The organism is Acinetobacter venetianus RAG-1 = CIP 110063 (assembly GCF_000368585.1).
GTDB lineage: Bacteria > Pseudomonadota > Gammaproteobacteria > Pseudomonadales > Moraxellaceae > Acinetobacter > Acinetobacter venetianus.
Genome location: NZ_KB849556.1, coordinates 1 through 57,671, shown reverse-complemented (window position 1 = coordinate 57,671; position 57,671 = coordinate 1). Strand labels below are relative to the sequence as shown.

Annotated in this window: 55 protein-coding genes (1 of these 55 running past the window's edge); 24 read left to right on the top strand and 31 right to left on the bottom strand. The window is 40.0% G+C overall.

Translation table 11 applies throughout. The features are described 5' to 3' along the window. Together F959_RS00280 and F959_RS00275 are read left to right on the top strand one after the other, a co-directional pair. Window positions 1-431, top strand: partial view of a sensor histidine kinase gene (locus tag F959_RS00280; protein ID WP_004876350.1) — the 3' end only. Its footprint begins 1,135 nt before the window's first position; 431 of the gene's 1,566 nt are visible here — the last part of the coding sequence; the start codon falls outside the window, past its left edge; its stop codon occupies window positions 429-431. A 22-nt stretch (window positions 432-453) separates the two neighbouring features. Then, window positions 454-1,884, top strand: coding sequence for a sigma-54-dependent transcriptional regulator (locus F959_RS00275; RefSeq protein ID WP_004876348.1), 1,431 nt, complete (start codon window positions 454-456; stop codon window positions 1,882-1,884). 37 nt (window positions 1,885-1,921) lie between these two features. Here F959_RS00275 and F959_RS00270 read toward each other — a convergent pair whose 3' ends face one another. From F959_RS00270 to lptF, 4 genes are all read right to left on the bottom strand, one after another. Then, window positions 1,922-3,097 (bottom strand): S41 family peptidase, encoded by a 1,176-nt coding sequence (locus tag F959_RS00270; protein ID WP_004876346.1) that lies wholly within the window; start codon window positions 3,095-3,097, stop codon window positions 1,922-1,924. A gap of 79 nt (window positions 3,098-3,176) precedes the next feature. After that, window positions 3,177-4,727: a 2,3-bisphosphoglycerate-independent phosphoglycerate mutase gene (gene gpmI, locus F959_RS00265; RefSeq protein WP_004876344.1), complete on the bottom strand. Its 1,551-nt coding sequence runs from the start codon at window positions 4,725-4,727 to the stop codon at window positions 3,177-3,179. A 117-nt stretch (window positions 4,728-4,844) separates the two neighbouring features. Next, complete coding sequence (gene lptG, locus F959_RS00260; protein ID WP_004876343.1) at window positions 4,845-5,915, bottom strand: LPS export ABC transporter permease LptG; 1,071 nt, start codon at window positions 5,913-5,915, stop codon at window positions 4,845-4,847. Beyond that, window positions 5,915-7,015, bottom strand: a complete 1,101-nt coding sequence (gene lptF, locus F959_RS00255) for an LPS export ABC transporter permease LptF (RefSeq protein ID WP_004876341.1) — start codon at window positions 7,013-7,015, stop codon at window positions 5,915-5,917. The genes lptG and lptF overlap by 1 nt, the downstream gene beginning before the upstream one ends. 157 nt (window positions 7,016-7,172) lie before the next feature. Here lptF and F959_RS00250 point away from each other — a divergent pair, with 157 nt between their 5' ends. From F959_RS00250 to blhA, 3 genes are read left to right on the top strand one after another with little or no spacing between them, the layout of a single operon-like run. Further along, complete coding sequence (locus F959_RS00250) at window positions 7,173-8,621, top strand: leucyl aminopeptidase (RefSeq protein ID WP_004876339.1); 1,449 nt, start codon at window positions 7,173-7,175, stop codon at window positions 8,619-8,621. A 6-nt stretch (window positions 8,622-8,627) separates the two neighbouring features. Further along, window positions 8,628-9,044, top strand: a complete 417-nt coding sequence (locus F959_RS00245) for a DNA polymerase III subunit chi (protein WP_017196639.1) — start codon at window positions 8,628-8,630, stop codon at window positions 9,042-9,044. A 35-nt stretch (window positions 9,045-9,079) separates the two neighbouring features. Further along, window positions 9,080-9,706 carry a cell division protein BlhA gene (gene blhA / locus F959_RS00240; protein WP_004876335.1) on the top strand — a complete coding sequence of 209 codons (627 nt, stop codon included), beginning with the start codon at window positions 9,080-9,082 and terminating at the stop codon, window positions 9,704-9,706. A gap of 40 nt (window positions 9,707-9,746) precedes the next feature. Here blhA and F959_RS00235 read toward each other — a convergent pair whose 3' ends face one another. From F959_RS00235 to glnK, 7 genes are all read right to left on the bottom strand, one after another. Continuing rightward, window positions 9,747-10,406 (bottom strand): riboflavin synthase, encoded by a 660-nt coding sequence (locus F959_RS00235; RefSeq protein WP_004876332.1) that lies wholly within the window; start codon window positions 10,404-10,406, stop codon window positions 9,747-9,749. Window positions 10,407-10,565: 159 nt separating this feature from the next. Then, window positions 10,566-11,408, bottom strand: a complete 843-nt coding sequence (locus F959_RS00230; protein ID WP_004876331.1) for an MIP/aquaporin family protein — start codon at window positions 11,406-11,408, stop codon at window positions 10,566-10,568. Window positions 11,409-11,803: 395 nt separating this feature from the next. Further along, window positions 11,804-13,096 carry a DNA adenine methylase gene (locus F959_RS00225; protein ID WP_004876328.1) on the bottom strand — a complete coding sequence of 431 codons (1,293 nt, stop codon included), beginning with the start codon at window positions 13,094-13,096 and terminating at the stop codon, window positions 11,804-11,806. After that, complete coding sequence (ribD, locus tag F959_RS00220; RefSeq protein WP_004876325.1) at window positions 13,093-14,193, bottom strand: bifunctional diaminohydroxyphosphoribosylaminopyrimidine deaminase/5-amino-6-(5-phosphoribosylamino)uracil reductase RibD; 1,101 nt, start codon at window positions 14,191-14,193, stop codon at window positions 13,093-13,095. The genes F959_RS00225 and ribD overlap by 4 nt, the downstream gene beginning before the upstream one ends. Before the next feature lie 12 nt (window positions 14,194-14,205). Beyond that, window positions 14,206-14,670: a transcriptional regulator NrdR gene (gene nrdR, locus F959_RS00215; protein WP_004876323.1), complete on the bottom strand. Its 465-nt coding sequence runs from the start codon at window positions 14,668-14,670 to the stop codon at window positions 14,206-14,208. A 124-nt stretch (window positions 14,671-14,794) separates the two neighbouring features. Then, window positions 14,795-16,201, bottom strand: a complete 1,407-nt coding sequence (locus F959_RS00210) for an ammonium transporter (protein WP_004876320.1) — start codon at window positions 16,199-16,201, stop codon at window positions 14,795-14,797. Window positions 16,202-16,269: 68 nt separating this feature from the next. Beyond that, window positions 16,270-16,608 carry a P-II family nitrogen regulator gene (glnK, locus tag F959_RS00205; RefSeq protein WP_004876318.1) on the bottom strand — a complete coding sequence of 113 codons (339 nt, stop codon included), beginning with the start codon at window positions 16,606-16,608 and terminating at the stop codon, window positions 16,270-16,272. Window positions 16,609-16,883: 275 nt separating this feature from the next. On the opposite strand from glnK, the gene F959_RS00200 reads away from it, so the two are divergent. Beyond that, on the top strand, window positions 16,884-17,111 hold the full coding sequence (locus F959_RS00200; RefSeq protein ID WP_004876316.1) for an accessory factor UbiK family protein: 228 nt from the start codon (window positions 16,884-16,886) through the stop codon (window positions 17,109-17,111). Between the two features lie 69 nt (window positions 17,112-17,180). Further along, window positions 17,181-18,668, top strand: a complete 1,488-nt coding sequence (locus F959_RS00195; protein ID WP_004876314.1) for a YifB family Mg chelatase-like AAA ATPase — start codon at window positions 17,181-17,183, stop codon at window positions 18,666-18,668. Window positions 18,669-18,708: 40 nt separating this feature from the next. Here F959_RS00195 and F959_RS00190 read toward each other — a convergent pair whose 3' ends face one another. Both F959_RS00190 and F959_RS00185 read right to left on the bottom strand, forming a co-directional pair. After that, window positions 18,709-19,470 carry a TorF family putative porin gene (locus tag F959_RS00190; protein WP_004876312.1) on the bottom strand — a complete coding sequence of 254 codons (762 nt, stop codon included), beginning with the start codon at window positions 19,468-19,470 and terminating at the stop codon, window positions 18,709-18,711. 393 nt (window positions 19,471-19,863) lie between these two features. Continuing rightward, window positions 19,864-20,634 carry a TorF family putative porin gene (locus tag F959_RS00185; RefSeq protein WP_004876310.1) on the bottom strand — a complete coding sequence of 257 codons (771 nt, stop codon included), beginning with the start codon at window positions 20,632-20,634 and terminating at the stop codon, window positions 19,864-19,866. A gap of 742 nt (window positions 20,635-21,376) precedes the next feature. Between F959_RS00185 and F959_RS00180 the strand changes: the two genes are divergently transcribed. Beyond that, the gene (locus F959_RS00180; protein ID WP_004876308.1) at window positions 21,377-22,705 is read left to right on the top strand and encodes an OprD family outer membrane porin; all 1,329 of its coding nucleotides are present in this window, start codon (window positions 21,377-21,379) and stop codon (window positions 22,703-22,705) included. Between the two features lie 110 nt (window positions 22,706-22,815). Here F959_RS00180 and ppa read toward each other — a convergent pair whose 3' ends face one another. Together ppa and F959_RS00170 are read right to left on the bottom strand one after the other, a co-directional pair. Continuing rightward, a complete protein-coding gene (gene ppa / locus F959_RS00175) occupies window positions 22,816-23,343 on the bottom strand; it encodes an inorganic diphosphatase (RefSeq protein WP_004876306.1) in 528 nt (175 codons plus the stop codon). A gap of 115 nt (window positions 23,344-23,458) precedes the next feature. Then, complete coding sequence (locus F959_RS00170) at window positions 23,459-23,857, bottom strand: MAPEG family protein (protein WP_004876305.1); 399 nt, start codon at window positions 23,855-23,857, stop codon at window positions 23,459-23,461. A 150-nt stretch (window positions 23,858-24,007) separates the two neighbouring features. On the opposite strand from F959_RS00170, the gene F959_RS00165 reads away from it, so the two are divergent. After that, window positions 24,008-24,400, top strand: coding sequence for a hypothetical protein (locus F959_RS00165; protein ID WP_004876302.1), 393 nt, complete (start codon window positions 24,008-24,010; stop codon window positions 24,398-24,400). Window positions 24,401-24,463: 63 nt separating this feature from the next. Here the strand turns inward: F959_RS00165 and F959_RS00160 are convergent, their stop codons facing one another. The 5 genes from F959_RS00160 to F959_RS00135 form a co-directional block, all read right to left on the bottom strand. Then, window positions 24,464-26,143 carry an AMP-binding protein gene (locus tag F959_RS00160; protein ID WP_004876300.1) on the bottom strand — a complete coding sequence of 560 codons (1,680 nt, stop codon included), beginning with the start codon at window positions 26,141-26,143 and terminating at the stop codon, window positions 24,464-24,466. A gap of 156 nt (window positions 26,144-26,299) precedes the next feature. Further along, on the bottom strand, window positions 26,300-28,519 hold the full coding sequence (parC, locus tag F959_RS00155) for a DNA topoisomerase IV subunit A (RefSeq protein ID WP_004876299.1): 2,220 nt from the start codon (window positions 28,517-28,519) through the stop codon (window positions 26,300-26,302). Window positions 28,520-28,934: 415 nt separating this feature from the next. Continuing rightward, entirely contained in the window at window positions 28,935-29,579 is a 645-nt protein-coding gene (locus tag F959_RS00145; protein ID WP_004876296.1) for a trimeric intracellular cation channel family protein, read from the bottom strand. A gap of 51 nt (window positions 29,580-29,630) precedes the next feature. Then, window positions 29,631-30,113, bottom strand: coding sequence for a YchJ family protein (locus F959_RS00140; protein ID WP_004876293.1), 483 nt, complete (start codon window positions 30,111-30,113; stop codon window positions 29,631-29,633). Between the two features lie 137 nt (window positions 30,114-30,250). Further along, entirely contained in the window at window positions 30,251-31,828 is a 1,578-nt protein-coding gene (locus tag F959_RS00135) for a TerC family protein (RefSeq protein ID WP_004876291.1), read from the bottom strand. 326 nt (window positions 31,829-32,154) lie between these two features. On the opposite strand from F959_RS00135, the gene F959_RS00130 reads away from it, so the two are divergent. After that, a complete protein-coding gene (locus F959_RS00130) occupies window positions 32,155-32,775 on the top strand; it encodes an LOG family protein (RefSeq protein ID WP_004876289.1) in 621 nt (206 codons plus the stop codon). A gap of 51 nt (window positions 32,776-32,826) precedes the next feature. Here the strand turns inward: F959_RS00130 and F959_RS00125 are convergent, their stop codons facing one another. Continuing rightward, complete coding sequence (locus tag F959_RS00125; protein WP_004876287.1) at window positions 32,827-34,608, bottom strand: choice-of-anchor I family protein; 1,782 nt, start codon at window positions 34,606-34,608, stop codon at window positions 32,827-32,829. A 163-nt stretch (window positions 34,609-34,771) separates the two neighbouring features. Here F959_RS00125 and mdtD point away from each other — a divergent pair, with 163 nt between their 5' ends. From mdtD to F959_RS00080, 9 genes are all read left to right on the top strand, one after another. Continuing rightward, window positions 34,772-36,160: a multidrug transporter subunit MdtD gene (mdtD, locus tag F959_RS00120; RefSeq protein ID WP_004876285.1), complete on the top strand. Its 1,389-nt coding sequence runs from the start codon at window positions 34,772-34,774 to the stop codon at window positions 36,158-36,160. 46 nt (window positions 36,161-36,206) lie between these two features. Then, window positions 36,207-37,175 (top strand): hypothetical protein, encoded by a 969-nt coding sequence (locus F959_RS00115; RefSeq protein ID WP_004876284.1) that lies wholly within the window; start codon window positions 36,207-36,209, stop codon window positions 37,173-37,175. Window positions 37,176-37,185: 10 nt separating this feature from the next. After that, entirely contained in the window at window positions 37,186-37,947 is a 762-nt protein-coding gene (locus F959_RS00110) for a glycoside hydrolase family 25 protein (RefSeq protein WP_004876282.1), read from the top strand. A 1-nt stretch (window position 37,948) separates the two neighbouring features. After that, window positions 37,949-39,004 (top strand): DNA polymerase IV, encoded by a 1,056-nt coding sequence (gene dinB / locus F959_RS00105; protein WP_029424902.1) that lies wholly within the window; start codon window positions 37,949-37,951, stop codon window positions 39,002-39,004. 303 nt (window positions 39,005-39,307) lie between these two features. Next, window positions 39,308-40,027: a two-component system response regulator CreB gene (gene creB / locus F959_RS00100; protein ID WP_162098236.1), complete on the top strand. Its 720-nt coding sequence runs from the start codon at window positions 39,308-39,310 to the stop codon at window positions 40,025-40,027. A gap of 3 nt (window positions 40,028-40,030) precedes the next feature. After that, a complete protein-coding gene (gene creC, locus F959_RS00095; protein WP_004876278.1) occupies window positions 40,031-41,497 on the top strand; it encodes a two-component system sensor histidine kinase CreC in 1,467 nt (488 codons plus the stop codon). 75 nt (window positions 41,498-41,572) lie between these two features. Beyond that, the gene (gene creD / locus F959_RS00090) at window positions 41,573-42,961 is read left to right on the top strand and encodes a cell envelope integrity protein CreD (RefSeq protein ID WP_004876277.1); all 1,389 of its coding nucleotides are present in this window, start codon (window positions 41,573-41,575) and stop codon (window positions 42,959-42,961) included. A gap of 58 nt (window positions 42,962-43,019) precedes the next feature. Next, window positions 43,020-43,223 carry a hypothetical protein gene (locus tag F959_RS00085; protein WP_004876276.1) on the top strand — a complete coding sequence of 68 codons (204 nt, stop codon included), beginning with the start codon at window positions 43,020-43,022 and terminating at the stop codon, window positions 43,221-43,223. Between the two features lie 76 nt (window positions 43,224-43,299). Beyond that, window positions 43,300-43,656 carry a RidA family protein gene (locus F959_RS00080; protein ID WP_004876275.1) on the top strand — a complete coding sequence of 119 codons (357 nt, stop codon included), beginning with the start codon at window positions 43,300-43,302 and terminating at the stop codon, window positions 43,654-43,656. Here F959_RS00080 and F959_RS00075 read toward each other — a convergent pair. The 6 genes from F959_RS00075 to F959_RS00050 all read right to left on the bottom strand — a co-directional run bounded on the left by F959_RS00075 (window position 43,653) and on the right by F959_RS00050 (window position 50,689). Beyond that, window positions 43,653-44,183, bottom strand: a complete 531-nt coding sequence (locus tag F959_RS00075; protein ID WP_004876274.1) for a DUF2726 domain-containing protein — start codon at window positions 44,181-44,183, stop codon at window positions 43,653-43,655. The two genes, F959_RS00080 and F959_RS00075, sit on opposite strands and share 4 nt — an antisense overlap. Before the next feature lie 320 nt (window positions 44,184-44,503). After that, entirely contained in the window at window positions 44,504-46,891 is a 2,388-nt protein-coding gene (locus F959_RS00070; protein WP_004876273.1) for a YgiQ family radical SAM protein, read from the bottom strand. A 197-nt stretch (window positions 46,892-47,088) separates the two neighbouring features. Next, entirely contained in the window at window positions 47,089-47,571 is a 483-nt protein-coding gene (locus F959_RS00065; protein ID WP_004876272.1) for a hypothetical protein, read from the bottom strand. A gap of 58 nt (window positions 47,572-47,629) precedes the next feature. Beyond that, entirely contained in the window at window positions 47,630-48,826 is a 1,197-nt protein-coding gene (locus F959_RS00060; protein WP_004876271.1) for an MFS transporter, read from the bottom strand. Window positions 48,827-48,905: 79 nt separating this feature from the next. Next, window positions 48,906-50,162 (bottom strand): esterase-like activity of phytase family protein, encoded by a 1,257-nt coding sequence (locus F959_RS00055; protein ID WP_029424903.1) that lies wholly within the window; start codon window positions 50,160-50,162, stop codon window positions 48,906-48,908. Between the two features lie 122 nt (window positions 50,163-50,284). Continuing rightward, window positions 50,285-50,689 (bottom strand): helix-turn-helix domain-containing protein, encoded by a 405-nt coding sequence (locus F959_RS00050; protein WP_004876269.1) that lies wholly within the window; start codon window positions 50,687-50,689, stop codon window positions 50,285-50,287. 80 nt (window positions 50,690-50,769) lie between these two features. Between F959_RS00050 and F959_RS00045 the strand changes: the two genes are divergently transcribed. From F959_RS00045 to F959_RS00025, 5 genes are all read left to right on the top strand, one after another. Beyond that, a complete protein-coding gene (locus F959_RS00045; protein ID WP_004876268.1) occupies window positions 50,770-51,261 on the top strand; it encodes a DUF2938 domain-containing protein in 492 nt (163 codons plus the stop codon). An 11-nt stretch (window positions 51,262-51,272) separates the two neighbouring features. Further along, on the top strand, window positions 51,273-51,842 hold the full coding sequence (locus tag F959_RS00040) for a flavodoxin family protein (protein ID WP_004876266.1): 570 nt from the start codon (window positions 51,273-51,275) through the stop codon (window positions 51,840-51,842). Further along, on the top strand, window positions 51,842-52,060 hold the full coding sequence (locus tag F959_RS00035; RefSeq protein WP_004876265.1) for a DUF2798 domain-containing protein: 219 nt from the start codon (window positions 51,842-51,844) through the stop codon (window positions 52,058-52,060). Before F959_RS00040 ends, F959_RS00035 begins: the two co-directional genes overlap by 1 nt. A 335-nt stretch (window positions 52,061-52,395) precedes the next feature. Further along, window positions 52,396-52,959, top strand: a complete 564-nt coding sequence (locus F959_RS00030) for a lytic transglycosylase domain-containing protein (RefSeq protein ID WP_004876261.1) — start codon at window positions 52,396-52,398, stop codon at window positions 52,957-52,959. A gap of 383 nt (window positions 52,960-53,342) precedes the next feature. Continuing rightward, window positions 53,343-53,822 (top strand): lytic transglycosylase domain-containing protein, encoded by a 480-nt coding sequence (locus F959_RS00025; protein WP_004876258.1) that lies wholly within the window; start codon window positions 53,343-53,345, stop codon window positions 53,820-53,822. A gap of 52 nt (window positions 53,823-53,874) precedes the next feature. Here the strand turns inward: F959_RS00025 and cysK are convergent, their stop codons facing one another. From cysK to F959_RS00005, 4 genes are all read right to left on the bottom strand, one after another. Next, window positions 53,875-54,876 carry a cysteine synthase A gene (gene cysK, locus F959_RS00020; protein WP_004876256.1) on the bottom strand — a complete coding sequence of 334 codons (1,002 nt, stop codon included), beginning with the start codon at window positions 54,874-54,876 and terminating at the stop codon, window positions 53,875-53,877. 109 nt (window positions 54,877-54,985) lie between these two features. Beyond that, window positions 54,986-55,243, bottom strand: coding sequence for a hypothetical protein (locus F959_RS00015; RefSeq protein WP_007482599.1), 258 nt, complete (start codon window positions 55,241-55,243; stop codon window positions 54,986-54,988). A 206-nt stretch (window positions 55,244-55,449) separates the two neighbouring features. Further along, window positions 55,450-57,066 (bottom strand): Na/Pi cotransporter family protein, encoded by a 1,617-nt coding sequence (locus F959_RS00010; protein WP_004876252.1) that lies wholly within the window; start codon window positions 57,064-57,066, stop codon window positions 55,450-55,452. 82 nt (window positions 57,067-57,148) lie between these two features. Then, window positions 57,149-57,601: a GNAT family N-acetyltransferase gene (locus tag F959_RS00005; RefSeq protein WP_406564418.1), complete on the bottom strand. Its 453-nt coding sequence runs from the start codon at window positions 57,599-57,601 to the stop codon at window positions 57,149-57,151. Window positions 57,602-57,671 lie beyond the last annotated feature (70 nt).

Sequence of the window (57,671 nt, the reverse complement as noted above, 5' to 3'; positions counted from 1 at the left end):
CACAAATTATTCATCTCGAAGAATTCCTTGCCAGTCTATTAAATGAAGATTTGGCTGATGCAAAAGATCAAATTCAATTAAATCTACTTGAACCAGTAAATATCTTATTTGACGAAAAACAACTTCGTCAGGTGATGATCAATCTGATTCGGAATGCTCTAAGACACAATGCAGAGAATGCAGAGTTCATTCAGATTAATGTCGACTTAAATAATGGGCGTACTCGCATAGATGTTGTCGATTTTGGGACAGGAGTCGCAAAACGAGATATTTCTCAACTGTTCAAGCCATTTTTTAGTACCGAAATTAAAGGAACTGGTTTAGGATTATATCTGTCTCATACTTTTTGTGAGGCAAATCATGCAAAGCTCACTTATGTAGAGCAACAACAAGGAGCATGTTTCAGGATTGAATGCTCAAAAATTCATTGATTAGATTAGGTTTTTCGGGGAAATGGCAACTAAACAACCACTCGTTCTACTCGTAGACGATGAAGAAGACTTATGTCTTTTAATGCAAATGACGCTATCTCGAATGGGGATCAAAACTCATTTAGCATATCGTGTAGAGCAAGCAAAAAAATTCTTTACCGAGTTTCAATACGATGCTTGTTTAACTGATTTAAACCTCCCAGACGGTAATGGTCTCGATTTAGTTAAACACGTCACACAAAATTATCCGAATACGCCAATTGCAGTCCTTACGGCTTACGGCAATATGGATACGGCGATTGCGGCACTGAAAGCAGGTGCTTTTGACTTTGTCAGTAAACCGGTCAATCAAACCCATTTAGATCAGCTCATTCAAAAAGCTTTAAATCGACCGCAACCTGAGCAAGAAGCTGCTGAAACAGCCTTAGAAAATAAGCTCTTGATTGGACGTTCTGCTCCTATTCAACAATTGCGTATTGCATTAAAGAAAATCGCCCGTTCACAAGCGCCTGTTTTCATTACAGGTGAATCGGGAACAGGGAAAGAAGTCGTTGCAAACCTTGTGCATCGTTTAAGCAACCGCAGTGAAGGTCCTTTTATCGCAATTAACTGTGGTGCTATTCCAACAGAGCTCATGGAAAGTGAGTTATTTGGGCATAAAAAAGGTAGCTTTACTGGTGCAACCCAAGATAAACAAGGGTTAATTTTATCAGCACATGGTGGTAGTTTATTTCTAGATGAAATTGCTGAACTGCCATTAAGTATGCAAGTAAAACTCTTACGTGCCGTGCAGGAGAAAAAAATTCGCCCTGTTGGATCTGATCAAGAGATTGATGTTGATTTCCGCGTGATTAGTGCCAGCCATCAAGACTTAGAATTACTTGTGCAGCAAGGGCGTTTTAGACAGGACTTATTCTTCCGTATCCATGTCATGGATATTGTTCTGCCTCCGTTACGTGAACGCGGCCAAGATATCTTGTTATTGGCAAATCACTTCATTCAAAAAATTAGCCAAGAGTGGGAGCTCCCTGCAAAATCAATTTCTTCGAGAGCAGAACAGTTTTTACTACAACAGTATTTCCCAGGAAATGTGCGTGAATTACGTAATATCATCGAACGTGCCATTACCTTAAGTGATGATGAAACGATTGATCTTGCTCATTTGCAAACTGCACCATTACGTAGTCCAATTCTCGCTCCTGCCGCATCACTTTCCGCGCCAGAAGACGTTGAATATGTACAACAGAGTCCAAGCCCAACCATGAGTTCTAAAAAGCTTCCTCCAGAAGGGTTGGAGCGCTATTTAGAAAATATTGAAAAAGAAGTTTTACTCAATGCATTGAATTTAACGCATTGGAATCGAACTTTAGCGGCGAAGAAACTTGGAATGACATTTAGATCATTACGCTACCGCTTGAAAAAATTTGGTTTAGATACTGAAGATGACGAATAATCATTAAAATAAAGCCCCTTTGATTAGGGGTTTTATTTTATAACTTGCTTTTCAGCGTGAACTCTGCGACATGATCCAAATAGTTATCTTCTTTTATCTCTGGAGATAAAGGATAGATTTGATTCGGCTGGATCCCTTGCCCTTCAATCATATTTCCATTGGGTGTGTAGTAGTGAGACACTGTCATTTGCAAAGCTGCACCATTCGGTAATGGGAAAAGCTTCTGAACAACGCCTTTACCATAACTATTCTCACCGATAACCCAAGCACGTTTATGTTCTTTTAATGCTGCTGTAAAAACTTCTGCGGCTGAAGCGGAACGACGATTAATCAGAATGCCAAGTTTAATTTTCTGAAACTTATTTGCTGGTAATGCCTGAAATTGCTGGTCGCCTTCTGAGCGACTCTTCGTCGTAACAATAAGCCCGTCATTCAAAAACAAATCTGCGGATTCAACTGCTGCTGAAAGCAAGCCGCCAGGGTTATTTCGCAAATCCAAAACAACCGCCTTTAATTTATTTGGATTGTATTCTTCAATAATCCGTTTAATTTCATTTGCCGTATCTTGTTGAAAAACGCGAATTTTTAAGACCAACACTTGATTATGCAGCAAATCAGGTTCAATATCCGTTTCGACCTTTTTATTTCGGACTAAAATTACCGTGCTATTACTATTTTCAGGTTGTATTTGAATGGTGCTACCAATCGAACCATATAACAGCCCTTGTACTTGGTCTTGGTTCAAATTCTTTAATTCTTGATTATCAATTTTGATGATGGTTTGACCATTTTTCAAACCGAGCTTATTTGAATCAGAGCCACTTTTAAGATCCTGAATCTGCCATGAACGAGTATGGTTATCATAATTGAGATTGAAATCAACAGAAGCGAGATCACCCTCTGTATATTGAATCAACTGACGGTATTCCTCAGCAGATAAATACCGAGAATAACGATCTAAGCCACCGACTAGCCCTTGAACGGCTTGTTGGAAAAGCGCTTCATCAGATTTTTTATCAACATAATTGTCTTTAACAATGCCATAAATCTGCACAAATTGCTGGATTGATTCAATCGGGACTTCAGCACTACGTGGAGCAGCCTCATCGTCCCATCCCGATGCATGTGTAATCGGTGCAGCAAAAGTGATATGTGACCAACACATCAACACACTTGCAAATAGTGCACGGTAAATGTTGTTGTGTTGAGTCATTCTTTCACCTTATTTATTTTATAAAATCTTCCTAAATCCCTATTGGATAAGAGGGACTTTCTTATCTTACAAATAAGAACTAGGTTGATTGTAATGTAATTAAGTTTTTACCTTGCATTTCACTTGGTACAGGAATTTGCATCAAATTCAAAAGTGTTGGAGCAACATCCGCCAATACACCACCTTCTGCAATCGTTGCCTGTGTTGGCCCGACATAAATAAAGGGGACTAACTCAGTGGTATGTTGAGTATGAACCTGACCACTATCATAGTCTTGCATTTGCTCTACGTTACCATGATCTGCCGTAATTAACATATGACCTTTGTTTGCCATCACCGCATCATAAACACGACCTAAACATGTATCGACCGTTTCGACCGCTTTTACAGCTGCATCAAAGACACCTGTATGCCCGACCATATCACCGTTTGCATAGTTCACAACGAGCAAATCAAACTCACCAGAATTAATCGCGTTCACCAGTTCATCAGTCACTTCGATTGCACTCATTTCTGGTTGTAGATCATAAGTTGCAACGTTTGGTGATGGAATTAAGATACGCTTTTCACCAGCATATTCATCTTCACGGCCACCACTAAAGAAGAACGTCACATGCGCATATTTCTCAGTTTCAGCAATACGCAATTGGGTTTTACCTAAACTAGATAGATATTCACCAATGGAGTTCTTTAATGCTTCAGGCATATAAGCAACTGGTGCATCAATGCTCGCTTGATAACGTGTCAACATGACAAATTTAGATAAATTCGGTACAACTTTACGCTCAAAACCGGCAAAGTCTTTTTCGACAAAAGCTCGGGTAATTTCGCGTGCACGGTCAGCACGGAAATTCATGAAAACAATGCTATCACCATCTTGTACTTTTACAGTTTCGCCAATACGGGTTGCTTTGACAAACTCATCATTCTCTTCTGCTGCATAAGCAAGCTCTAAGCCTTCTACAGCACTGTTGGCTACACGAGTCGCTTCACCCTCTGTCATCAAACGGTAGGCTTGTTCTACGCGATCCCAACGATTATCACGATCCATTGCAAAGTAACGACCAATCATCGAAACGATACGACCTTGATTTGGATATTGTGCAAAAAGTGCATCTAGTTTTTCTAATGACGGCTTGGCACTACGAGGTGGTGTATCACGACCATCTAAGAAAGCATGTAAATAAACCGTTGCGCCACGCTTTAATGCAAGCTCACACATTGCCACAATATGATCTTCATGTGAGTGAACGCCACCTTCAGAAAGCAAGCCCATTACATGAACAACGCCATTAGCTGTTTTAGCTTTCTCTACAGCATCCACTAACACTTCATGCTCAAAGAAATCGCCTGTACGAATATCTTTAGTAATACGAGTAAAGTCCTGATAAAGCACTCGACCTGCACCAAGGTTCATGTGTCCAACCTCGGAGTTGCCCATTTGCCCATCAGGTAAACCAACATCTTCGCCGGAACCAGAGATTAAACTATTTGGATGCTTTGCTTTCATCGCAGTCAAGTTTGGTGTTTTCGCTGCTAGATACGCATTATCTTCAACTGCTTCACGATGTCCCACACCATCCATAATTACAAGAACGTGAGGAATTTTGCCAGCATTTGCATCCGTCATAATGGACTCTCTGTTTGTCTATCATTTGATCGGCATATTTTACCGAAATTTAAGCGAATTCTCTACGACCTAACTCATGGCTTTCCTCAATGCTGAGGATAGAATTGTCAAATCAGTTTATCTTGCTCGATAAAGCAAATAACTGCCTACCCCAAACATCATGAGAATCGGCAATAACACAAACCACGCAGGCGAAGGTGCATACACTAAACTTGCATATCCCAAGAAATCTTGTAGATAGAAAAACCCAAGACCCGTGAACAAGGCAATAACCAAACGGAAGCCCATCGATTGTTGACGTAAAGGACCGAAAATAAACGAACAGGCGATTAATACCAATGCAATCATGGCAAATGGAGATGAAACTTTCTGCCAAAAAGCCAACTCATAAGTTTTCGGCACTTGGCTATATTCTTTTAAATATTGCATGAAGCTAATCAGCTGACTTGGTGATAAATCATCTGGATCTAAAGTCACCATATGTACATATTTGGGTTGTAAAGCCAAACCAAGAGCTTGTTGCTCATGATCCGTTTTAATAGCGTTCCCTTGAGCCAGTAAATCAACCTGATGTGATTGCTCTAAATTCCACTGACCATCTTTAACAAATTGACCTTTATCAGCAGTGATAAAAGACTGTAGGCGGTAATTTTCATCAAAATCAATGGACTGAATATTACGCAATTGCCCTTGCGAGTTCGCATAATCAATATAGGTAAAGCGCTGACCTTCGCGTGACCAATACCCCTTGACCTCACCTAAAGTGGCAACACTACGTTGTTTCTTAATACTTTGTGCTTTTTCATTGGTATAAGGGATCACCCACTCACTTAAGACAAAAGATAAAACAATCAATAAAAGTGCTGAACGCATAACCCAGCCAACGATACGCCACAGACTAATACCAATCGAGCGCATAACAATCAATTCACTGTTAGATGCTAAAGCACCCAACCCTAAAACTGAACCAATCAAAGCAGCAACAGGGAGAATCTCATATAAATAGCTTGGAGCACCCCACAACACATAGAGGAAAGCCTGCCATGCGTTATAGTTATCTTTGAGTGAACCCAATTCACCTAAATAGGTAAATAAAATCTGTAAAAATGACAAGACCAGCGTGGTTCCGAGCATCGCTAAAACCGTGGTTTTCACGACATGTTTGGCAACTATTCGACGTGCTAACATCACAACCCCACTCGCTGAATACTTTTCTTAATTTTTGGTGCTAACTTTTGTTTACGTGCAAAAATTGCCGCAGCAGTTGCATAAATTAGCAATGCTGCTGGATATGCCCAAACATCCAACTCACCTTTACTAATACGAGTCTTAATCGCGATCATCAATACAATTAAGCTGGCAAAAATAAAAATTGAAGGAATAAGACGATAATAACGACCTTGTCGAGGACTCACTTCAGACAACGCCACAGCTAACATTAATGCAACGACAATGACAAAAGGACCGAAAATTCGCCAACCCAATTCACTTCTAACAACTGAGTCGTCACGTTTTTGCCACAACTTACTCATTGATAATGCTTCAACATCATCACTTTCAAATTTAACATCCTTATCATTTTCTAAACGTAAACGATAAGACTGAAATTCGGCTTGCGTATATCTTGGCTGATTTGGATAAATTTCATAACGGCGACCTTGTACCAAGTCAACTACGTTTGCCGTGTCGTTCGCCATTTCAACGCGTGTCGCTTCTTTTGCCAGAATCATGACGTCTGGCTTATCTTCACGATCTGCTTTTTGATAATAGAAAATGTCTTTTAAGTTCTTTCGATCTTCTGAAAGAGAACCCGCATAAATTGTATAAGGGCCTGAGGAAATAAACTCTCTCGGTCGAACTAAATCAAAACCCGCACGAACGGCTTGGGTTTGCATCAAATTTTCATAAGCACGTATGCCTGATGACGAACCCCAGAACATTAAAAATGACTGAACAAACAAATAAACCAAAGTCATCGGCAGCAATAATCTTGCTAATTGATTTCGACTGACCCCACTGCCATTCAAAACTGCCATTTCATGATCGACATACAGACGACCAAATACCAACATTAGACCAATAAAGAAACCTAATGGCAGAATCAAAGTTAAGAATTCTGGCAGACGATAAGCAATAATACTGAGCAGCACGCCAGCATCCAAACGACCTTGTGCAGCTCGTCCAAATATCTTGATTAACTGACCACCCATGATAATTAACGTGAGTAAGGCAGTCACAACCAGAGAGGTGGACACCACTTGTTTGACGAGGTAACGCCGAATAATCAAAGTAATGCTTCCAAAAATAGACCAATCGAGGGGTAGTGCTAGTTTACCCGAATGTTAAAAATATAAAACCTATCGCTTGTTGCGGATTGCAACCTCATATCTGAAAGTGTTTAATGGAATGATCTCTGTTTTTTATGCATTAGGTTTTATATAAACAATGAAATTTACCCTGCACACCACCCTTCCTGCGCAATCATCTAGTGAATCTTTATGGATTTTGGTTGATTCAGAACAACTACAACAAAATTTAAATTCATACCAAATCAAAGACCTAGAAGAATCTATTATCGCAACTCAATTCAAAGCAGGTTTTAATGAAAACTTAGCACTGATTGCAAAAATTGCTGCACAACCAAATGCTCAAATCCTTGGATTGGGTAAAAGTAATGAGTTAAAAGCGATTAAATTAGCAAAACTCGCACAAACCATTATCAAATCATCACAAAATAAATTTAAACAAATTAGTGTCGATTTATCTGCATTACCAACTGATTTACATCATTTGTTTGCACTTAGCCTCACTCAAGCTGCTTATGGTTATGATGAATTTAAGTCGAAAAAGAACGAATTTGTTTTAGAAACGATTGATCTCATCGCAAGCCAAACATCTTTAAATGAAGCGCAATTGAACTTGATCCATGCAGTACAGTCTGGCCAGAGCTACGCGCGTGATTTGGGTAACCGTCCAGGCAATATTTGCTTCCCAGAATATCTTGCAGATCAAGCACTCGCATTGGCAAAACAATACCCTGATTTACTTAAAGTCACCGTATTAGATGAGCAGCAAATGGCTGACCTTGGCATGTACGCATTTCTTGCCGTCAGCAAAGGTTCAGATCGTCCAGGTCGTATCGTTACACTAGAATATAATGCCAATACTGATCAAGCACCTATTGTCTTTGTGGGTAAAGGCGTAACTTTCGATACAGGTGGTATTTCGCTTAAACCTGGTGCTGGCATGGACGAGATGAAATTCGATATGTGCGGCGCTGCTTCCGTTCTCGGTACGATGCAAGCACTTTGTGAAGCAAAACTTCCAATTCATGTCGTAGGTGCAATTGCTGCTGCTGAAAATATGCCATCAGGCCATGCTACACGTCCGGGTGATATTGTCACAACGATGAGCGGTCAAACGGTTGAAATCCTAAATACCGATGCTGAAGGCCGCTTAGTACTGTGTGATACATTGACCTATATCAAACGCTTCAACCCTGCCCTTGTGATTGATATCGCAACTCTCACAGGTGCATGTGTTGTTGCACTTGGCAAAGTAGTGAGCGGCTTATTTACGCCTGATGATGAACTCGCTCAAGATCTACTCCAAGCTGGCGAACAATCACTTGACCGTGTATGGCGTATGCCAGTAATGGAAGAATACCAAGAACTACTCGATACGCCTTTTGCTGATATAGCCAATATCGGTGGGCCACATGGTGGCGCGATTACAGCGGCTTGCTTCCTTGAACGCTTTACCCGTGAATACCGTTGGGCACACTTAGACGTTGCAGGTACAGCATGGTTATCCGGTGCAGCCAAAGGTGCAACAGGTCGTCCAGTTCCATTGCTCATGCAATTTTTAGCAAATCGTGCTCAGACTAATCATTAAGGTTTGATGTTAGTGAACCCGCAGATTAGTTTTTATCTCTTTGAAAATAGTACAGAACGGCAAGTCGAAAGTGCTTGCCGCCTATGTCGCAAAATTCTGAATAAGCATCCTCAAATCTGGTGGCATTGTACTGATTCAGAATTACAAACTGAACTCGAGGAGAAACTTTGGACTTTCGACCAACTTAGTTTTATCCCGCATGGTATTGATACGCCAAACAGTGCAGTTTGTATTTCCGCAGAACTTCCACCATCGAAAGATTGGATCGTGTTTAATTTTAACAATCATGCACTTGAACTAACTCAAGATTTTCGCCACATTATCGAGATTATTGAAAATAATGAGACTGCTAAGCAGATCGGGCGAGAAAAATTTAAATTGTATCGTCGTTTAGGCATTGAGCCTCGGACATTTAAATTATAAATCTGTATGAGATCAGATCATTTGAGGAGTATCGTGTGGCATTAAATGTAGGTCAGGACTTTAAGAAACGTTGGCTCAACACCCCTGAAGCTGTTCGTCAAACCTATCAGGAAGATCTAGCGCGCATCTGTGACCTGCTGCAACCACAAACATCAATTCAAACGTGGAAATTTGATGAGGAAAAGGCTCAACAAATTTCGCAACAGCGTATTGAACAAGCCTATGCTGATCTCAAAGCAGAATTAATTGAACAAGCGCGCATTCGCAAGCAACTTGCACTTGAGAAAGCCTTAGAAGAGAAACGTGCCGCTGAAGCAGCGTACGCTGCCCAGCTCCATGCCGATGAAGCAAAGCAATTTGAGCAACAAACTGAAAACTTAGTGGCTTTACGCAATCATATTGATCAAGAAATTGCTCAACAGACTGAACGTTATCAAACAAATCCTGAGCAACCGAGTATCGACTTTGCGCAACCGCAACGTTTGGTTATTGACGATCAACAGATTTTATCTGAGTTAGAAAGTGTACGTGTACGCTTGGAACTGGAAGCAGAAAGCCTCATTGAACAGGCCGTCACTGTTTTCCGCGCCAAGTTGCATGCTCTAGCTCAAGATGAAATCGAATATATTCTAAAGAACAATGAATTCTCAGATGAAAAGTAATAAAAAGCCCAGTTTGAACTGGGCTTTTTATTCAGGTCTATTATTTTAAAAAACCATTTTCAGCTAAGAAAGCCATGCTGATATTGGATTCTGATTTCTGCTCTGCCGCTTTATCACCTAACAATAAGCGCTCGATATAACGTGCTAGCACATCAACTTCTAAATTCACTTTCGTACCCACTTGCCAAGTACCGATATTGGTACGTTCTGCTGTATGTGGAATCAGATTTAAACTCAAAATATTGCCACGTAAATGATTAATCGTCAGGCTAATACCATCCACAGTCACTGAGCCTTTTTCTGCTAAATATTTAGCTAACTCAACAGGTGCCGTCACTTCAAAATATAATGAACGTGCATCTTCACGAACCAAAGTAATTTCACCCAAACCATCAACATGACCACTGACAATATGTCCGCCAAAACGCGTGGTTGGCAACATTGCCTTTTCCACATTCACAGCTTGGCCCACTTTCCATTGACCTAAAGTGGTTCGATTCAAACTTTCACGAGAAACATCTGCTGCATACCAGTTACTGCCCCATTCAATCACTGTTAAACAGATTCCATTGGTTGCAATTGAATCACCCAAATGCACATCAGACATATCTAAATCAGTTTGAATACGCAAGCGTACATCACCGCCCACACTTTGCAGGCTCTCAACCTTACCTAAACTTTCAATAATACCTGTAAACATGAGACTTATAACCTACCTTTATTCAAGTACGTGCCAGCGTGAATCAGATACCTTAAAACAAAGGACTAGAGATAACAAGCCACCCTTCGCTCAAATCCCCCTCCACAAAAAAAGGGCAATCCTTTGATCGCCCTTATACATCTCATTCATCTTCGCTTATCAAGACTGCATTTCTGAAATTTGCTTTTCAGTGTTCGATTTAACTTCGACTTGATGGTTAACCAAGAAATGACTAAAAAATAATTTATATCCCAATACCCCCAAGCAAGCACCAACAATCGGAGCAATAATCGGAACGATAAAATAAGGAATATCCCGCCCACCCGTAAAAGCAATAGGACCCCATCCTGAAAAATAAGCCACTATTTTCGGGCCAAAGTCACGCGCAGGATTCATTGCAAAGCCTGTCAATGGACCAAATGATGCACCAATAACCGCCACCAACAGACCCACTAACAGCGGAGCTAACGGCCCACGCGGCAAACCATTACCATCATCGCCAATCGCCATAATCAACCAAAGCAGCAACATGGTAATAAACATTTCAACCATGAACGCTTGCCCAATAGAAAGCAAATGATGAGGATAGGTTGAAAAAATTCCTGCCAACTCTAGACTTTCAACACTACCACGAACCATATTATGACTTTGCTCATAATCGATAAATAGATTGCTATATAAGCTATAAACCAGAAGAGCACCTAAAGCAGCGCCAGCCACTTGGGAAATGATATAGAAAGGCACTTTGCGTTTATCAAAACCTGCAAATAAAGCCAATGCAATCGTCACAGCTGGGTTCAGATGCGCACCAGAAATACCTGCCGAGAGGTAGACAGCCAATGCAACAGCAAGGCCCCACACTAAGCTAATTTCCCACAACCCCAAACTTGCCCCTGCAAGTTTAAGTGCAGCAACCACACCAATACCAAATGATAGAAAAACTGCGGTAGCGAAAAACTCTGCTACACATTGCCCCAATAAGGTGGGTTCCGAGCGACTCATAACAACCTCTCTTGGTCATCGCTGCAAATAGGCAAGACCCTAAATTAAGGACGGCAAATTATATTTATTCTCTATTATGGTCAATATCATTTGGTAATTTTTTGAACGATTAGTAAAATTATTCTCTATAAAAAATAAGATGTAATTCTCTTTAAACCAAATATTAAAATCACCACAAATTACTGTTTTTAAATTAAAAACTTAAAATAAAATGAGAGTTAAAAGAAAATACCAAAATATTTTCTACACGAATTTTACGCGGAAAAATGAGAGATTTTTATTATAAAAACAGATATTTATCTCATAAACCGATTTAGTTAATCTAATTAACCGATTTGCTAGAAATAGTTGATACAAAAACACCACTTTGATTGCTCGAAGTGGTGTTTTTCAAACTACCAAAGTGCAAGCTGAGTACTATTACCAGAAGTATCAACTCCGCCTAATTCGGCAAAGTGATAAAGCTGCCCCAGTAATTGTCTTAACGGTGGGCCTGACTTCGCATGCGTATCCGTAATCACGATAAATTCCAATACACGTGCACGCTCAGATTGACGTTGCTTACTCACGCGATAACGAGGGACATCTTGGGTCAATAACGTGACTTTGCCACGCTTCAAATTGGCTGTCAGCAAATCCTTCGGCTCAATGTTTCCATCAGTCGAATAACTGGTCAATATATAGCGTGCGTTAATCGTATTTAATAATTTCTCATAAGCATCTTTAGCATGCTTTGATGAATTATATGGGCTTGGACGTTCTTTACGCCACGCACGATCAATACCACTCTTAAAGCCTTTGGTATCTGGAGGAGGTAAATCCACCTGATCCCATAGCGTTAAGGCATTCAATACATGGTAATTACTACTATAGGCATGTTGATTATACGGCGGATCAAGATAAGCAACATCAACCTCAAAACTACTCATTTGATTTGCTAAATGCTGTGCATCTACACACCACACTTCTGCGGCAGGACGCTTCGTATCGCCCATTTCACAGAAACGACTTGGCGTTAACCACAATAAAGACTCGATACGCTCTAAAGCAGTTTGTGTACGCCCGCCCCAGCCTTGGTGAAAACTTTTAAATACGCCACTGGTATTACTAACAAAACTTGCCGAATAAAGTAATGGTGCTAGTAACGCACTCATTTCAACATCGTTAATTGCACCTTGAGCTTGCCACGTTGCGATTTGCTGACGAATCGCATCAATACGCATGCCATTACGACGTTTGAAGAACAAACGGTCACGGGCAGGATCATATACGTCGTCATTTCGAGGACATAAGTTGTGCGTAACCCAGCCTTTAACTTCAGGCAACCGATTTAAATAATCAATCGCTTTTTGATAACCACCTAATTCTTTAAACGCTGGCGCATCCACTGAAGCCAAAATAGCATGGTTCAGTGCGTGACTATACGGTTCCCAGTCATTGGCAATCACACGATAACCATTTTGACGGGCCAAACGAGATACTACGCCACTTCCTGCAAAGAAATCCGCAAAAATCGGTGGGTTCTTTTTCTTACTATTCAGTGTTCCAGTAATTTCAAGTGCTTCAAGAATCAAATGTAGCAGACGACGCTTATTACCAAGATAAGGAACTAACTGATGAAAAAGATACTCGTCTGTCGTGCGTGCCGCATGACGACGTTTGTGATAAACCGATGGTTCTGGATTCATATCATCTCTTGGATAGGGAGCAATCTTAGGCGAATATCTTGCCCAAGTTGGGTTACATCGATTAACTCAAAGCGAAGCTGCTCAGCCATTTGGCTAAACTCAGCATTAAACATGGCGCGAGCTGTTTGACCAAGCAAAGTCGGCGCAACATAACTTATCATTTCATCAACTAAACCTTGCTGTAAAAAGGCTGTCGACAATGTTGCACCTGCCTCAACCAACACATCATAAATTTGATATTGTTGAGATAAGGTTTGTAATAACTGATTTAAAGGTTGCGGCGTTAATTGTATCACGCCTAATTCATCTAGTTCTTGGCGAAATGGTGTCATCACCATAACAGTTGCAGGATTCTGTAAAATTTTTGCAGAAAGCGGTAGTTGCCCCTGACGATCTAAGATAATCCGCTTAGGCTGAACGACACTTTTAAGGTCAATATTTTCTAAAGATCGCACATTCAATTCACAGTCATCAGCGAGAACCGTTTGAATACCTGTAATCACAGCACCAGAGATCGCACGCCAATGCTGAACATCCTGACGGGCAGTTGTCCCCGTAATCCACTTTGATTCACCGGACGCCATTGCCGTCCTACCATCGAGACTTGAAGCAATCTTCAAACGTACATAAGGCAGACCTGTCGCCATTGCCTTCAAAAAACCAAAATTCAATGTTTTTGCAATGTCTTCACAAATGCCCGTTTCAACCGCTATACCAGCATCCTGTAGGATTTTTACACCTTTACCAGCCACTAAAGGATTTGGATCAGCACATGCAACCACAACTTTTTTGACTTGTGCTTTGACTAAAGCTTCAGCACATGGCGGTGTTCTTCCATAATGCGCACATGGTTCTAACGTTACATAGGCTGTCGCATCTTTAGCATTCTCACCTGCTTGGCGTAATGCAAACACCTCAGCATGTGGTTGCCCTGCTTGAGGATGAAAGCCTTCACCAATCAGTTGACCATCTTTAACAATGACACAGCCAACATTTGGATTAGGTTTTGTCGAATATTGTCCAAGTCGAGCGAGTTGTATTGCTCGTTGCATCCAATACTGATCTTGAGACAAGGAATCTTGATTTAACTCAGACATGGGTTCTCTAACTTAAGCTTCGTTTTCGCGTTGTTGCATTTGTTCAATTTGATGACGGAATGCTTCGACATCTTGGAAATCTTGATAGACAGAAGCAAATCGGACATAAGCAACGTGATCCAGTGCAAATAAAGCTTGCATGACGATTTCACCGATCGTTCTGGATTTCACATCTCGCTCACCCAAACGTCGAATCTGTGACTGGATATCACTAAGCACTGTTTCAATCTGCTCTTGTGTAACTGGGCGTTTTTGTAATGCGTGCATCAATGATCGACGTAGCTTTGCCTCATCAAATGGTTCATTTTTACCATCGGATTTGATCACACGAGGCATTACCATTTCATAACTTTCAAAGGTCGTGAAACGTTCACCACAAACTGTACATTCACGGCGACGACGAATCTGGCACCCTTCGGCAGCCAGACGAGAGTCAATGACTTTACTATCAGCAGCGTTACAAAAAGGACAATGCATAATTTTGCGATTATTTACTCACTTTGCTTAAGTGTAGCAAAGTTTATGCAAATGCTGAACTAGCTCACCCCATGCATAAAAAAACAGCCCATGAGGGCTGTTTTTTTAGATGCTCTATAATCGATTATTCGATACGTTCGCCATGTTGGCTAAGGTCAAGACCCATACGTTCATCATCAGCGCTTACACGGATACCCATCACTAAATCAATCACTTTAAGGATAATGAAGGTTACAACACCGCTATATACGATTGTCGCCAATACACCTTCAACTTGAACCCATAATTGACCAGCAAATGTTGGAGCAAGTGCAACTTCAGCAGCTTTGATGATTTCATCGCTGTAGAACACACCTGTAAGAACCGCACCAACGATACCACCGACAGCATGTAAACCGAATGCATCCAAAGCGTCATCTGCTTTAAGGAAGCGTTTCAATGCTGTAATACCCCAGAAGCAAACTACACCACCGATTAAGCCCATGATTAAAGCACCGCCTACACCGACAAAACCAGCAGCAGGTGTAATCACAACCAAACCAGCAACCGCACCAGAAGCACCACCTAAAACAGATGCTTTACCACGAATTACACGTTCTACGATTAACCAAGAGAATGCAGCAGCGGCAGCAGCAACTTGTGTTACTAAAATCGCCATACTTGCACGAGCACCAGCACCTAACGCACTGCCACCGTTAAAGCCGAACCAACCTACCCAGATCAAGCTTGCACCGATAACAGTAAGAGTAAGATTGTGTGGCGCCATTGATTCACGGCCTAAACCAGTACGTTTACCCAACATGTATGCTGCAACTAAACCAGCAACACCCGCGTTGATATGTACAACTGTACCACCAGCGAAATCTAATGCACCTGCTTGGAATAACCAACCATCAGCTGCCCATACCCAGTGAGTAATTGGTGCGTATACCAATATCACCCATACTGCGATGAAAACCATGAACGCTGAATACTTCATACGATCTGCAATCGAACCACTGATAATCGCTACAGTGATGATCGCAAATGTCATTTGGAAAATAACAAATAAGCTTTCAGGAATCGTTCCACTCAAGGCATCAAATGCGACCCCATTCAACATTGCCTTGGCAAGGTCGCCAACATATGCGCCTGAACCAGAGAATGCGAGTGAATAACCTACGATTACCCAAATTAAACTAACTAAAATTGCCGCAGAAAGGCTGAACATCATAGTACTTAGAACGTTTTTCTTACGAACCATACCACCGTAGAAGAGAGCCAAACCAGGAATAGTCATCAACAGAACGAGTGCTGTTGAAACGAGAATCCAAGCTGTATCGCCTGTGTCTACTGTCGCCTCAGCCGCTGGAGCAGCTTCTTCAGGAGCTGGTGCTTCTACTGCAACGACTTCTGTAGTTGCAGCGCCAGTATCAGCAACTGCTACAGTTTGTTCAGTCACTGGAGTTGATGCAGCATCTTCTGCCCAAACAACAGCTGAACCACCTAAGAGTGCGCCAGATAGACTGAGCGCCATAAGCATTTTTTTCATTCGTGTCCCCCAACCTTATTTTGTGAGCTATTTCTCTTAATTTCTAACTCAGCAAACTTTATGCCAATTTAGACAGCATCTGGCCCAGTTTCACCAGTACGAATACGGATAACCTGCTCTAAATTCGTGATAAAGATTTTCCCATCACCAATTTTGCCTGTGCTTGCGACACGAGTAATCGATTCAATGACTGCATCAACCATTTCATCGCTAATTGCAATTTCAATTTTTACTTTCGGTAAGAAATCAACAACATACTCTGCACCACGATACAGTTCAGTATGACCTTTTTGACGTCCGAAACCTTTGACTTCAGTTACGGTAATCCCTTGAACACCAATATCAGAGAGTGCTTCACGCACATCATCTAATTTGAATGGTTTTACAATTGCAGTTACAAGCTTCATGTTTGTTTTCCTTCGGCTTATTTTCACCAGTAAGGTTTTATGTTCAATTTTCATGCCAATATTTAAAGGTTGGGGATTTTTAAATACTTAGCACAAGCTTTCTTTATAACCTATTTAGGCTTCAAGATGTAGACATACAATCGAAAATAAGTTTCATTTGCCAAAGTTTAGCGATATTTCTAAGTTATCTATCGCGCTTGATTCAACAGCGCTAGAGGATTAATACAAGCAGTGATACACTGAGCAGCAAATATACATAACCTATTGAGCTCTTTATGATTGAAACTCTTTTACAAGCAATTTTGCAGCAAGTTGATCAACCAAAAAAAGATTTAGAAAAAAACCTACGTGCCCTTTTAAATGAAAGCATCGAAAAATTAGATCTCGTATCAAAGCAAGAGCTAGAACGTCAAAGAACTGCCCTTAATTCAGCCAATCAACGCTTAAATGAATTACAACAACAAATGAAGTCACTTGAAGAAATGGTGCAGAACAAAAAATAAGCACCAACACAGTGCAAATTAAACCCTAAAGTGACTAAAAATAAAGCACCATGATGGAACAATAATAAAATGTCTTTTGCAAAAATCTATACGCGGGGATTATTGGGGCTGAATGCTCCTCAAATCGAGGTTGAAGTTCATATCAGTTCAGGACTCCCATCTTTAACAATTGTCGGACTTCCAGAAGCAGCAGTCAGAGAAAGTAAAGATCGAGTCCGTTCAGCAACCATCAATAGTGGTTTTCAGTTTCCAACCAAGCGCTTAACAATCAATTTAGCACCCGCAGACTTACCCAAAGATGGCTCTCGACTCGATTTACCTATCGCACTTGGCATCCTCGTTGCCTCAGGTCAACTACCTGAAAACTGCACTGAAGGATTTGAGTTTATTGGTGAACTTGCACTAGATGGGCACTTAAGACCAGTGTCAGGTACTTTAACGATTGCCATGGCATGCCAACAAGCTCAACATCGCCTATTACTACCAATATCAAATGTAGAAGAAGCCAATCAGTTACCAAACTTTGAGGTTTATGCTGCACAACATCTGCAAGATGTTTGTGCACATTTTTTGGGCAATTCCAAGATAGAAGCCGCACCACAAAGAACAGAAATCACTTCTGCTGGCTATCAACTTGATCTTGCCGATGTAAAAGGACAATTGCGTCCTCGTCGAGCGCTAGAAATTGCGGCTGCGGGAGGACATTCACTATTATTTAAAGGGCCTCCAGGCACAGGGAAAACCTTACTCGCATCAAGATTACCCTCAATTTTGCCACCCTTAGCTGCACATGAAAATTTAGAAGTCGCAAGTATCTATTCGGTTGCAAATGCCCAGCATACCTTTGGACAACGTCCATTTCGCGCCCCGCACCACACAGCATCAGCCATCGCATTGGTGGGTGGCGGTTCACAGCCAAAACCGGGTGAAATTACCCTTGCACATTTAGGTGTCTTATTTCTAGATGAGTTACCTGAGTTTGATCGAAAAGTGCTGGAAGTGCTGCGTCAGCCTTTAGAGTCCAAAGAAATTGTGATTTCACGCGCAGCAAGACAAATGACTTTTCCTGCAAATTTCCAGTTCATTGCTGCAATGAACCCTTGCCCTTGTGGTTACGCATTCAACCAAGATAGTCGCTGTCAATGCTCACCAGAAAGTATTCAGCGTTATCAAAATCGGATTTCTGGCCCTTTGCTGGATCGAATTGATTTACATATTGATGTTCCACCTTTGCAAGCCACTGAATTACAAGATCGAGCAGTAACTGAAAACTCTGAAACAGTACGACAACGTGTGATTAAAGCCTATCAACAACAACTGCAAAGACAGCAGTGTTTAAATCAAGCGTTATCACCGAACTTATTAGAGCAATATGCGCTACTTGATGACAGCTCAACAAAAATCATGGCAATGGCTCAACAACGTCTGAATCTCTCAGCTCGTGCTTATCATCGGGTTTTACGTGTCGCACGAACCATTGCTGATTTATCTGAGAGTGAAATGATTTCTAGCTCACATTTAACAGAAGCATTGTCCTACCGAGGTCATCAGGCATAAAAAAAGCGACCATATTGGTCGCTTTTCATTATTGTTATTATTAAAAAGCGTAAGCTAATCCTAAAACCACTTTATTTTTTTGTTTGATATCAGAACGATCATAGCCTCCTAAAATATAATCGAGACTCCAGTTAGCACCTGTATCACCTAAAGCATGAGATAGACCTAATGTCGCATGACGGAAAGCAAAACTATGCTCTGTTTTTGCAGTAAACTCATCATCATCGCCATAATAATAGGCACCCAGTTGTGCTTTACCCGTAAAACCAGCAGGCAATGCAGGCGCATACGTCGCGAGGAAATAAGTATCTCCTTTATTACCAAAAGTAACGTTGTTTAATAAAGTTTGTGCCGTCACACCAAAGTCTTTATAACTTAGACCAACAATGGTTTCGTAACCTGTAGACTCCCATCCTGGATAGTAATAATAAATCGTCCCACCCACTTGATAGCCTAGATCTTCAGTGATATTGCCCTTATAACCAGCATAAAAGTCACTTTCAAAAGAATCTCTCGCATCGACATCTTTACAGTCAGGATTTAGACAAGCATAAGAATAATCTAGCGTTGAAAACCAATAACCTGCATAAAAACCCTTGTGGCTATAATCCAATCCACCTTGTACAGCTGCACCGCTATTTTCTGGAGAGTTGGTAATACCACGCAAGTTATAGCTCGATACCACACTGATATTTCCAGAAACTGTTCCCGGAAATGGTAGCTTACTCTCTTCAGCCATTGCTAAAGTTGATGTTAATGTTGCAACACTTAAAGCCACTGCTTTGACTGCAAATTTCATCATATTGATCTCCCCCTAGATTTAGATATTCAACAGATTTCTGTTTAAAATTGCATCAATATGTAATTAGCAATTGCTGTGCCAACATTAAAAAAAGATTAAAAATAAATAATATCCTATATTTAACAGAAGCTTGAATAAAACAAAGAGACTAAATAGCTATTCTCCAGTCTTTTATCATGATGCGGTTTTTATCCATGCAACCAAACTAGGGCGAACCTGCTCTTTTTAGCGCATAAAGTCACGACCTTAAATATTAAGGCAGAAAATGAAATATTCACGCCTGCAATCAAGACATTCCAAGATAGTTATAAAGAAAATGAAACTAATATTTTTTTAATTATGCACCGCACAAAAAAGCCAGCATTTCAGCTGGCTTTTCAGTTTTCTAAATAATTAGAATGTTTTATTTAATGTAAATACTGCACCCGTTTCTACACCGCGTTTGTAAGGTTGCATATCAGCATCAATATTTGTACCTACAGCAGCAAGTTCAGCTGAGAAATCAGGAATAGATTTGAAGCTATAAGTTATGCCAACTTTCCAATCAACGTAGTTGTCATCTTTACTGCCATTATCACTGAAGTCATAGTTATCCGCTGTTGTATAACCAATACTTGCGACACCACCAAAACCTGTGTCAGCAAAAGGTACTGTATACGTTGCGTTTAAATACCAAGCATCTTCATCCAAACCAAAGAAATCATTTGTATAATTAACACTTGCTAATAAGCTATCGCCAGAAGCAATAACATCACTGAAACCTAATTTAGCGTATAGCTCAAGCCAGTTGAAATCTGACGCACTTGGATAGCCGTAGTACCATAAACCAACATCTAAAGTTGGCTTGCCAGCAAAAGGCAATTCAGTTGTATAACCAATATATGGATCTAATTCTAAGTGCGGGTCAGCTGAACCAAAGTTTACATTTGAACCCCATACACCAGCATATAAACCAGAAGAATGAGATAACGCAAAACCACCTTGAATGGCTGGATCACTTTGAGTTTGAGTCATACCACGATAGCGATAATCTGTGGTTAATGCAGCATTTCCTGAAAAGCTAAGTCCGTACTGAGATAATGTCGTTGTTTCTTCAGCCATAGCAAAAGATGAAGTTACAGCAATGATACTCATCGCGATTGCTTTACATGCAAATTTCATCATATTGATCTCCCCCATGATGGATATTCGACTGATTTATGTTTTAAATTGCATCACGTTTGTAATTAGCAAATGCTGTGCCAACTTTTAAAAACCCTGATCAAATCTAAGTCTTGTGCTATAAAAGTGCCAAACTTATAGAAGCAGTGCGCTTTTAATGCTCCCTTAACTCAATATCATGATTATTTTTGATCAATTTCGACGCACCACAAAAAAACAGACCATTTTTTGCACAAAAACAATGCAAAATAAAAATTTAGCTTCACTCAGAGTATTTAAAATACAACTGTTCTAGCGATTAAGACCAAAGTGATCAAAAAAAGTGCATCTTAAAAAACTTAAACAAAACTGAACAAACTGTTTGTTTTTCATCCTCAACAATTTGCCATTCATCGGGATGTCATTTTTTGCAAATCAGCAGAATAATTTTCAATCAAAGAAAAAATAAATACTTAAATATAAAGAAGAAAAACTTGAACAAATCACGTATTTTTGTAGAAATAAATCAAAAAATAACCAGCATAAATTACATTCAACATAATGTTAAATATAGATAATATTCAATATCTTAATTTTAATTATCTTGCTTTTTAAACAAGAAATAAATCATAAAATCATATATGTATTTTATTTAAAAATAATTAAAATTTTTTAATAAAAATCTATCTTTTTTATGTATAACTTATACAATTGGTCAAAATTTCGGTTTTGATCGAAATTTATTTTTTTATTTATGAGGCTACCTATGCCAAAGGCAAAAAAACTTACATTGGCGGTTTTGATTAATGCCGCATTGATCTCCTCAACATATGCAAGCGAACAAAGCGAAGCAAAAGGATTTGTTGAAGATGCCAAAGGGAATATTTTATTCCGTACTGGTTATTTAAGTCGTGACAAGAAAAATGGTGTCGAAGACACTAGCTCATATGCTCAGACGGCGATGGTAAAACTTGAATCAGGTTTTACTCAAGGTTTTGTCGGCTTTGGTGCTGGTATTATTGGCGATGCTTCTTTCAAGTTAGGCTCAAATAATAATGCTGGTAACGGTATGATCCCTAAACACCCAGATGGTTCAGCTTATGACCATTGGGCTCGTGGTGGTGGTTTTGTTAAAGCACGCGTTTCTAACACAACTGCAACTTACGGTACTCAGATCTTAGATCTTCCTGTACTTGCAAGTAACACTGCACGTTTAGTTCCTGAATATTTCGAAGGTGTTCTTGTGAACAGCCGCGAAATCGATGGTCTAGAACTTACTGCTGGTAAATTTACGAAGAATCAATATTCTGACCAAATTAAATCTGACGGTAACGAATTAGATAGCGCTGTTGTTTGGGGTGCGAAATACAAAGTAAATGATCAGATTAATACCTCTTATTATGGTACTGATATCAAAGATCGTTTAGAGCGTCATTACGCAAACGTAAACTATAAACAAGCTTTAGCGAACAACAGCTCATTAACTTATGATTTCAGTGGTTACCATACTGATTGGGATCGTAAAGCAAATGATAGCTTATATTCGTATATCGGTTCTGTAGACGATAAATTCCAAAACTCTATTTGGGCAATCTCTACAACATATAATACTGGCCCACATACAGTGATGGTTGCATACCAACAAAACAGTGGTAATGCTGGTTACGACTATGGTCTTGGTAAAGGCGTAGGTGACGGTCACCAAACGATTTACATGCCAAACTCATACCTTTCTGACTTTATCGGTAACGATGAAAAATCAGCTCAGCTTCAATACAGCCTTGATTTTGGTAGCTTCGGCGTACCAGGCTTAAGCTGGACAACAGCATTTGTCTACGGCTGGGATATCGACACAAACGCAGCAGTTAAAAATGCTGGTGGCGATGTAATTGGTCGTGTACGTACAGCAGACAATGCAACTGAGCGTGAATTCTTCAACCAAGTGAAGTACACAGTTCAATCTGGTTTTGCTAAAGATGCAAGCTTACGTTTACGTCACTCTTATTACCGTGCAAGCGATGAATACCAATCTGGTTACATCGGCGATACGAATGAATGGCGTATCTGGCTCGATATTCCTGTGAAATTATTCTAATTCGCAGTCGATTTCATCGAGTTATAAAAAAACCTCCATTCATTGAATGGAGGTTTTTTTATCGACCAGATTAGATTTTATAATCTATAAAACCTCATTAAATAGTTTTATTACTTCTTCGCAGCTTCGATTGCTTTAAGTACTTCTGCTTTAGCAACATCAGCACCTTCCCAACCACTGATTTTTACCCACTTACCAGGTTCTAAGTCTTTGTAATGAGCAAAGAAATGTTCAACTTGGCTGATCAATAATTGTGGAAGATCAGTATATTCTTGAACATCTTTGTAAAGTGGAGATAATTTTTCGTGTGGAACAGCGATTAATTTCGCATCGATACCACCATCATCTTCCATTTTTAATTTACCCACTGGGCGGCAACGGATTACAGAGCCAGCAGCAACAGGATGTGGAGTTACAACAAGCACGTCTAATGGGTCACCATCTTCAGACAATGTATTTGGTACATAACCATAGTTTGCTGGGTAGAACATTGCTGTACCCATGAAACGGTCTACAAATAATGCATCTGAATCTTTGTCGATTTCGTATTTAATCGGCGCTGCGTTTGCAGGGATTTCAATGATGACATAGATGTCGTTTGGTGCGTCTTTACCCGCAGGAATATTGCTATAACTCATATCAACACTCGTATATATTGTGAAGTCAGATGTAAATCGGACAGATTATAACGTGAATACAATAAAAATGATGCTAGATAAACTGAGAGCTAGCGTTTTTTATCCCTAGCATGTCTCATATCATTTTGATGGTAATCACAAATAGGAAAATTGGACAAAGCAGCGAAAAAAACCAAATAATGGAACGCAAAGTCGCTAGATTTGCTAAATAACAAATCCCGTAGATCACTCGAAATACGATATATGCCCAACCTAGAGTCAGAATGAACCACTCTGGTATGACCATATATTCTGCCATTAAAATTGCAGCAATAAATAGCGGTAAGCTTTCAAAGCTATTTTGCTGTACAGCATTCGCTCTTGCCGCTAAACCTGTCGTTTTGGCCAAAAAATCTCGAGGATTTTGATTGTCTTGCGCTTGGAAACCACCTTTTGATTTTGCAATCAAGGTAAAAACATACGGCAACAAACATGCGACGATAATAATCAAAATAATGCCGCTAATACCTTGCATGCTGACATCCATCATTTGAAGTTCTTCTGATCATGCTATCATAACTTACAATTTATTGAACTTTCATTTGCGCTTGTTCAACAAGCGTTTCTTTTACACAGCAAGTTTGTGCAAAAGTTGTGTCTTTTCATACTGTTTTAAGGTCATTCTATGCAACAGCAAGATCATAAAGAAATGTTTGATGTGCTTGCACAACAACGCCAACATCAGCTTTTGGTTGATCGTGTACTCAAAGTCGTTTTGCCTATTGTCGCCTTTCTGCTGAGTGTGATTTGTGCAAATCTGAATTGGCAATCGACACTCGGCACTTTTGTGATCCTCACCATCGCTTTCTATGCAGTTGGCATTTATCGTTTGACGCTTTGGCATTGGTTAACTGTGATTGCCATCTATGCTGTTGTAGATAATTATTTTAGTTTTAATGGCATTGATCCAACTCGATTACGCTTTCAATTGGCCACTATGCTGGTTTTTGTCGGCATTGTAGGGATTGGTCGTCCTTATATTGACCGATGGCTTATGAAATCGAATAACCCAAAATAAAAATCAAATAAAAAAAACGCCGCAATTGCGGCGTTTTTTCAGCTTCCCTACGTTAACGGGAAGTTAAGCTGGTTTACGTAAGTCTTTACGTAAGATTTTACCAACATTCGATTTTGGCAATTCTTCCATAAATTCAACATAACGTGGGCATTTATAGCCTGTTAAGTTTTGTTTCGCATAAGCAAGAATTTCTTCAGTCGTTAAAGATGGATCTTTCTTCACGATGAATAATTTAGGTACTTCACCTGATTTTTCATCTGGCACGCCAATCGCAGCAACTTCCAATACTTTTGGATGTTTCGCGATAACTTCTTCAATTTCACTTGGATAAACGTTGAAGCCAGAAACTAAGATCATGTCTTTCTTACGATCTACAATCTTGAAGTAACCACGCGTATCCATAACACCGACGTCACCTGTACGGAAGAAACCATCTTTGGTCATTACCTTTTCAGTTTCATCAGGACGGTTCCAATAGCCTTTCATGACTTGAGGACCACGGATTGAAATCTCACCTTGTTCACCTTGTGCCACCTCATTACCATCATCATCAAGCAATACAACTTCAGTTAATGGCAATGGAATACCAATCGTGCCACTGAATTCAGTTGTTGCAGGTGGGTTCGCAGTCGCAACTGGCGAAGTTTCAGATAAACCATAACCTTCGATAATGATTGTGCCTGTAACTTTTTTCCATGCTTCAGCAGTTGATGGCAACACAGCCATACCACCGCCCATAGCCATCTTCAATTTGCTGTGATCAAGTTGTTTAAACTCTTCGTTGTTCACTAAAGCATTAAACAAAGTGTTTACAGCTGGGAAGAATGATGGTTGGTATTTACGTAATTCACCAACTACAGCAGGTAAATCACGTGGGTTAGGAATCAAGATATTTGCTTGGCCCTTGTACATACCATAAAGTGCGCACACCATGAATGCAAAGATGTGATAGAGCGGTAATGCACACACGATACGATCATCTTTAGCGCCATCGCCTGTACCAAATTTGCTTGAGAAAATACCATCACATTGCAATAGGTTCGATACAAGGTTACGGTGAGTTAACTCAGCACCTTTAGAAACACCTGTTGTACCGCCTGTATATTGCAATACAGCCGTATCACTTAACGTCAAGCTTGGGCGTTTATAGTTGCTAGGGTTAGCTTTGTTTAAAGCCGTGTTGAATTTCACATGACCTGGAATATTCCAAGCAGGGATTTGTTTGCGTACTTTGCGTAAAACGAAGTTTACAATTGTTCCTTTCAGTGTACCAAGCATATCACCAACAGAAGCAACCACAACATGCTTCACAGGTGTTTTACCAATAATGCTTTGGTAAACGCTAGCAAAGTTTTCAATGATCACTAATGCTTCAGCACCAGAGTCATTTAACTGATGTTCAAGCTCACGCGCTGTATAAAGTGGGTTTACATTGACAAGTACTAAACCAGCACGGAATACACCAAGAGCAACCACAGGATACTGGAATACGTTCGGCATCATCACCGCAACACGTGTTCCTTTTGCCAAGCCAAGGCTTTGTAAATATGTCGCGAATTTACGGCTAGCGACTTCTAATTCATTGTACGTTAAAACTTTATCCATGAAGATAAAGGCATCACGTGAACCAAATTTTTGGAAATTGCGTTCAAAAATATCAACAAGTGAGGTGTTTTCAGCAGGCAGCGCAACTGTTTCTGGAATTCCTGTCTTTTGGTATTCAGCAAACCAAATCTTTTCCATAATGCCATTATCTCCGAGTGGTAATCCTTAAAAATGTAACAACGTTACTTTCCATGACAAAACATTTTTTTTAACTTTTTGCATTGCCCTGTCAATCTATTCAAACAATATGAATACATTTCATATATAACGTATTTGTGACACAGAATACTAGCCTTATCTCTGAATGAAGAGTCTATTTGCTTTTTGATATCCCCGTGGTAAAAGTTGCCCCTTTGTTGCTCTTTTTCCTATATATTTTTGGAGATCATCCCCTTTCAGTTTTAGATGCTGTTGTCCTGCAGCGACTTGGATTATTTCATCTAAATTCAGGGTTGTCATGGATAAAATTTGCTCTTTTTCATCAAGTTGTATCAACTTATTACCTTTACCCTTATTCAGTACAGGTAACTCTGCTAAATCAACAATAAGCAAACGACCTGATGAACTCAGGATTGCAACATGCGTTGCTTGATGAATTGGCAACAATGGTAAAGCTGTTGCTTTGTCCGTTACTGTTAAGAAAGCCTTACCCGCTTTTGCATTAGTATCAAGCTGTGCAATTTGCGTTTTAAAACCATAACCTTTGGTGCTCGCTGCAAGAATGTCATGGCTGTTATCACCTGTTAACACTTGGATAAATGACACACCACTGGCTGGCGCTAATTTAGAACTAAGCGGTTCACCAAGTCCTCGAGCAGAAGGCAAGCTGCTGATTGGTAACGCATAACTACGCCCCGTCTCATCTAAGAAGTAGACTCGCTGGTTGGTTTTACCCACTGCATGACTGAGATATTGGTCACCTGCACGATAATTTAAATTCGCTGCATCGACTTCACCACCTTTCGCAGCACGTACCCAACCTGCCTCTGAGAGGACAACTGTGACCGTTTCTGCTGGCAATAAATCTTGCTCTTTAATTTGTACCGCCTCTGCACGCGCAACAATTGGAGAACGACGATCATCACCAAATTTCTTCGCATCTTCTTTTAATTCATTGATGATCAGATTTTTTAATGATTCTGGATTTGCCAATTGCTCACGAATAATGGCCGCTTTAGCTTCTAACTCTTCCTGCTCACGGCGAATTTCCATCTCTTCAAGTTTCGCCAAATGACGAAGTTTGAGTTCTAAAATCGCTTCGGCTTGAATATCGTCAATGCCAAAATGCTGCATCAATACTGGTTTCGGTTGATCTTCTTCACGAATAATTCGAATCACAGTATCAATATCGAGGTAAGCAATTAAAAGACCTGCCAAGATATGTAAGCGTTTTTCGATTTTATTTAAATGGTATTGCAAACGACGCGTCACCGTTTGCTTACGAATCTCAATCCATTCCAACAAAATACGACGAATCGATTTAACTTGCGGACGCCCATCAGCACCAATCATGTTTAGATTGACGCGATAGCTCGACTCTAAATCTGTCGTTGCAAATAAATGACTCATCACTGTTTCTGCATCGACACGATTAGAACGTAGTACGATCACCAAACGGGTTGGATTCTTATGATCAGATTCATCACGTACATCACTCACCAGCGGCAATTTCTTGGCAATCATCTGGTCTGCGATTTGGGTAATCACTTTAGAACCTGAAACTTGATACGGCAGTTCAGTAATGACTATTTCATTTTTATCAACAGCGTATACCGCACGCATACGGTAACTACCACGACCTGTGGTTTGAATTTTTAATAATTCATCAGGTGGGGTAATAATTTCAGCTTTCGTTGGTAAATCTGGAGCAGGAATATATTCTGCTAACTTTTCATCAGTCGTTTCTGGATTACGAATCAACGCAATCGTACCTTTCACCACTTCACGTAGATTATGCGGTGGAATATCAGTTGCCATCCCGACAGCAATACCTGTGGTCCCATTCAACAAAATATTTGGAATACGAGCAGGCAAAGTAATCGGTTCTTTCATCGAACCATCAAAGTTATCTTGCCACTCACTTGTACCTTGCCCGAGTTCACTCAGCAATAATTCACTATAAGCAGAAAGTTTGGCTTCGGTATAACGCATTGCTGCAAATGATTTTGGATCATCAGGCGAACCCCAGTTGCCCTGACCTTCAACCAATGGATAACGATAACTAAATGGTTGTGCCATCAACACCATGGCTTCATAACAGGCTGAATCACCATGCGGATGATATTTACCCAGTACATCACCGACGGTACGTGCAGATTTTTTGGGCTTACCTGTCGATTTTAAGCCTAGCTCGCTCATCGCATAAACAATACGACGCTGTACAGGTTTTAAACCATCACTGATATGCGGCAATGCACGATCCATAATCACGTACATGGCATAGTTCAAATAAGCTTGTTCTGTGAATTCAGCTACGGAACGGTTTTCGGTTGCATGATGTGCAAGGCTGGTCATTTCAGCGAGTCATCCAAAATCATTTATTATCGTCAATGTTTTGTATGCTATGTGGATGAAAGCGTTGTGACAAGCCCTTGTTGTTGTTTAAACGTCAAATGATGTCATACAAGAGAGGTTATTTCTTAAATACAATCTGAAAAATTATGAGACAAATAAACATAATATTCGGAATAAGATAATTCTGTTGATCTTGTTGAGTATTTCTTAGCAATTTGAACAATCCAACAGTCACTCCAAATAAAAGGAGATCATGCAGAATGTTTAAAACATCTAACTGAAACTCGTACTGAGCCAGCAAATATACAATCACCAAGATAAGAAAAAGCTTGTTACTTTTATAAAAATCTTTCTTATCAAATTCGATATCATTCATTTTAATTTATCTCAAAGCATCGTATATACAGCAAATCAATCAATGCTCATCTGTCGAAGATGCGGACTCGGCATCATCTTCTTGATAAATAAATTTCGGCATTTCCAAACCAAAATAAATTGCGATTAAACGTAAAGTAAAACCAAAAACTAAAGTGAAAATTACAGTCAAATCATGTGGCAGGCCAAGCTCTAAACATACCCAATAGCAAATGACCGCTACGAAAGAAATACTCGCATAAAGTTCACGGCGGAACACCAACGGTACATCATTACACAAGATATCACGCAGAATACCACCCGACACCCCTGTTAATACGCCTGCCACCGCAGATACCACAAAACCATGCCCCATCGATAAGGCAATCTGGCAACCAATGATGGTAAAGCCAATTAAACCGAGAGCATCCAGTACGAGGAAGATATTACGTAAATGACGCATCCATTTAGCAATAATGATCGTTACAAATGCAGCCGCACAAGTAAGTACCAAATACTCAGGATGCTTCACCCATGTCAACGGATAGTGCCCCAACAACACATCTCGGACTGAGCCACCACCTAGAGCCGTCACGCAGGCAATCAGTACCACACCAAACCAATCCATACTACGTCGACCCGCTGACAGTGCTCCTGTCATCGCTTCCGCAGTAATGGCAATAATATAAATAACGGTGAGTAACATCTGCCTACATCCTAAATCAGGCGTAAAAGTGTGCGCTATTTTAAGACAAACTTAGATGAATTGTGCACAACATTGCTTAAATTTTTTCCCCGAACCACAAACACAAGGCTGTTTCATCGTGATTGATATATCCAAGGTTGGATCAAGAAAATACCAGCGCTGTTGATGCAAAACAAAATGTGAAATTTCATGATGAATATGCTGCTGTTTACCATCTTGATTTTGATCACAGTAATGCGCTTTGAACTCGACCAAGGCGTGCGTTTTATCGAGCTTTGGCTGATGTTGTACTACTTCGAGTTTGAGCCATTGATTCGATTTGCTCCAATCTGCAATCGCTGCACGATCTAAATAAGCCTGCTGCCCAGTCGCAGTGGTCGACAAAATATAATCCACTTGTTGCAAAGCAAAGGCACTATAACGAGAACGCATTAACTGCTCTGCATTTTGTGCATATTGCTGCTCTAAATGCAAAGGCTGACAACATTCAACATATAAGCCTCGCCCACATGGACAATTTTTTAGCAGTGTCATGGTTCTTTCTCAAATAAAAATAGCCTTGGGATCAATCATAAACTATTTAAGTTTCGTCTATGAAAATCCAAGGCTATTGCTATTACGAATTACTTTTTCACGTACAGCAAAACTGTGCGGACAAAGCGTGGCTGTATTTAATCTCGCTCTGGTTTTTCTTTAGCGATGATGCGCACTTTTTCAATTTTATGCCCATCCATCGTCACCACTTCAAATAAGTAACCATCCGCTTCAACCGTCTCACCATTTTCTGGTAAACGACCTAAATGGAACAAGATATAACCTGATAAGGTTGAATATTCTTCACTTTCATCAACCAAGTCTTTGCCCAATAACAAAGAAACGTGACGAATATCGGTTGAACCTTCTAATAGGGTTGAACCATCTTCTAGGCTTTCAGCCGCGGCTTCCAGTTCATCCTCATCGGGAAATTCACCTGCAATCGCCTCTAATACATCAATCGGCGTGGCAATCCCTTCAATCGAGCCATATTCATTCAACACAATTGCCATTTGTAATGGTGCTTGACGTAATTGCTCCATCACCATCAACACTTGCGCATTTTCATGAACAATCAACGGTTCACGTAAATGCTTAGCAAAATCAATTGCGCCTGTTTCGATGTATTCATTCAGTACTTTATGCGTCAGGACAATACCTTCAATATTGTCTAACTCACCGCGTGCCACGATCAAACGCGAATGGGTCATTGCCATTAAACGTGCTTTTAACTCGTCAGGTTCAGCCTCTAAATCTAACCACTCAAGCTCAGGACGCGGTGTCATCACCGACTTCACTGGACGTTCAGATAGACCTAAAACACCTTGCACCATGACACTGTGATAAACGCCATTATCTTCGTCAAAAACTTCTTTGGCATAAGCTTGTGTTGCCAGAACATCTTCAGCTTCGTTGTTCTGCCCTTCACTGCCTTTACCACCGAGCATCCGCAAAACGGCTGACGCGGTACGATAACGCAAGTCCGTTGTCGTCACGAGTTTCTCTTGGTTACGGCGCATAGTTTGGTTAACCATCTCGACCAATACAGAGAAACCAATCGCTGCGTATAAGTAACCTTTAGGAATATGGAAGCCAAAACCTTCAACCACCAATGAGAAACCAATCATCATTAAGAAGCCAAGACACAGAATCACCACTGTTGGATGCTTATTGACAAAGTCCATCAGCGGTTTTGATGCCCAAAGCATAATACAAACAGCAATAATCATTGCCAGCATCATTACACTTTTATCTTTAACCATTCCCACAGCAGTAATGACACTATCTAAAGAAAAGACAGCATCCAAAACTACAATCTGAACAATAACCATCCAGAACGTCGCATGTACGGGGTTTTCTTCTTTTAGTGTTTGGTGTCCTTCGATTCGTTCATGTAACTCCATTGTGCCCTTAAATAATAAGAACACACCACCAAATAATAGGATCAAGTCACGACCAGAAAAAGCATGATCAAAAATATGGAACAATGGTTCAGTAAGTGTCACCACCCATGCGATGGCAGCAAGTAGTCCCAAGCGCATGAATAAAGCGAGAATCAAACCAACGCGACGCGCAGTATTACGTTGTTCAGGTGGCAGCTTTTCAGCTAAAATTGCAATAAAAACAAGGTTATCAATACCCAATACAATTTCGAGCACCACCAAAGTTGCTAAACCTACCCATGCAGCGGGGTCAGACATCCATTCCAGAATCATTGATGTGACTCCTCGGCTAAATCAGCAATATTTTTATCAAGTGGAAAGTTTAAAAGATCGGCAGGCGTCGCCAAAACATTTTTTTTAGGAAATAAGAATAAAGCGGAGCAACAACAACCACTACTCATAGAGGGACATGAATTAATAAAAGGATTTTCAGTATAGGCAAGATTCCAGTGAAATTCATCTATTTTATGTGGATGTTTTTTGCAAATTCTTTCTCACAATGACAAATAGGCATTGTATGTAAAATGTGCATAAAACTGTCATAAAAGTGATTTAGCCTAGACAAGCACAATGAAAATGATAAGGTGAAAATAAACGAAATGAATAGTGTATTAAGAATGACTGAAAATAAAACGATTACTCTCCCAAAAACAACTCAACCTCTTATTGCTTTATATTGCGGTTCACGTACAGGCAATAAACCCATTTATCGTGATAAAGCCATCGAACTCGCTCAACACATTGCCAATCAAGGTTTTGGTATCGTTTATGGCGGTGCAAGTATCGGCTTAATGGGACAAGTCGCCAATACCGTACTGGAACATAGCGGTGAAGTGGTTGGTGTAATTCCTGAATTTATGCTGGATTATGAAATCGCTCACGGTAAACTCACTGAACTGCATATTGTAAAAACCATGCATGAACGTAAAGCGCTTATGGCTGAGCGTGCAAATGCATTTATCGCATTGCCAGGTGGTCTTGGAACCTTCGAAGAAATTCTTGAAATCGCGACATGGGGACAGCTCAACCAACATCAAAAACCTATGATCATTTATAACGTGAATCGTTTCTATGATCCGCTGATCGCACAGCTGGATCATGCTGTCGAAGAAGGTTTTTTACCTCCACAACATCGCGCGAAAGTAATCATCTGCGATACGCTTGAACAAATTTCAAGTGTCATCAAAAATCTCAGCACACCAACTCATATCGAAGTTTAAGCAAAAATAGATAAAAAAGCGGATCAAATGATCCGCTTTTTTGGGTTTAATCTACTGCACGTTGATTTGGTAAATTGCAGTTGAACCACTCACTTCATTGCCCACCACCAAAAGCGGCTTACCGTTTGGTGCATCTTTAGCTGCAATAAAAATTAATCCTTCTGGCCCTAAATCACCTTGTTTCTCTGTATCTGCCTCAGCAAAGTTACGTGTGCTGAAATATTCAATAAACTTCGGCTGATTTGGCGTGCTGATGTCATACACCATAATGCCACTCATACGCTCTAAACCAATAAATGCGAAGGTCTTTTTGCCAATAGCACCCACAGCAATTCCTTCAGGTTCAGGACCTTTATTATCACTACGGTCATCAAATGCAGCTTCTTCGTGATCACTGTTAAAATACGCTGGGAACAATTCTGCTGTTTTCTTCTCAAACTCACTGCCTGAATCCCAAACGAGCTGACCTTGTGTATTCCAAATGCTAAATGAACGTGCACCATATGCATAAAGCTTGTCATAGGTTAATAAACCGTTGGCATCTAACTTTGGCGAACCATCGGCATTGGTTTGATAACCCATATTCCATGCGATATTCAAACGCCCGAGATTCGGGTCTTTACGGCAATCACCCGCTTCAGTCGCTGTTGCACCACAGTAAGCAAAAGTGACTGGATTAAGTTTTGCACCTTTCACCCCATTCGCAAACTTCTGTAAATGGGCAGGATAATCACCGTCTGCATTGAAACCTTTGCTATTAAACAAATGTTTCATTCGAATATTTTCAACATAACCTTTGGTCATGTCCCCTGCAAAATAAGCATCTTCATCAGCCAACCATTCACGGCTATCACCTTCATTTGCAGTAACTAAATAAGTTTGTCCATTGGCTTGATAATTGGCAATCGAATCAGGTTGGTACATACCTACAAGACCTGCCCACGTTTTAATATTGATCAATCCATCTTTATCACTGACATCTAACTCATTGCCCACTTGACCATGATCTTTGTAACCCAATGGGTAAATGTCCGTTACTTTTTGCTGTGCAAGATCAATGCGTGCGATTGCGTTATTTTCCTGCAAAGTCACCCATGCAGTTTTGCTGTCAGCAGAGACCGTGATGTATTCAGGCTCTAAGTCTTGAGCAACGGTTGCATTTGGCCCAAAAATACGCACACCTTTTGCAATCAAATCGGCTTTTTGGTTATTCCATGCTTTAAAATCAGCAACACTGGCTTTCGGTTGTTGAATATTGCGCACATCAATAATGCTGACCGAACCTTCAGGATCAATAGAATAATCATCATTCGGTTCAGCCTCATTTGCGACCAGTACCGTATTGCCATCAGGGCTAAAAGTCACCATATCAGGCAATGCACCGACTGCAACTTTGCTGATAAAACTCAAATCCTTCGCATTGAAGAATGCAACAATTCCTGCATCTGTTTTATTGGCTGCTTGAACTGCAATCGCAACAATTCCATTTTTCACTGCGACACTATTTACTTCTGAATCTGTCAAATAAGCACGTGCAGAAAGCTCTGCGATATGCACAGGCTTTTCAGGTGCGGAAACATCTAATACATCAACCAAACCTTTTTGGGCATTTACGACAAATAGACGTTTGGTTGCTGCGTCATAGGCAGGAATTTCCGCAGCGCTTTGAGCAAATATATTGGTTTCATATCGACCCAATAAACTGAGTTTAATCGTCTCAGGTGTAGGCTCAACTACTTCAGGCGTATTGTTGTGGTTGTCATTATCATCATTACAAGCAACCAACCCCACAGACAGCATTGCTGCCAATAAAACTGAAATCTTAAATTTCATGCTCAATTTCCATACAATTCTTTTATATGACTAATCTAGTGTTGTGAGGTGCAAGTTCGATGACACTTTCATGTCAGTTCGATGACGACTCTTTGACAATTTTTGGCTTTATTTCAAGCAGAGTTGCTTTAAACTAAAGCTGACTTTTCATTCGTCACAACTTATGACAACGACCACGCATCAAGCTGTACAACCTGAATTTCGACTGTTGGTATTTTTGGTGTCGATTGGCTTTTTTATGCAAGCCTTGGATACCACGATCGTTAATACTGCTATTCCTGCGATGGCAGTACAACTCAATGAAAATCCTTTGCAAATGCATGGTGTCATTGTGGCCTATGTCTTATCTGTTGCAGCTTGTATTCCGTTAAGTGGCTGGTTGGCGGATCGCTTTGGTATTCGTAATATTTATCTCAGCGCAATGGTCATTTTCAGCTTGGCTTCTCTGGGCTGTGGTTTATCTCAAAACTTAGAACAACTGCTATTTTTCCGTGTGATTCAAGGCATTGGCGGTGCATTATTGATGCCTGTCGGGCGTTTGGCGCTACTCAAATTGATTCCCCGTTCGCAATTCTTGTCAGCGATGAGCTTAATGAGCTTAGCAGGTTTGCTTGGGCCATTAATGGGCCCCTCCTTAGGCGGTTGGTTGGTCGAGGTCAGCACATGGCATTGGATATTCCTGATTAACATTCCGATGGGTATTCTCGGGATGATCATGACTCTGAAAGTCATGCCGAATCAGAAAGAGCCTACAGTAAAACCTTTCGATTTGAGCGGTTTTATTTTATTGATGGTTGCCATGGTTGGACTATCTCTCGGGATCGAAAACATTGCCTCACCGCAGTATTCACACTGGGTCAGTCTAAGTCTGTTAATCGTTGGGGTGATTGCAACCTGTAGCTATGCCTATCATGCACATAGCCATCAAAATGCACTATTCCATGGACGTTTATTCCGCTACAAACTCTATTCGATCGGCGTGCTTGGCAACTTCTTCGCACGCTTAGGTAGCAATGCGATTCCGTTTCTTTTGCCATTGATGCTACAAGTTGCTTTTGGTTTTGAACCATTTATCACGGGTTTAATGATGATCCCTGCTGTTTTGGGTTCTTTATTCTCGAAGCCAATTGTTCGCCCCTTAATTCAGCATGTCGGCTATCGTCGTTTCTTACTGACCAATACGGTGCTAGTCGGATTATGTATTATTAGTTTTTCGCTGATGACAGCAGCAACCCCCCTTTGGCTGAAAGTACTCCATCTATTTATTTTTGGGACTTTAAATTCACTGCAATTTGTCGGAATGAATACATTTACCTTAAAAGATTTGCCACAACAAGACGCCAGTAGTGGCAATAGTTTCTTATCAATGATCATGATGCTGTCCATGAGTATGGGCGTGGCGTTAGCAGGTACACTGATCAATACATTTGAGCAACATTTTACAACAGCGACCATCGACCCCGCATTTCATGCCACCTTGATCACACTTGGCTGTATCAACATCATTACAGCAATTGTGTTTTGGCAGATTCCCAAAGACACAACAGACTAAAAAGAACGATCAACCCTACACTCACAATGACAATAAGGAAAACCACATGATCATCCCGCGATATTGGGCTGAAGCGAAAACTAAAATGAAATTTGAAGGCCGACAATATACGATTAAACGCTTTGGTTGGTCGGATCAAAACGTAGAATCTGCTCAACAGCATGCTGAACAACGTGTTGCTGAAGCGATAGAACAACTTAAAAAAGACAAAGAAATTCGCCGACTCGATCATAAAGTCGCTTATAACGGCGCTGAAGGTTTACCGATTCGGGAGGAAATTATTGCCCAACAGGATGATGTCATCATTACCCGAAATAGTTACGGAGCGTTATGCCTCAATACACCTGATGTGTTATTTGCTGATGTTGATCTGATCCATCATCCTAGCTCGAAGCTTGCTACAATTGTATTTTTTACATTGCTCAGCTTGAGCGGCCTTTGTGCGATTTACTTGAGTTCTTGGTGGATCTTCGGCTTTGGATGTGTCATCGCATTGTTTGTCACTGGCTTAATCAGTAAATGGTTATTCCACATTCAATCCAAATTTACAGGTACACCAGCACAACGTGCCTTAGGAAAAATCCGTCACTTCTCACAACAACATCCTGATTGGCATTTACGCGTCTATCGTACGCCGAATGGTTATCGCATTTTAGTTATGCATCAAACTTTTGATCCTCGAGGCGAACAAGCACAAAACTTATTCCAAGCCATTTCAACGGACAGTTGTTATGTCCTGATGTGCAAAAATCAAAATTGTTTTCGTGCTCGCATTAGTCCCAAACCTTGGCGCATCGGAGTTGAACGCTTGCGACAAGGGATATGGCCCGTTCAGCAAGAACGTATCACACAACGAGCAGATTGGGTTCAAAACTATCAACAGCATGCTCAAAATTATGCATCCTGTAGATTTGTGGAACAATTTGGTCACCAACTCAGCCATCCCAAAGCGAAACGCGTACAATTACTGCATGATCAATATTGTAAATCTGATACTCAACTCGAAATCGCATAACTGAACAACCATGACCAAGACAAAACCGAAACAACGACTTTCCCAGTATTATCCAACGCTCACCAGTGTTGGTTTAGCACTCATGCTTGGATTAGTGAGCTATTTCGGTTTGTTCTACCAACAGAAAGCATCTGCAAAAGATTATTCAATTCGTGGTTTTGATGTATCTCATCATCAAGGTGATATTGATTGGAAAAAAATTTCACCGCAGCATTATCAGTTTGTTTACCTCAAGGCGACTGAAGGTGGTGACTTTAAAGATCGAAAATTTCAAGAAAACTGGCTAAAAGCGCGTGAACAGGGTTTACATGTCGGTGCCTATCACTTCTATCGTTTATGTCGCGATGGGCAAGTTCAAGCAGAAAATTTTATAGCGACTGTACCCAATAAAACGGATGCATTACCGCCTGTCATCGATCTCGAATATGACAGTAATTGTATTAATACCTATACCAAAGAGCAGTTGCTTAAAGAAATCCAAGTGATGCATGACCAACTGCAAAAGCATTACGGTAAACAGCCCATTTTTTATATTTCTAAAAGCTTTTACCACATCGTATTGATGGGCAATTTTAATCAAACACCTTTATGGGTGAGAGATTATGAATCAAAACCTGAACTGAAAGATGGTCGAAAATGGATGTTTTGGCAGCATACCAGTCAAGGTAAAATTCAAGGCGTACCTAAAGCAGTGGACTTAAATGTCTATGCAGAATCACCGAAAGAATGGTTTCTGTTTTTAAAAGAACAAGGCATTCAAGATGGCAAATGAACTGCGCAAAATCATTCATATCGATATGGATGCCTTTTATGCATCAGTCGAACTCAGAGATCGCCCTGAGCTTAAAGACTTGCCTGTGGTCATTTCCTCTCACCATCCTCGTGCCGTCATCGCAGCAGCGTCCTATCCTGCCCGTGTATTTGGCTTACGCTCAGCAATGTCGATGGGACAGGCAAAAAAGCTCTGCCCTCAAGTTGTGGTGATCGAACCACATTTTGAAAAATATCGTGAAGTTTCAGCTCAAATTCATCAGATTTTCCAACAATATACAGCGCTCATTGAACCACTATCTTTAGATGAAGCTTATTTAGATGTCACGGAAAATTTAAAAGATATTCCGAGTGCAACGGAAGTTGCGACACAAATTCGGGCTGATATTTTTGCCGTTACGGGGCTGACCGCCTCTGCGGGTGTTGCTCCAAATAAGTTTTTGGCAAAAATTGCATCGGACTGGAATAAACCCAATGGTTTATTTGTGATTAAGCCTCATCAAGTCCTAAAATTTATCCAAGATTTAGCGCTGAATAAAATTCCTGGAGTCGGTAAGGTTACTCAAGAAAAACTCAATCAGCTCAATCTACATACACTTGGTGATCTGCAACTAATTAAAGAAAATGTGCTGATTCATCATTTCGGTAAATATGGAAAGCAACTGTATTTATATGCGCAAGGCATTGATCATCGCCCTGTAAAAGCAGAGCGTGAACGCCAACAGATATCAAAAGAAATTACCTTTGATGATGACTATACCCTTGCTCAATGCCAACATGCTTGGCAACCGCTCAGTGAACAAGTTTGGCGCAGCCTGAATAAAAAACAACTTACAGCGCGTGGTGTAAACGTCAAATTAAAACTCAAGAATTTTCAGGTACTACAACACAGCAAGAGCTTTAAAAGTCCTTTGCAATCACAACATGATTTGCAACAAGTTGTGATTCAACTGCTCGAAGAAATGCATATAGATCCTGATTTTCAATTCCGCTTAGTCGGTGTTGGTGTATATCAACTTCAACAAGCTCAGGAAGAATCCCAACTTTCATTGTGGTAGTGCTGATTTTTTACACAAAAGCACAGTGCTCACCTAAATTTATGTTTGCTTTTTATCCAGTTTTCAGTACTCTAAGCAACGCAGTAACTTTATCCTTGTTACCTGCCCATGCTAAAGAAATCCTCGCTTTTAGCATCTGCTCCTGTGGTTGGCGTGACGATCAAATCCGAATATTACAGGGCACTTTTGGTGTCCTTCATACATATTTCCACTAGCGATAAAAATTCTTAGAATCTTCTGCATTGCTCAATAAGTTCAGATAAACTCATTCAATAAAATCAGAAAACGATTGATTACAACGAGATCATGAACCCTAAACAAATTCTTTGTGTTGAAGACGAAGCTGCGATTATTCTACCACTCCGTTATGCGCTTGAGCGTGAAGGATGGACTGTTCATTGGGCAAATACAGGCACTCAAGCTTTAGCAATGAGTGCATTACAAACTTTTGATTTTATTATTCTTGATGTCGGCTTACCTGATATAAATGGTTTTGAAGTGTGCAAACAACTTCGCAAAAAAGATCATACGCCTTTACTGTTCTTAACCGCTCGAGATGATGAAATTGATCGTGTTGTAGGGCTGGAAATTGGCGCTGATGATTATTGTAGCAAGCCATTTAGCGCGCGAGAAATCGTGGCGAGAATCAAAGCGATTTGGCGTAGAATGGAGAGTCATGCACAGCCTGTAACCACATCAATTGAAATTCCTGAAACTGACGTTACTTTGCAATCAGCAACATGGTCATGTAATCCACAATCCTTACAAATCCAATATCATGGGCAAATGTTGCAACTTACGCGATATGAATACCGCTTGTTATTTTTGCTAATTCAGCATCCTGAGCAGGTCTTTAGTCGCCAACAATTGATGGATCATATTTGGGAACACCCAGAGCATAGTTTGGAACGAACTGTCGATACACATATCAAAAGTTTAAGGCAAAAGCTTAAACAGATTACCCCTGATGATCCGATTCGGACACATCGAGGGTTTGGGTATAGTTTAATGAAGTTGGATTAAAACATGTCCATCTTTATTCGCATTTGGTTTTTCTTTAGCTTGGTAGTGGTACTGAGCCTAAGCTTTATTGCCTATACCCTCACTCAACAAGTTAAACCCAATGTACGACAAGTGGTTGAAGACACGCTTGCCGAAAATGCCAATATTATTGCCCAACTTATTGCTGAAGATGTGTATCAACATCAAGTCAATACGCCTGAATTTAATCAAAAAATTCAAGCTGCATTATCTCGTCAACTTGATGCAACCATTTGGCAGCATAAAAAAGAAGAAATTAATCAACAGCTTTATATTACTGATCAGCATGGCGTTGTGATTTATGATTCAGAAGGAAAAGCGGTTGGACAAGATTATTCAAAATGGAATGATGTTTATTTGACGCTGCAAGGTAAATACGGCGCGCGCTCTACAGCAACGAACCCTAATGACCGCAATAGCAGTGTGATGCATATCGCCGCACCGATCATTTATAGACAACAGTTGCTTGGTGTGGTCAGTATTGGTAAGCCCAACCAGTCAGTACAGCCCTATATTGCTCGCGCAGAACAACAATTGATTTATCAAGCACTTTGGATAGCAGCGCTCAGTCTTTTGCTTGCCAGTATAGTGGCATATTGGCTTAAACATAGTATTGATCGAGTTCGTCGTTATGCACAAGCGCTTGCACCCGTGAATCAAGCCCCATTCTTTTATTCAGCCAAAGAACTCAATCAAGTGACTCAAGCACTCAGTGAAATGCGTGAGAAACTAGAAGATAAAGCCTATGTTGAAAATTACGTCAATACATTAACGCACGAGCTAAAAAGCCCACTGACCGCCATTCAAGCCAGTGCAGAGCTATTGCAAGATGATCTACCACCAGCGGATCAACAGCAATTTGTACAACATATCATGCAGCAAAGTCAGCGCTTGCAGTCTTTGATCGAAAGAATGCTTTTGTTAACGCGTTTAGAAAAAAATGATCATGCGCTTGAGTTCCAAACATTAGATCTCAGTCTTTTATTAAAACAATGCTTTTTACAGCAAAGTAGTGCTCTGCAACTCAAAAATATCCATATTCAACTGGAACTACCTGAACATTACAGCATATATGCCGATCCCTTTTGGCTGAAACAGGCGCTAAATAATCTACTTGATAATGCAAGGGACTTTTGCCCTCCTGATGGAAAAATAGCAGTTCATCTTAAACAAGATCATGCGAATCATCAGATCGAAATTTTATTTTTTAATGAGGGAGAATCTATCCCTTCATACGCGATAAATCGTATTTTTGAGACTTATTTTTCACTGCCTCGACCACATAATCAGCAACGTAGTACTGGGATTGGTTTAAGCATTGTTCAACACATTATTCAGCAACATCGAGGTAAAATTACGATTCAAAATATCTCTGCAAATGCTCTCGATTTCTTAGAGAATCACCACTCGGGCGTACTGGTCACACTAACACTTCATACAAACTTCACATAAACTTCAAATCGAGCGCATTCAAAATGCATATCACCTTGGAATACTTGTCATATCACTATGACAATGGATTCCAACATGCGCCGTAACTTTATTCATCTTAAAATCGGAGCAATTCTGTTCTTGATTTTCATTTTTTATATTGGACTTCTATTTATTTCCAATCTCGTTTCTGAACGCCAAAGCTATCAACAACAAGTGATTAATGATATTGCAAATGAACAAATTCGACCACAACAAATCATCGCACCTTACTTAAAATTGCCCTATCAAGTCCAAACAACATGCACAGATGAGGATAAGAAAACCTATAGCTGCAACCAAACTCTTTTTATTGTTCTAGGTGCAGAATCTGCGGACTGGCGTGCGCAATTCAAAGTATCCGATAACACATATAAGCGCACAATTTACAAAGCGATTAGCTATCAAAATTCAATGTCAGGCAAAGGTTCTTTTAAAGCAATCGATAATAAATCTCAACGTCATTATCTATGGGACCAAGCCGAAATCATCTTCCCGATTCAAGATGCTCGTGGACTCAATGCCAAACCTATTCTAAACATTGAAAATAAGACCTATAAATTTGATTTTTATGAACAAAGCCAAGGAAAAAATAGCTTTGATTTAATGCATATTACCACTCAACAATATCCTGAACTGATTCAAAAATTTCAACAAGGTTTTAAGTTTAATCTAAAGTTTGAACTTGAAGGACTCAGTGAATTTAGTTTTATTCCAACCAGCTATGAAATGACCTATCAAGCTCAAGGGAATTGGAGCGATGTAAAATATGATGGACAAAGTTTGCCATTCAAAAAACTCAATCAGAAAAACCACTTTCAGGCTGACTGGAAAAATATCGCTTTAGGTAAGCGAAATTTGGATCGTATCGCCCTATGTGAAAATAGCCAATGTTTCTATCAAGCGCTCAATTCTAGAGAAAATCCAGACAATCAATATGAAAGTAATGCATCCAGAGCCAATATTTCTGGTATTTCTACTCAATTTCTAGACCCTGTAAACATCTATACACAAACAGATCGTGCCATTAAATATGGTGTTATGGTGATCATTATTACCTTTGGATGCTTCTTTTTATTCGAAGTTTTAAAACAACTAAAAATCCATCCCATCCAATATGCACTTGTTGCGATGGCACAAGGCGTATTCTTTGTTTTATTGCTTTCAATCAGTGAATACTATGCATTCGCTTGGGCATATCTGATCGCGGCAATCGCTTGTATTGGCTTAATCACATGGTATTTGTATTTCGTCGTTAAAGGATTTAAAGCTGCATTTTTATTTGGAGTTCTGCTAAGCATTTTGTACAGCATGATGTATCTATTACTACAATCTAGCGGTAAGACCTTCTTATTTGGCTCCATCCTCTCCTTTATTCTCATCGCCTGCGTCATGTTCATTACACGTCATGTCAACTGGTATCAATCTGAACAACAAAGCACATAAATCATCATTGGGCGAAGCGATTTCGCCCATTTTTTCAAAATTGAAAAGGAATAATGATATGTATCACAGCGCTTATGCAACGATTAGTCAACTGAAACAACTGTGCCCTCTGCATAGCTCAATCGCAACCTGTTTAAATCAACTACGACATGCCAATATTCAATTTTTAAATTTGGGCAGCTTGATTGTCTGTCCACAACAACGCTGTGCTTTATTTTTCTATCAACGTCACTTGATGGAAATACAAGCTTTTAGGATTTGACTTAAAACAAATTTACACTCTAGGTTTATCTCATCTATTACAATCAAACAAAATCTATTCTTATTAGGAACATAAAATGTCTGTGCAACGACTACATGTCACCTCTCGTTTTTGTGAAGTCGCAATCTCAGGAAATTTAGTTCATTTGGCAGGTCAGCTTGCAGATGATACCAGTGTAGATGCTGCTGCACAGACACAGCAGACCTTAGACAATATTGATCGTTTACTTGCAGAAGCAGGAACAGATAAAACACATATTTTATCCGTGCTGATTTTTTTAAAAGACATTGAGAAGGATTATGCAGCCATGAATGCAGTATGGGATGCATGGATTGCTGAGGGACACCCCCCAGCACGTACCTGCGTAGAATCTAAACTGTATGCACCTGATGTTTTAGTTGAAATGACGGTCACAGCCGTGAAGCCAGATTAAGACTTTGCAGCGAACATATTATATTTCATGATATGTTCTGCTTGTACCATACCTGTTGATACTGTCGAAATTGTGGTATTTGGTTCTAATGGATCAGATACCAAATCATCACGTAACTCTTGCTCGGTTGGAATACTGCTATAACGCAAGACTCGATAACCAGCCAGCTCAAGCAAACTATCTTGGTAATGTTTTTGATGAAGGCGGTTCACATAAGACTCATCAACAATCTCAATCACAACCAAAACCTGATGTTGTTGATCCAATACAACGAAATCAGCAACTAAACCTTGATATTTACGGCGTGTATGAGCGTATTTAGTCGTCAATAATGCATCAAAAGACACATGCGCTAAAATCGTATGTCTTGGTAACACAGCCTGAAGACGCATCAAGGTGATCTGTTCTGAAATGGTGAGAATACCACGTCTCTTTAAGGGGCTGTCTTGACGTTGATTTCGATGTAAACGCCGAAGCACAAGTGCTGCAATTAGCAGCAATCCTACTATTGTTATGAAATAATACATTTCTAACCAATCCTTTAGATTTTTTATAATCATTTTGGCTATGATGCCAATTTTTTTAATCAATACTTTTTTAGTCAAAAGCAAGCGATAGCAAAGTCATTTTAGCAATACAAACTTAAAATTATTCATCCTTTTTTACAAGCCGACCAAAGTCGTAAAAGTTTGCTGCCCCTTTATTTATAATCATCAAGCAGTAAATATTCAAGTTGATATTGTCAGTATATGTTTCTATTGCGTTATGAAAAATTAAAGCCGATGTGACACAACCCACAATATTACTTAAAAAGAAGGCATTCTATTGAATGCCTTCTTTTGTTCAGTTAGCGCTGTGCTTTGGCTTTTTGTTTAGGCTTTCCTGAAAATGGTCTTTTCTCACCTGTTTCGCGAGGCGGTAAACCATTATGTTGAGTTAAAACCTGTCCTTTTTGTGGACGTTTTTGACCTGACTGCGAACGTGACTGATTTTGTTGACCATTACGTTTTGCAGAATCCCCCGCAACACTCGAATTCTTCTTACGCGCTGACTTATATTCACCTTCAGCTGTACCTTGTGGTTGATACGTCGGAATCAAATGCTGCTTTGAGTTACCAATGAGATCTGAACGACCCATTTCTTTCAAAGCTTCACGTAATAATGGCCAGTTATTTGGATCATGGTAACGTAAGAATGCTTTGTGCAGACGGCGACGTTTTTCACCCTTCACAATATCGACATTCTCGGTATAACGTGCCACCTTAGACAATGGGTTTTTGCCTGAATAATACATTGTGGTCGCGGTTGCCATTGGTGATGGATAGAAGGTTTGTACCTGATCAGCACGGAAGCCATTCTTCTTCAACCAAATCGCCAAATTCATCATATCGTAATCCGTGGTCCCCGGATGTGCAGCAATAAAGTAAGGAATTAAATATTGTTCCTTACCTGCTTCCTTACTGAAACGCTCAAACATTTGCTTGAAGCGATCATATGTCCCAATCCCCGGTTTCATCATCTTCGATAATGGGCCATTTTCGGTATGCTCAGGCGCAATTTTCAGATAACCGCCGACATGGTGCTGAACCAATTCTTTCACATATTCAGGGTTGAGTACCGCGAGGTCATAACGCAGACCAGAACCAATCAGAATCTTCTTCACGCCTTTGATTTCACGTGCTTTACGATACAGTTGAACCAATGGTGCATGATCGGTATGTAAGTTCTGACACACACCCGGATAAACACAAGATGGTTTACGACAGTTTTTCTCAATTTCAGGATCGTTACAGTGCAAACGATACATGTTTGCCGTAGGCCCACCTAAATCCGAGATAATCCCAGTGAAGTTAGGTGCAGTGTCACGGATTTTTTCAATTTCACGTAAAATCGAATCTTCCGAACGGTTTTGGATAATACGACCTTCATGTTCAGTGATCGAACAGAACGTACAACCGCCAAAACAACCACGCATAATATTGACCGAGAATTTGATCATATCAAATGCAGGGAATCGTGCATTGCCATACGCAGGATGTGGTAATCGTGCATAGGGTAAATCAAATACGTAGTCCATTTCCTCAGTCGTTAGCGGAATTGGTGGTGGATTAATCCAAACATCACGCTCACCGTGACGTTGCACCAAGGCACGCGCATTCCCTGGATTGGTTTCCAAATGCAAAATACGGTTCGCATGTGCATAAAGTACTTGATCATCAGCAACTTCTTCAAACGAAGGCAAACGAATCACTGCCAATTCACGCGGCGGCAGCTTATGTTTAATTGCTTTTGATGGTGCAGGCTTTAATTGTACGATCTGAATATCAGGGTCTAAATTATCGCCTTCGCGTACGATTGGATTGGCAACGATTTCTTTTTGGAAATTTTGATATTGTGCCAGTGAGTTGCCTTTTTCTTTTTCAACTTCACAACCGTCAATATCTTCAGTCATCACATAGGGATTGATAATTGGATCAACACGTCCAATGGTATCGATGTCATTACTAGCAATTTCAACGAATTTTGCTTTAGATGCTTTGTTATGTTTATTAATAATAAATGCTGTACCACGAACATCCGTAATCTCGTGGATTTTCTCACCTTTGGCTAAACGATGCATGACGTCGATAATGGCACGCTCACCATTACCATACATCAGCAGATCTGCTTTCGAGTCCATTAAAATCGAACGGCGAACCTTGTCTGACCAATAATCATAATGCGCAATACGACGCAAGCTGCCTTCAATACCACCCAATAACACTGGAACGTCAGGAAATGCTTCACGACAACGCTGACAGTAAACCGTTGCCGCACGGTCTGGTCGCTTGTTCGCTTCATTGTTTGGAGAATATGCATCATCAGAACGGATCTTACGATCAGCCGTATAACGGTTAATCATCGAATCCATGTTCCCCGCTGTGACACCCCATGCGATTGTTGGTTTACCTAATACTCGGAAACTTTCAACATTGGTCCAATCGGGTTGCGCAATAATCCCAACTCGGAAACCTTGTGCTTCAAGTACACGTCCAATCACACCTGATACGAATGAAGGATGGTCGATATAAGCATCACCACACACCAAAATGAAGTCACATGCATCCCAACCGAGCAGATCCATTTCTTCTCGTGACATCGGCAAAAATGGTGCAGGTTCAAAACACGACGCCCAATATTTGTCGTAATCAAACAGCGCTTTTGGCGCGGTCTGCATGGTGTAGGCAGTAGACATGGCTTGCGAATCTCGGCTAGCAGATGGAGGAGAGACATCTATCGGGGCTGGTGGTATTTTAGCCCCTAAAATGAAAGCCGATCATTTTAACATGAATTTCATTCATTTTCCTTGTTTATAAAACATTCAAGAACAAGGAGATAACAAATTATTTGTATAAAGTTTAATCACAATCTATAAATTTTCAAGCGCAGCTATCAATGAGGCCTGTAATAACCATTCGTTACCAACTGAATCGTTCTTAATAATGGATATTGCTCAGGAATTGCATTTCTTGCCATCTTTCCGCATTTCATAATGTCATTCTTTATCTTGAGCATAAACTCATCTAGCGAAAAGATTTTAGCTCCACATAAATAATCCCGACCAGCCGAATGTGCAGGTAAAACAATAATTCTCTCAACGGGTGTGTTTTCATCCAACCATGGAAAAACATTACTAAACATATATTTTTCACCCGACTCAAACTTCTTCTTAAATCTACTTTCTCTAATTTCCCACGAATATGCATCTATAGATGGCTCAATATGGATTAAATGCTGAGTAATTGGATTAAAAGCAATAATATCCAGTTCCATTTCCCAGCCACCATGACTCAACTTCCCGACTTTCAGATTATTCTTAACCAAATATCCCTTCCAATCATAATATTCCGCAATCAAACTTTCTAAATGATTCAAATTTATTATCCTTGTTAAAATTTAGTTAATTAGTACAAATTCTAGCAAATAGAATATCTTATAAGCGTTTAAGATGAACCGCTAAAATTAGCCCAAGCACCAATACCATCCCGACACTGAAATTGATCCCAACCCAACCAAAATTTTCCCAAATCAAGCCGCCACTACTACCAAGCAAACTTGAACCAATGTAATAACAGAACAGATATAAAGAAGATGCGACTGCACGATATTGTACGGCTTGTACTGAAACCCAACTACTGGCTGTTGAATGTGCGGCAAAGAAAGAAAAAGTAAAAATCGTTAAGCCAAGTAAGATCGCCCAAAGTGTGGGAATCAAGGTGATCAGCAAACCTACGATCATGGTCAACAGTAAAATAGGAAGCACTTTATCGCGCCCATACTGAAAGCCCCATTTCGCTGCTTTAGGAGAGCTATAAATACCCGCTAAATAAGCAATCGAAATCAGACCAATCCATGTTTGTGACAAATAAAATGGCGCTTCTAACAGGTGATAACTGATGTAGTTAAATACCGTCACCAAACAGCCCATTAAAATAAAGCCTTGTGCAAATAGAATACGCAATTTAGGATCTTTTAGGTTCTGTTCAAATGCCGCTTTAAAACGCGAAAAACGAAAAGGATAAGGTTTAAAATGCTGTGATTTCGGCAGCAATAAATAAAACAAACACGCAATAATAAAATTCAAAAAACCAATAATATACGTTGCCGATTGCCAAGAAATAAAGTCAACCAAGACCCCAGCTATCAAACGTCCGCCCATACCACCTATCGCCGTGCCCGAAATATATAATCCCATGGCAAAGCCAATATCGTTCTGAGCTATTTCCTCACCAATATAGGTCATTGCGACTGCGGCAACACCACTGACTGCCAAGCCAATAAAAATACGAGTCGTGAGAAAGATTTCCCAAACAGGAAAAGATGCACTGACCAGTAACAGCACAGAGACGAGGAATAAAGCAAACACCATGATCGGTTTACGTCCAAACCGATCAGAAATAAAGCCTGTAAATAACAAGCCGATTGCGAGCGCAATTGTGGAAAAAGAAAGGGGCAAACTACTTTGTGTCGGAGTCACGTCAAAGAATTTTGCAAAAATTGGCATCATTGGCTGCACACAGTACAACGATGAAAATGAAGCAAAACCAGCAAAGAACAATGACCATAAAATCGCTGTAAACGATTTCGAACCATATTCGATATGAGTTGGGCGTATAACTGACTCAGACATTACGACTCCTTATGCCTGATCAGTATACGCTTTCAACCAAAATGAGAAATGATCATTTCGGCCATTTTTGACCTAAAGTTTAAAATAGTGCTTTTGGCAAACGGATTTGGATAATTTCATTATCATCCGCCAGTTTGGCGTTACGTCCCGTTGAACCCGGAAAATTATTATCATTTAGCACAGTCAGCGTTGTACCATTTTCAATAATCACATCTTCGATCGTTTCAAATGGAAATGCAAAAACACGGTCTGTACCAATATCACCTTCTCGTGCAGCACCATATAAAGCATTTGGATTGGCAATCTTCATTAAATCAACCAAGTCTTCACGCACTACCGTTTGAGCAGCATCATTAAACTTGATCTTAATTAATTTCTTATAGCCACCTAAATTATTTTGGCTGGCATCACGCTCAATGATGATGCCGTCTTTGTCATTGAACAATTGGAAATCACCGATATTCGTGGCTTTACTATCTAAAGCGAACCAATAGTATTGTCCTGTATAAGCTTTTTTCTGCACATCAAACTGAGAAATTAATAATAAACGCTCACCTTCTCGAATCGACTTCAATGGCTTCTCAAGCAGTGGATATAAATATTTCCCATTTGGAGAAATTGCCATTCCCTCAAAACCACCACTCTGTGGAACCAATGGTTCAACATAATTGATATTGGCTTTGTTGAATTGATTTTGTGGTGAACGTAATTCTTGCGCTGGGTTCAAGGGATTTGGTAAAGGAATAGGCGCATCCAGCAAGACACCTTCAGCAGAGAAATGAAGTAAATATGGGCCAAATTCGTCGCCAATCCAATATGTTCCATCTGCTGTGCGTTGCATTGACTCAGGGTCAAAATCTGCACCTGTCAATAAGCGCTCGGCGGTATTGCCATTCACAATATCAAATGGAATACGCTTATTCGGATCACGTAACTGAATAAAGCTTTGTACTTCGACTTGTCCAGTTCCTTTCGACTTAGTTTTAAAATCAGCTTTTAGCTTATAAATTCTAAGTAAATAATCCGCTGAATTATCTTGTGTACCAAAACCATTATCAGACATCGCCATGTAGCTACCATCATCGTTTTTCAGTGCAGCAGAAAAACCTTGTACAGGCTGTCCTTTAAAGGGTGGATAAATGCCATTGGCACCTTGAACTGCTTGGCCAGAATCAGGGCCAGCTGCGTAAGTTTCAACAGGAAGTTTGGCAAAAGAAACCAAAGTTGGCTCAGTGACTTTTTCTATTGATGTATTTTGATCTTGGTTATCATCATTACAGGCGCTTAATCCAAAAGTTGTCGCACAGATCAAAGCCAATACGGTTTTCTTGTTCATCATTTTATACGTTTGGTAAAAAAATTAAGAAAATTAGAACAAGTTTTTATGAAACTTTGACTTCAATAAAATGAAATCTTTATGGCGATACAATGACATGCCTATTTACTCAGATACTTTTGCTACAGCTTGGTCGGCTGATATTCTCCTGAAATTGCGGCTTTTAATAAATTTTGAAACGTTGGGCATTGCATGTGATTCTCAGCTGGGCAAACTGCCGCATGCCTTAAACCTTCACTAATGAAATGTAGCCGTCGTGTCATCTTCTCGAGCTGTTCGGCTTTTTCATTCAACAAGCCTCTATCTAGCTCTGGCTGACCATCCTGTCCAAACATTGTTGCAATTTCATCTAAAGAAAAACCAGCTGCCCGCCCCAATGCAATCAATGCCAACTGATCTAAAACTTGTTTGGCATATTGACGACGCAAACCTTGTCGCCCAATAGATTTGATTAATCCTTTCTCTTCGTAAAAACGTAAAGTTGAAGGTGCAACATTCGCTTTTTTTGCGACTTCACCAATATCCATAAATACCTCTTGACTTCAAGTTGACTTGAACTTGCACAATGAATTTATCACATTTGTAGAGATGGAATTGAGGTGAATTCATGAACTTTTTCGAGCAATTATTTCAGATACTCGTCTTAGGTATTGGTGCAACGATTGTCATGGATATTTGGTTATTCATCCTAATGCAACTGAATATTCCGACTTTAAATTTCGCCTTATTGGGCCGTTGGATCGGTTGGATATTTAAAGGGAAAACTCGACATCACCCGATTAACCAAAGCCCTCAGATTCAACATGAATCTCTATTGGGTTGGTGTACGCATTACAGTGTCGGTGTCTTATTTGCTTTTATTTTTATTCTTCTCGCAGGGGGAACTTGGCTCATTCAGCCAGAGTTTTATAGCGCTTTCGCTTTCGGCCTGATCACGGTGCTAGTTCCCTTTTTGATTATGCAACCTGCTATGGGTGCTGGCATAGCAGCTGCAAATACTCCAGAGCCTTGGCTCAACCGTCTTAAAAGTCTCATCAACCACGGTATCTTCGGATGTGGTTTATATCTCGCAGCCAAATTTTTACAATTATTCAATTAAGGGCCTCAATCATGAAATCAATCGCAATTATTTATCATAGTCACCAAGGTCATACCCGATTTATCGCCGAGCAAATTCAGCTCGGGGCTGCGCTGGTCGATCATATTCAAATTGATTTATTTACAACCGAACAATTAATACATCAGCCTGAGCAACTTATCCAATATGACGCTTTAATTTGGGGTTCACCTACCTATCTTGGAGGTGTATCTAGTCCTCTCAAACAGCTGATGGATCGCACTGGCCCTTTATGGAAAAAGCAAAGCTTTAGAGGAAAATTATCGGCAGGATTTACGGTCTCATCTCTTCCTGCAGGAGATAAACAGTCAACGCTTATTTCACTTTTCACCTTTTGTATGCAACACGGTATGATATGGGTCGGTAATCCAATACGACCGAGCCAACATCATGGCGTTGCCTATACTGAGGCAGTCAATCGATTAGGTTCATGGTCTGGATTAATGGCTCAAGCCGAACATGCCAGTGCAGCTCATGCATTCGATGTTGGTGATATTAAAACGGCTCAATTATTTGGGCAAAACATTGCATTGACCTTAAGTGCATATCAAGGGGTTAACTGATGAAGGCTTCAAGGCTTTTATTTCCATTCATTTTGTCTTGTATGATGTCTTTTTTGATTTCAGGAATTACCACGCTTAAAGCAGTTGGTTTTATTGAGCATTTCTTTTCAATGTGGATGTCAGCATGGATTATTGCTTGGATGTTTGCTTTTCCAAGTGTATTGATCTGTGCACCTATTGCTCAAAGAATCGTGAATTTTATTCTTAAAGATCGTTAGAATCTTTTTAAGATCTTTTGTAGGTTTTAACGTATAGTCAGCTGTGGCAATTGACGAATATGCTCCCAAATATTTTTCGCTTACTATAAAACCATAAAGAGATAGGATGTCTCATTCAGAATAACAAGATGCACAGGGTGTGGTCGTTGACAGGAGTCGACGGCAAGAAACAAATATGAAAAAGCCTCGACAGGATGTCGGGGCTTTTTTATGTGTACTAGATCAAGCTGAAGATATAAAAACAAACGATTTAGCTAAACAGCTACCATTGACTCAATAAGTTGACCTCCATACTATCCGCTTGTTTTTTATATGATGGTTAAACTTTTTCAACGATGATAACTTACAACAAGTTCTCTTTTTCTCGATTCCAAAATACGTTTCTTAAGTTGTGTATCCTTTTCCTAAGCTCATATTTAACCGTTGCCTGTAGCACCACTAAAGCACCAACAGTCAACCATTCTCAGCAGTTTTCTACGGGCATTCAAAACGCTTATTCGGTTCATCCCACCACTGCAAATCGTGTTGCACCCATTATTTTACAAACTGCTGATCGCTATAACATCTCACCACATTTACTCGCAGCCCTCATCCGCCAAGAGTCAAGCTATATAAGCAACGCAAAATCATCCGCAGATGCGGTTGGTTTAACTCAAGTTCGCCCTAAGTTTTGGCAACAGACCTGCCCGGGTAATCTTTATGATGAGCAAATCAATATTAATTGCGGTGCATATATTCTCTCTCGTTACTATGAATCTACAGGTGATTGGAGCAAAGCACTGGGTTACTACAATGTAGGACCAACAGGCTATAAAAGAAGCCTCTATATGCGGCAACAGGCACATAAATATGCCAGCTCAGTAAAACGCCATGAACAAGCTTTAAAAGAAGCCCTGTAAGTTTAAACGTACACAGGTTGCAGTGATTGGCGAATATACGACTAAAGTATATAGTTCTATGATGAGAGTCATAAAGAGATAGGAAGTCTCATTCAGAACAACAAGAAGCACAGGACGTGGTCGTTGACAGGAGTTAACGGCAAGAAACCAAATATGAAAAAGCCTCGACAGGATGTCGGGGCTTTTTTACAAACTGAATTTTAAGTTTATCAACATGATAAAATAACAGCCTTGACTCATTCAAATTGAATTAATACCATCCATAGAGCTTCATTTGACGGTTCAATATTTTGCAAATTACATCTACGTCTGATCAACATATCACCTTTAAAAATCTAAGCTCAGTGTTTTTAAAAATCAGTCTTGTTGTGATTGCCATCAGCATGAGTGCATGTAGCAGTCTTAGTGGATCATTTACCCATCGCTCTACTCAATTATCTTCAGGATTACAAACTGCTTATTCTGTATCACCCAATACTGCAAATCGTATCTCGCCGATTATTGTGCAAAGTGCCGATCGTTATGATGTATCACCCACGCTACTCGCAGCACTAATTCGCCAAGAGTCAAACTATAACAGTTCCGCACGCTCACCAACGGGTGCTGTAGGTTTAACTCAAATTATTCCAAGCCATTGGCGTCAATCTTGCCCAGGCAATCTGTACGATGAAACAGTCAATGTTAATTGTGGTGCATATGTATTGGCAAGTTACTATAAGTCTGCTGGAAGTTGGTCAAAAGCCGTTGCTTATTACAATGTTGGACCAACAGGTTATAAACGTAGTTTTTGGACACGCCACAAAGCAAAAAAATACGCACGCTCAGTCAAACGACATGAAAAAACCTTAAAGAAAGCACTCTAACTTCAATAAAAAACCATGCTTGAAAGCATGGTTTTTCCAGTAATTCAATGAATTAAGCTTCGTCAAATAAACCTTCAAAAAGTACTGAGGATAGATAACGCTCGCCACTATCTGGGAGGATCACAACAATAGTTTTGCCTGCATTTTCAGGATGCTCTGCAATCTGAGCGGCTGCGGCCAAAGCTGCACCACTAGAAATACCGACCAAGATGCCTTCTTGAGTAGCACATTTTCGTGCCCATTCAATCGCATCAGCACTGTTTACAGGTACAACTTCATCGACCAAATCTAAATCTAAGTTCTTAGGAATGAAGTTTGCTCCGATCCCTTGAATCTTGTGCGGTGCAGGTGTAATGCTTTCACCATTTTTTGTTTGTGTAATGATTGGAGACTCAGCAGGTTCAACGGCAACAGAATAAATTGGCTTATTCTGAACTTGCTCAAAATAGCGTGAAATACCTGTAATCGTACCACCAGTACCAACACCAGCGACAAGAATATCAACTTGTCCATTGGTTGCTTGCCAGATTTCAGGACCAGTCGTATCGACATGAATTTGAGGGTTGGCTGGGTTTTCAAATTGTTGTGGTAGGAAATAAAGTTCTGGGTTCTCAGTCGCTAAACGAACTGCTTCATCTACTGCACCTTTCATGCCTTTAGCAGGCTCAGTCAGTACAAGATTTGCACCTAGAGCTTTTAATACTTTTCTACGCTCTAGACTCATACTTGCAGGCATAGTTAAGGTAATTGGATAACCTTTTGCAGCAGCAACGAATGCCAAGGCAATCCCTGTATTACCACTAGTTGGCTCAACAATATGCATCCCTGCTTTCAGTACGCCACGTTTTTCAGCATCCGCAATCAACGCTGCACCAATACGGCATTTCACTGAGAATGCAGGGTTACGGCTTTCAACTTTTGCCAATACAGTTGCGCCAGTTTTAATGAGACGATTGATGCGAACTAAAGGTGTATTACCAATCGCTTCCGCATTATTTGAATAAACTGCGATCCCTAAGTTGGCAGGTGTTGGAAATTGTTGATCGGTAGACATGTTATTTCCTTATTAGATTTGGAATGATTCTCAATCATTATAGGCGTGTCAGCTGAGGAGAAAAGTAGAAAACTTTATCTTTTATGAAAAAACTAGATGTTTAGGCGAATTATACTTTGGGTTCAAAATAAAAACTCATTACACCAGAAGCAATAGCTCCGACAAAGCATTCAACTTTAAACTGTTCAACCCCAAAGCTATAAAAGGTCACACCTAAGACGATACCTGTTAATAAACTTGACATCACTGGTGCTGCTCGCTGATTTGCCCTATTCATAGGTTTTGTAGGAATAATCAGATTGCGTGGATAAGCACTTTGCGCATAATGCTGATTAAAAATTGGCAATCTTACAATCACAAAAGTCATGAAAAGAATACCAAAAATGAAAGATATTACTAAGTACAACCATTGGAAAGATTCGCCACGAATATAGGTATATCCAACCACGAAGCAACAGCTTATTAATGCATAGAGCACATAATCCAAGTAGAGTTTTCTTCTCATATTATTATGATTTTAAAGTAGATATTTAGAATCATAATATCATCATTAATCGTATCTCAAACTAAAATTTATTCCACTAAACTTAGCTCTTCATCCACCAACTCTTGCTCTGTATCACCCAATAAGATTGCAACACGGCTACAGTGAACCACCAAATGCTCTAACCATCGTTGTGCAGCCAAAAGCTCTAGTGTATATGTTGCAGATACATTTTTTTGAGAAGAATCCTCTATAAGCTTCTGCCTCACGAATTCCTGTTTATCTTTCATTTCTTCAGCGATGGCGGTGAGATCATTCACTAGCCCTTTCGGTAAATTTACAAAAGGTTCTTGCAATAAATAATGAATATTTTGCTCAAGAATCGTGGCAAAACGCTGTGCTAAGTCATAGATGGAATCTTGCTTCTGAATTGATTCAATATTTGCAACCTCAGCTAGATCATTTTTGAGAACTCGGACATATACTACTAACCTCAATAAGATAATAAATCGATGCTGGTCGCTGCTTGATTGAGGAACAGACATTTCTTCTAAATAATGTTCAACTTTTGCAAGAGTCCGATCATATTCATCTGTATTAACCAATGAAGCAATAATCTCTCCTCGAATACTTCGAGTCAAAACCTTATACATATCAGCAATCGACTTCAACAACGCACGCTCTGCTGCTGCAATCGCCAATGCAGGAACACTATAAAGTGACTCATCCAAATAACGTGTTGTCGTTGGTTCTTGCTCTGGAAGCAGTCTAATAATAAGTTGTTCAAACTTAGGTAAAAGTGGCATAAAAATACATGCACCTAATAAACTAAATGCCGTATGAAATGCAGCAACTAATAACACAGAATCAAGCTGGTGAATCAATTGAAAATGCTGATAAGCCCACATAAATGCAGGAGACAATAGTAAAAATGCAAAAACGGCTGTTACTACATTAAAGATAACATGTACTGCGGCTGTACGCTTAGCACTTGTAGTCGCGCCAATCGCAGCTAAAATTGCTGTGGCAACCGTTCCTACATTTTGACCAATCACCAATGCTAAAGTTTGTTCTAAATTAATTGTTTGAGTCGATAATGCTGCTAATGTGGTTGTAATCGCTGCACTTGATGATTGAAGCAAAATCGTCATGAGAATACCGATAGCAACTAAAATCAATTTCATCATGAATGTTGGTTCAGCCCAACGAGACAAATCAATCAATTCAGCAACACCACTCATGGCATCTTGTAATATTTGAATGCCAAAAAACAGTAAACCGAAGCCTGCTAAAGTTAAGCCAATAAATGCGATTTTCTCTTTACCTAATAGTTTTAATAAAGCGCCCACCCCCATCAATGGTAAGGCAAAACTTGCTATAGAAAATTTCAGGCCTAACAATGCTACCATCCAGCCAGTACTCGTTGTTCCAATATTTGCTCCGATAATCACACCGATTGCATGACTGAAACTTAATACGCCTGCACTCACAAAACCAATTGTTGCTAAAGTTGTTGCTGTTGAAGATTGTACAACTACGGTTAAGCCAATACCTGATAGAACAGCTTTTATTGGGGAGTTGGTAAATCGAACCAGCCATTGTCTTAATGCTTCACCTGCAATCGCTTTTAAGCTATCAGTCATCAAAGACATACCTAAAAGAAATAATCCAATGCCGCCCATCAATTGAACAATCACACTCAGCACTAAGTTTTCCTTATATTTTCTAAAATATTTATGAATTTAAAATTCAAACTTACATGTTTTCATAGAACTACTTCTATTTTATTTATGTTGTTTTATGATTCAATAAAACGTCAAACTGCATAATAGTCGTTTCAATGTTATGGTAGGAAGCTTGATGAATTATTTTAAAACCATGTCTTTGATATAAATCGATATTGTGACTTTCACATTGTAAATAGAGCGTAGTGATACCTAATTGCTTGGCTTTTTCTTTTGCCATTGCAATCATTTTGCCTGCGATCCCTTGTCCTCTCCATACAGGATCAACAAATACACCTCCAATCCAATATTCATATTCTGGGTAATTTTTATTCTCATGTCGCTTAAGCTCTAAGACACCAATCAACTCTTTTTCATGGTGGACTACGATTGCTAAAGGAATAACATCCCAATGAGCTGCTTTTTCCAACACCTTTTGGTATATCACCTCTTCGGTCATCTCTAAAGAGAGATGACCGAAGAGGTGATAGTGCCATTTCGCAATTTTTCCAACGATATTGTATTTAATTCAACTACTTTCCATCATGCAATAAAAAACACCCCCACTCATACGAATGGGGGTGTTT

Bases quoted from the DNA above. Each gene is read 5' to 3' on its own strand.
- F959_RS00270 (WP_004876346.1), bottom strand. From the start codon at position 3,097: ATGACTCAACACAACAACATTTACCGTGCACTATTTGCAAGTGTGTTG.
- F959_RS00015 (WP_007482599.1), bottom strand. From the start codon at position 55,243: ATGACTTTTGTGATTGTAAGATTGCCAATTTTTAATCAGCATTATGCG.
- F959_RS00210 (WP_004876320.1), bottom strand. From the start codon at position 16,201: ATGAAAAAAATGCTTATGGCGCTCAGTCTATCTGGCGCACTCTTAGGT.
- parC (WP_004876299.1), bottom strand. From the start codon at position 28,519: ATGACCAGCCTTGCACATCATGCAACCGAAAACCGTTCCGTAGCTGAA.
- F959_RS00145 (WP_004876296.1), bottom strand. From the start codon at position 29,579: ATGTTACTCACCGTTATTTATATTATTGCCATTACTGCGGAAGCGATG.
- F959_RS00110 (WP_004876282.1), top strand. From the start codon at position 37,186: ATGACCAAGACAAAACCGAAACAACGACTTTCCCAGTATTATCCAACG.
- F959_RS00050 (WP_004876269.1), bottom strand. From the start codon at position 50,689: ATGGATATTGGTGAAGTCGCAAAAAAAGCGAATGTTGCACCTTCAACT.
- F959_RS00180 (WP_004876308.1), top strand. From the start codon at position 21,377: ATGCCAAAGGCAAAAAAACTTACATTGGCGGTTTTGATTAATGCCGCA.
- gpmI (WP_004876344.1), bottom strand. From the start codon at position 4,727: ATGACGGATGCAAATGCTGGCAAAATTCCTCACGTTCTTGTAATTATG.
- F959_RS00185 (WP_004876310.1), bottom strand. From the start codon at position 20,634: ATGATGAAATTTGCATGTAAAGCAATCGCGATGAGTATCATTGCTGTA.
- F959_RS00235 (WP_004876332.1), bottom strand. From the start codon at position 10,406: ATGTTTACAGGTATTATTGAAAGTTTAGGTAAGGTTGAGAGCCTGCAA.
- F959_RS00190 (WP_004876312.1), bottom strand. From the start codon at position 19,470: ATGATGAAATTTGCAGTCAAAGCAGTGGCTTTAAGTGTTGCAACATTA.
- creD (WP_004876277.1), top strand. From the start codon at position 41,573: ATGCGCCGTAACTTTATTCATCTTAAAATCGGAGCAATTCTGTTCTTG.
- F959_RS00060 (WP_004876271.1), bottom strand. From the start codon at position 48,826: ATGTCTGAGTCAGTTATACGCCCAACTCATATCGAATATGGTTCGAAA.
- F959_RS00140 (WP_004876293.1), bottom strand. From the start codon at position 30,113: ATGACACTGCTAAAAAATTGTCCATGTGGGCGAGGCTTATATGTTGAA.
- F959_RS00250 (WP_004876339.1), top strand. From the start codon at position 7,173: ATGAAATTTACCCTGCACACCACCCTTCCTGCGCAATCATCTAGTGAA.
- F959_RS00130 (WP_004876289.1), top strand. From the start codon at position 32,155: ATGAATAGTGTATTAAGAATGACTGAAAATAAAACGATTACTCTCCCA.
- F959_RS00115 (WP_004876284.1), top strand. From the start codon at position 36,207: ATGATCATCCCGCGATATTGGGCTGAAGCGAAAACTAAAATGAAATTT.
- F959_RS00085 (WP_004876276.1), top strand. From the start codon at position 43,020: ATGTATCACAGCGCTTATGCAACGATTAGTCAACTGAAACAACTGTGC.
- cysK (WP_004876256.1), bottom strand. From the start codon at position 54,876: ATGTCTACCGATCAACAATTTCCAACACCTGCCAACTTAGGGATCGCA.
- F959_RS00225 (WP_004876328.1), bottom strand. From the start codon at position 13,096: ATGAATCCAGAACCATCGGTTTATCACAAACGTCGTCATGCGGCACGC.
- F959_RS00025 (WP_004876258.1), top strand. From the start codon at position 53,343: ATGAGTGCATGTAGCAGTCTTAGTGGATCATTTACCCATCGCTCTACT.
- F959_RS00125 (WP_004876287.1), bottom strand. From the start codon at position 34,608: ATGAAATTTAAGATTTCAGTTTTATTGGCAGCAATGCTGTCTGTGGGG.
- lptG (WP_004876343.1), bottom strand. From the start codon at position 5,915: ATGTTAGCACGTCGAATAGTTGCCAAACATGTCGTGAAAACCACGGTT.
- F959_RS00245 (WP_017196639.1), top strand. From the start codon at position 8,628: ATGTTAGTGAACCCGCAGATTAGTTTTTATCTCTTTGAAAATAGTACA.
- F959_RS00275 (WP_004876348.1), top strand. From the start codon at position 454: ATGGCAACTAAACAACCACTCGTTCTACTCGTAGACGATGAAGAAGAC.
- glnK (WP_004876318.1), bottom strand. From the start codon at position 16,608: ATGAAGCTTGTAACTGCAATTGTAAAACCATTCAAATTAGATGATGTG.
- F959_RS00200 (WP_004876316.1), top strand. From the start codon at position 16,884: ATGATTGAAACTCTTTTACAAGCAATTTTGCAGCAAGTTGATCAACCA.
- F959_RS00035 (WP_004876265.1), top strand. From the start codon at position 51,842: ATGAAGGCTTCAAGGCTTTTATTTCCATTCATTTTGTCTTGTATGATG.
- F959_RS00195 (WP_004876314.1), top strand. From the start codon at position 17,181: ATGTCTTTTGCAAAAATCTATACGCGGGGATTATTGGGGCTGAATGCT.
- F959_RS00230 (WP_004876331.1), bottom strand. From the start codon at position 11,408: ATGAGTCGCTCGGAACCCACCTTATTGGGGCAATGTGTAGCAGAGTTT.
- F959_RS00055 (WP_029424903.1), bottom strand. From the start codon at position 50,162: ATGAACAAGAAAACCGTATTGGCTTTGATCTGTGCGACAACTTTTGGA.
- F959_RS00170 (WP_004876305.1), bottom strand. From the start codon at position 23,857: ATGCAAGGTATTAGCGGCATTATTTTGATTATTATCGTCGCATGTTTG.
- F959_RS00075 (WP_004876274.1), bottom strand. From the start codon at position 44,183: ATGTATTATTTCATAACAATAGTAGGATTGCTGCTAATTGCAGCACTT.
- creC (WP_004876278.1), top strand. From the start codon at position 40,031: ATGTCCATCTTTATTCGCATTTGGTTTTTCTTTAGCTTGGTAGTGGTA.
- F959_RS00070 (WP_004876273.1), bottom strand. From the start codon at position 46,891: ATGTCTACTGCCTACACCATGCAGACCGCGCCAAAAGCGCTGTTTGAT.
- F959_RS00045 (WP_004876268.1), top strand. From the start codon at position 50,770: ATGAACTTTTTCGAGCAATTATTTCAGATACTCGTCTTAGGTATTGGT.
- mdtD (WP_004876285.1), top strand. From the start codon at position 34,772: ATGACAACGACCACGCATCAAGCTGTACAACCTGAATTTCGACTGTTG.
- F959_RS00165 (WP_004876302.1), top strand. From the start codon at position 24,008: ATGCAACAGCAAGATCATAAAGAAATGTTTGATGTGCTTGCACAACAA.
- F959_RS00040 (WP_004876266.1), top strand. From the start codon at position 51,273: ATGAAATCAATCGCAATTATTTATCATAGTCACCAAGGTCATACCCGA.
- F959_RS00160 (WP_004876300.1), bottom strand. From the start codon at position 26,143: ATGGAAAAGATTTGGTTTGCTGAATACCAAAAGACAGGAATTCCAGAA.
- ppa (WP_004876306.1), bottom strand. From the start codon at position 23,343: ATGAGTTATAGCAATATTCCTGCGGGTAAAGACGCACCAAACGACATC.
- F959_RS00080 (WP_004876275.1), top strand. From the start codon at position 43,300: ATGTCTGTGCAACGACTACATGTCACCTCTCGTTTTTGTGAAGTCGCA.
- F959_RS00030 (WP_004876261.1), top strand. From the start codon at position 52,396: ATGATAACTTACAACAAGTTCTCTTTTTCTCGATTCCAAAATACGTTT.
- ribD (WP_004876325.1), bottom strand. From the start codon at position 14,193: ATGTCTGAGTTAAATCAAGATTCCTTGTCTCAAGATCAGTATTGGATG.
- F959_RS00135 (WP_004876291.1), bottom strand. From the start codon at position 31,828: ATGATTCTGGAATGGATGTCTGACCCCGCTGCATGGGTAGGTTTAGCA.
- nrdR (WP_004876323.1), bottom strand. From the start codon at position 14,670: ATGCATTGTCCTTTTTGTAACGCTGCTGATAGTAAAGTCATTGACTCT.